Below are 56766 nucleotides of genomic sequence, written 5' to 3'. Positions count from 1 at the left end.
TGCCGGCGCTGGTCACCCTGCCCATGCTCGGCCTGCTGATGGGGGTCTGGCGCGCCGGTGGGCGACAGGCACTCTCGCTCGGCTGGGATGGCGCGCAGTGGTCCTGGCGCCTGCCCGCCATGGAAGCACCGGTTCACGGTGACGTGCAGGTGCGCATCGACCTGGGGGGATGGCTGCTGTTGCGCCTGACAGCTGCTGCCGTACAGGCGCCGAGGCGGCCCCAGGCCAGCTGGGTGGCCCTCTCCGAAGCCGACCTGGGTGGCCGCTGGCACGGTCTGCGCTGTGCGCTATATTCCTCGCGCCGCATGACCTCCCCCGCGACGCCCCCCTCCCCTGCCGACCCGCCGTCTGCGCCAGACTCGGCCCATCCCGGATGACCACCGACGCAGACGCCCAACTCGTCGAGCGCGCCAAGCGCGGCGAGGTGCACGCCTTCGAGATGCTGGTGGTGAAGTACCAGCGCCGCATCGAACGCCTGATCGGGCGGTTCGTGCGCGACAGCGACCTGGTGGCTGACGTGGCCCAGGAGACCTTCATCCGCGCCTACCGCGCGCTGCCGCAGTTCCGGGGTGAAAGCGCCTTCTACACCTGGCTGTACCGCATCGCGGTCAACACGGCCAAGAAGACCCTGGCCGACCTCAAGCGCGACCCCGTCATCACCGAGAGTGCACTGGCCTGCGCTCGGCAGGATGACGAGGAAACTTACCGGCCCGAGCGCGAACTAAGCGATGGGGAAACACCCGAGGCGGTGTTGGCCAGCCGGGAGATCGCGGCGACGGTCAACAAGGCGATCGAGGCGTTGCCGGACGACCTGCGCCAGGCGATCCTCCTGCGGGAGGTGGAAGGCCTGTCCTACGACGAGATCTCCGAAGCGATGGACTGTCCGATCGGGACGGTGCGATCGCGCATCTTCCGGGCCCGCGAGGCGATTGCCGAGCGGCTGCGGCCTTTGCTGGATACGAAGAAGGGGCAGCGATGGTGAGCGCGGCCCCCCTCTGGAGTGCGAGATGAACCACAGCGAACTGCCCGCGGGCAGTGATCGGGCTGCGATGTCGGCCCTGATGGACGGCGAGCTCGACGGGTCCCAGGTGGCATCGCTGTGCACGGCATGGCGCACGGACCGGCAGTGCCGCGCCGACTGGCATGCCTATCACCTCATCGGCGATGTGCTGCGCAGCGAGGAACTCGCCGCACCGGCCACCCGCGATGGAGCGTTCATGAGCCGGCTGCGCGAGCGGCTGGAGTGCGAGCCGGTGGTCCTGGCGCCCACGCGTGCCGACGCAGGCCAGGCGCAGCCCGCGGCCGCGGTCGGTGCGGGGGCCAGGAATGCGAGGGGCCTGGGAACGGGCACCGTGGTCACGCACGCGCGGCGCCGGGCGTTGTTGCCGTCGTTGCGGTCACGCTGGGCCACGCCTGTGGGCGTGGCTGCCGGGGTGGTCATGGTGGCCGGCGCAGTGTGGTCCACACGCAGCGATCCAGACGGCAGCGCCTCATGGTGGTCTCCCCCCACCGTGGCCACCGCGGCATCGGCCGTCGGTGCGGACGAACGAGCCACCCTGGCCGAAGCCGAGATGGCCCGCTACCTGCGCGCGCACCGCGAGTACTCGGGCAGCACGACACTGAGCCCGGCTGCAGGCTACCTGCGCAACGCCGCCTACGACGCCGGCCCCCGCTGATGTCCGCCCGGCTGGAGCAGCGCCGCAGGACATGGCGCAGCGCATTGGTGACGGGGGTGCTGATCAGCAGCGGCCTGGGCTGGGCGGTCGCGGGCAGCCCAGGCCCTGGCAAGGCGGCCTCGGCGACCACGCTCGGCGATGCCCAGGCGGTGGTGCGCCGCATCCAGGATGCGGCCCAACGGCGCAGCTACAGCGGCACCTTCGTGGTGAACGCGGGTGGCGTGATCAGCAGCTCGCGCGTTACCCACTTCGCCGACGGGCGACAGCAGATCGAACGCATCGAGGCGCTGGACGGCCAGATGCGCCGCCTCTACCGCCACAACGACACCGTGCACGTCTTCTGGCCGAAGACGCGCGAGGCGTCGATCGAGCAGCGCGAGCTGCTGCCCGGGTTCCCGGTCGCCAACATCGGCGATGCCCCTGGCGCCCTCGACGCCTACGAGTTGCAATCCACCACCGCCGACCGGGCCGCCGGGCACGAGGCCCAGGTGGTGACCTTGCGCCCGCGGGACACCTACCGCTATGCGCAGCGCCTGTGGCTGGAGCGTCACAGCGGCCTGCTGCTGCGCGCCGACACGCTGGGCGCACGTGGCGAGGTGATCGAGTCCTCCTCCTTCTCCGAGCTGCAACTCGACGCCCCTGTGCAGCCACAGGCCCTGCTGCAGGAGATGCGCCGGCTGGACGGCTATCGCATCCAACGCTCATCCCTGCCCCGCTGCGAGCTCGAACGCGAAGGCTGGCTGCTGCGGGCGCTGCCACCCAGCTTCACGCTGGTGCGTTGCGTGCTGCGCCCGCTGCGCCCTGGCGAGCGAGCCGCCGCCCGCAGCGCCAGCGCCAGCGCCAGCGCCGCGGCCCCGGCACAGGCCGGGGCGAGCCCGGCGGGTGCCCTGGCCTCGGACGCCAGCACCGGCCTGCTGCAGGCCACCTTCAGCGACGGCCTCACGCTCGTGTCGATCTTCGTTGAACCCTTCGATGCCAGCGTGCACCACCGGGATGCCGCCGCTGCCTGGGGAGCGACGCAGGCCCTGAGCCGCCGCCTGAACGATTGGTGGATCACCGCGGTCGGCGACGTGCCCCTGGTGACGCTGCAACAATTTTCGAGCGGCATGGAACGCCGCCGGCCCTGACCGCTCCAAGAGCGTCCGGCGGGCGACCGGTACGGCGCCGCCCACCCGCGATCCACTGACTTCGCCCCCTTGAACCGAGGACCCCATGCCTGATCGACTGTCCGAGGCGCAGCCGCAGCGCGCGCTGCCCCGCACCGCCCGCACCTGGCTCGTTGCCTCTGCCGCGCTGCTGTGCGCCGGCGGCGTGGCGCTGTCGCTGGTGTCGCACCGCGACGCCACGGCCCAATCCGCCACCACCCGGCCCAGCACAACGGCGCCGGCCGCCCGCGGCCTGCCGGATTTCGCCGACCTGGTCGAGCAGGTCGGCCCGTCGGTGGTGAACATCCGCACCCAGTCCAAGGTCCGCACCGCGCGCGCCGAAGGCGGCGGCCCGGACGAGGAGATGCAGGAATTCCTGCGCCGCTTCTTCGGCATCCCGATCCCGCGCATCGATCCGCGTCGCGGCCAGCCGCAGCCACAGCCCCGGCAGGACAGCCCGGACGACGAGGAGTCGGTACCGCGCGGCGTCGGCTCCGGTTTCGTCATCAGCAGCGATGGCTACGTGATGACCAACGCCCATGTGGTCGATGGCGCCGACGAGGTAACGGTGCGCCTGACCGACAAGCGCGAATTCAAGGCCAAGGTGATCGGCGCGGACAAGCGCACCGACGTGGCCGTGCTGAAGATCGAGGCGAGCGGACTGCCGGCGGTGCGCTTCGGCGACGTGAACCGCGTACGGGTGGGTGAGTGGGTCATCGCGATCGGCTCGCCCTTCGACCTGGACAACACCGTGACCGCCGGCATCGTCAGCGCCAAGGCGCGCGACACCGGCGACCTGGTGCCCTTCATCCAGACCGACGTGGCAATCAATCCGGGCAACTCCGGCGGCCCGCTGATCAACCTGCGCGGCGAGGTGGTGGGGGTCAACTCCCAGATCTACAGCCGCTCGGGCGGCTACATGGGCATTTCCTTTGCCATCCCGATCGACGAAGCCAGCCGTGTGGCCGACCAGCTGCGCAGCCAAGGCCGGGTGGTGCGCGGGCGCATCGGCGTGCAGATCGGTGAGGTGACCAAGGACGTGGCCGAGTCGCTCGGCCTGGGCAAGGCCGGCGGCGCGCTGGTGCGCAGCGTCGAGCCCGGTGGCCCGGCCGACAAGGCCGGCCTGGAGGCGGGCGACATCATCACCCGCTTCGACGGCAAGGCGGTGGAGCGCTGGAACGATCTGCCCCGCCTCGTCGGCGCGACCCGGCCCGGCACGCGCAGCACGCTGCAGGTGTTCCGCCGCGGCAGCAACAAGGAGCTGAGCGTCACGGTGGCCGAGCTGGAGGCGGAAGCCAAGGCGACCGCACCGGCCAACGGCGGCGCCGAGAAGCCGGCCAAGCCGGCCCCGGCCGCGCTGGCGGCCCTGGGCCTGAGCGTGAGCGACCTCAGCGAGGCGCAGCGCCGCGAGCTCAAGCTCAAGGCGGGTGTGCGCATCGACGCCGTCGATGGCGCTGCGGCACGCGCCGGCCTGCGCGAGGGCGACGTGATCCTCTCGCTGGCCAACACGGAGGTCACCGACGTGAAGCAGCTGGAGGCGCTGGTGGCCCGGCAGGACAAGGGCCGGCCGCTGAACCTGCTGTTCCGCCGCGGCGAGTGGGCCCAGTACGCCGTGATCCGCCCGGGGCGTTGAGGCGAGCCTGAGCGCCATCCGGTGGCCTGCGGTGCGGGCCCTGGGTCCGATGCGGGGCCGCATGCGGGGGGCCGCAGGGCGTTTTGACTACAATGAAAGCCCAGCAAAGCAGTTGCCATACCTTTTTGTTGGAGGGCGCGTCAACGATTGGACGTGCCTTTTTTTTGTAGCGCCGCCCAGGCGGCTCACGCCGCCTCCGATTTCGCTGCGCGAAGCCAGCTTGTACCCTCAAGGCGACGCCGCCACCGTGCGGCCCGGGGCAAGCTGAGAACCAGCTCCGGCCCCCCATGGACCACATCAGAAATTTCTCCATCATTGCCCACATCGACCACGGCAAGAGCACGCTGGCGGACCGGATCATCCAGCGCTGTGGGGGCCTGTCGGACCGGGAGATGGAGGCGCAGGTGCTCGACTCGATGGACATCGAGCGCGAGCGCGGCATCACGATCAAGGCCCAGACCGCCGCGCTGACCTACATCGCGCGCAATGGCCAGAGCTACCAGCTCAACCTGATCGACACCCCCGGACACGTCGACTTCTCCTACGAGGTGAGCCGCTCGCTGTCGGCCTGCGAAGGCGCGCTGCTGGTGGTCGACGCGTCTCAGGGCGTCGAGGCGCAGACGGTGGCCAACTGCTACACCGCGCTCGACCTGGGCGTGGAGGTGGTGCCGGTGCTCAACAAGATGGACCTGCCCTCGGCGGATCCGGACAACGCCAAGGCGGAGATCGAGGACGTCATCGGCATCGACGCCGACGACGCCATTCCCTGCTCGGCCAAGACCGGCATGGGCATCGACGAGATCCTGGAGGCCGTCATCACGCGCATGCCGGCACCCAGGGGCAATCCGGACGGTGCGCCGAGGGCGATGATCATCGATGCCTGGTTCGACAACTACGTCGGCGTCGTGATGCTGGTGCGCATGGTCGATGGCCAGCTCGCCAAGGGCGAGCGCATCCGCATGATGGCCACCAACACGGTCTACCCGATCGAGCACCTGGGCGTCTTCACGCCCAAGAGCGAGAACCGCGATGTGCTCAAGGCGGGCGAGGTGGGCTTCATCATCGCCGGCATCAAGGAACTGGCCGCCGCCAAGGTGGGCGACACCGTCACGCTGGAAAAGAAGCTGCCGAACAACGCCGGCCCCGCCACCGAGGCGCTGCCGGGCTTCAAGGAAATCCAGCCGCAGGTCTTCGCCGGCCTGTACCCCACCGAGGCGAGCGAGTACGACCAGCTGCGCGACGCGCTGGAGAAGCTCAAGCTCAACGACAGCTCGCTGCGCTACGAGCCGGAAGTCTCGCAGGCGCTGGGCTTCGGCTTCCGCTGCGGTTTCCTGGGCCTGCTGCACATGGAGATCGTGCAGGAGCGCCTGGAGCGCGAGTTCGACCAGGACCTGGTGACCACCGCGCCCAGCGTGGTCTACGAGGTAGAGCTGGCCACCGGCACCGTGCTGCAGGTCGAAAACCCCAGCAAGATGCCCGACCAGGGCAAGATCCAGGAGATCCGCGAGCCCATCGTCACGGTGCACCTGTACATGCCGCAGGACTACGTGGGCACGGTGATGACGCTGTGCAACCAGAAGCGCGGCATCCAGCTGAACATGGCCTACCACGGCAAGCAGGTCATGCTGACCTACGAGCTGCCGCTGGCCGAGATCGTGCTCGACTTCTTCGACAAGCTGAAGTCCGCCACCCGTGGCTACGCGTCGATGGACTACGAGTTCAAGGAGTACCGCGCCGCCGACGTGGTCAAGGTCGACATCCTGATCAACGGCGACCGGGTCGACCCGCTGGCGATGATCGTGCACCGTTCCCAAAGCCAGTACCGTGGGCGCGCGGTGGTGGCCAAGATGCGCACGCTGATCCCGCGCCAGATGTACGACGTGGCCATCCAGGCCTCCATCGGCGCCAACATCATCGCCCGTGAGGATGTGAAGGCACTGCGCAAGAACGTGCTGGCAAAATGCTACGGTGGTGACATCACCCGCAAGCGCAAGCTGCTCGAAAAGCAGAAGGCCGGCAAGAAGCGCATGAAGCAGATCGGCTCCGTCGAGGTGCCGCAGGAGGCTTTCCTCGCCATCCTGCAGGTCGAAGACTGAACTATCGGACACTGAATGGGCACCCTCACCGGCATCCTCTACGCCTGCCTCGTCGCCTACGGCACGGGCTGGTATCTCGGCAAGTGGAACGGGAACTTCTCCCTGCTGCTGTTCCTCCTCACCCTCGTGACGCTGGCCTATTGGCTGGCCGAGCGCTTCGTCTTCCTGCCGCGCCGCCAGGCCGCAGCCAGCACGCTGGCCACACAGGACGCCACCCGCCGGGCCGAACTGCAGCGCCTGGGCATCCAGCAGGTGGACGGCAACGTCGAGGAAGCGCGCCAGAGGGTCCTCGCCCAGCCCTGGTGGCTGGATTGGACGGCCGGCCTCTTCCCGGTCATCCTGCTGGTCTTCCTGCTGCGCTCCTTCCTGTTCGAGCCCTTCAAGATCCCCTCGGGCTCGATGATCCCGACGCTGGAGATCGGCGACCTCATCCTGGTCAACAAGTTCCACTACGGCGTGCGCCTGCCGGTGATCAACAAGAAGGTCATCGACAACAACCCGGTCAAGCGCGGCGACGTGATGGTGTTCCGCTACCCGGTGGACCCCAGCATCGACTTCATCAAGCGCGTGGTCGGCGTGCCGGGCGACGAGATCGCCTACATCAACCAGAAGCTCAGCGTGAACGGCCAGCCCGTGCCGCTCAAGGCACTGGACGACTATTACGAGGAGCACCAGCGCAGCTACGCCAAGCAGTTCCAGGAGGATCTGCCGGGCAGCGGCAATGGTGCGGGTGCTGGCGCTGCTGGCGCGGTGGTGAACCACCGCATCCTGGTCGACCCCAGCCTGCCGTCGAGCTACGGCATGCGCGCGCGCAGCTTCCCGGGCTCGGAGAACTGCCGCTACACCGCCGAAGGCGTGACCTGCAAGGTGCCGGCCGGCCACTACTTCATGATGGGCGACAACCGCGACAATTCGGAAGATTCGCGCTTCTGGGGTTTCGTGCCGGACGAGAACATCGTCGGACGTGCCTTCTTCGTCTGGATGAACTTCGGCAGCCTCAAGCGCATCGGCGCCTTCCAGTGAGTCGGCGGTACAGGTGAGCCCCATCGATCGAGGAGAACCGGGATGACCACAGCGCAGCACACCTCCCCCATGCTCCAGCGCCGGGGCCAGCGCGGCCTGACGCTCATCAGCCTGGTGTTCTGGGCCATCCTGGTGTCAACGGTCCTGCTGCTGACCCTGCGGGTGGTGCCCACCGTCAACGAGTACTACACCGCCAAGCGCGCGATCGAGAAGGTGGCGCAGAGCGGCGGCAGCACGGTCTCCGAGATCCGCACCGCCTTCGATCGCTACAAGGACGTGGAGTACTCGATCACCTCGATCTCCGGCAAGGACCTCGTCATCACCAAGGAGAACGACCGCGTGGTGGTGGCCTTCGCCTACGACAAGGAGATCGAGCTGATCGGCCCGGTCTCGCTGCTGATCAAGTACCGCGCGCGCTCCAACTGACCCGCGCACCTCTGTCCTTCGCCCCTGTTCCCCCTTCCATCCGTCCCTCTCGCCATTCTTCAGCCCTGCCCCGGCCCGCCACCTTGAGTTCTCCCTTCGATGCCCTGCAGCAGCGCCTGGGTCACGTCTTCCGTGACAGGCGCCTGCTGGTGCGCGCCCTCACCCACCGCAGCCACGGTGCCGACCACAACGAGCGGCTGGAGTTCCTCGGCGACGCGGTGCTGAACCTCGCGGTCTCGGACCTGCTGTTCGACCAGTACGACAGCTCGCCCGAGGGCGACCTGACCCGCGTGCGCGCCCACCTGGTGCGCCAGGACATGCTGCACCGGCTTGCGCTGTCGCTGCAGCTGCCCGAGGTGCTGCGCCTGTCCGAAGGCGAGGCGCGTGGCGGCGGTGCCCAGCGCCCGTCGATCCTGGCCGACGCGATGGAGGGCATCATCGGCGCGGTCTACCGCGACGCCGGCTTCGACGCTGCCCAGGGGCTGGTGCGCCGCTTGTTCGAGCCGCTGGTGTCCGAGACCGCCACCCAGTCCTGGGCCAAGGACGCCAAGACCCAGCTGCAGGAATGGCTGCAGGCGCGCAAGCTGCCGGTCCCCGACTACCGCATCGAGACCACCCGCGGCCGCGCCCATGACCAGATCTTCGAGGTCGGCTGCAGCGTACCCGCCCTGGGCATTGAAGGCCGCGGCGAGGGGCGCTCGCGCCGCGCCGCCGAGCAGGAAGCCGCCCGAGAAGTCCTGACGCGCCTGAGCGCCCTCCCCGAATGAACGCCGACCCCCTGCCCGACCCCGCCGACGACGGCAACGCCTCCGACTCGGTTCCGGACGTCCCTGAGGTGCCCGATGCGTCGGACGACTCGGACACACCGCCTTCTGCCGGCATGACCATCCCCGGTGCCGACGGCCAGCGCTGCGGCCTGGTCGCGATCGTCGGGCGGCCCAACGTGGGCAAGTCCACGCTGCTGAACACGCTGATCGGCCAGAAGGTCAGCATCACCTCGCGCAAGGCGCAGACCACCCGGCACCGCATCACCGGCATCACCACCGAGGGCGACACGCAGTTCGTCTTCGTCGACACGCCCGGCTTCCAGACCCGCCACACGGTGCGCGGCACGGCGGCGCTGAACCGCAACCTCAACAAGACCGTGCAATCGGTGCTGGGCGATGTGGACGTGGTGCTCTTCCTCGTCGAGGCCGGGCGCTTCGGCTCGGACGACGAGCGGGTGCTGCGGCTGATTCCGCCGGGCAAGCCGGTCATCCTGGTGGCCAACAAGCTCGATCTGATCCACCGCCGCTCCGACCTGCTGCCCTGGCTGCAGCAGATGCAGGCGCGCCACCCCTTCACCGAGTTCGTGCCGCTGTCGGCCACGAAGAAGGACGACGCGAGCCGGCTGCTGACCATCATCCGCCCGCTGCTGCCCGAGCAGGGCTGGTACTACGACGAGGATGCGCTGACCGACCGCAGCGAGAAGTTCCTGGCCGCCGAGCTGATCCGCGAGAAGCTGTTCCGCCTCACCGGCGACGAGCTGCCCTACACCTCGACGGTGCAGATCGACCAGTACACCGAGGAAGGCAACCTGCGCCGCATCGCCGCGACCATCATCGTCGAGCGTGACGCCCACAAGGGCATGGTGATCGGCGAAGGCGGCGAGCGCCTCAAGCGCATCGGCAGCGAGGCCCGACAGGAGCTGGAACGGCTCAGCGAGGGCAAGGTCTTCCTGGAACTGTGGGTCAAGGTGCGCTCCGGCTGGGCCGACGACGAGCAGCGCCTGAAGAGCTACGGCTACGAGTAAGGCGCCCGGCTCGCCATGGCCACCCGCCGCGCCGCGCCACAGCCGCTGGCGGCCTATGTACTGCACCACCACGACTGGAGCGAATCCAGCCTGATCCTGGAGCTGTTCACGCGCGAGCAGGGCCGCGTCGCCGCGATCGCCAAGGGCGCCAAGCGGCCCTACTCGCAGCTGCGCGCAGTGCTGCTGCCCTTCCAGCGGATCATGGTCCTGCTGGGCAGCAAGCGTGAGGAACAGGGCACCGAGGTCTCCCTGCTGCGCAGCGCCGAGTGGGCCGGTGGCGGCCCGATGCTCGGCGGCGCCGCGCTGCTGGCGGGCTTCCACCTCAACGAGCTGCTGCTGCGCGGCTTGGCGCGCCACGACCCGCACCCGGCGCTGTTCGACGCCTACGCCGCCTCCCTGCCGGTGCTCGCCACCGGAGACGAGGCCGAGGTGGCCGCCGCGCTGCGCGCCTTCGAGCTCTGCCTGCTCAGCGAGACGGGCGTGCTGCCCGAGCTCTCGCGCATCACCGCCACCCAATCCACCGTGGCCGCCAGCGCGCGCCACCAGCTGGCGCCCGAGGTGGGCGTGTGCGCCCAGGCCGAAGGCCCCCCCGGCAGCATCAGCGGCATCACCGGCGCCACGCTGGTGGCACTGCAGGCGGCACTGTCGGCCGGCGACCTCGCGGGCCTGCGCCAGGCCTGCCTGGGCGCCCTGCCCGAACTGCGCAGCCAGCTGCGCCAGCTGCTTCACTATCATCTGGGCACCTCGACGCTGCGCACCCGCGCGCTGATGGTCGAGGTCCAGAAGCTCATCGATTGACCTGCGCATGAACCCCCTCGTCGCTCCCGAACCCGGCCACCACGGCGCCCACGGCGGCCGCACCGCCCTGTCGGTGAACCTCAACAAGGTCGCCCTGCTGCGCAACACCCGCCACCTCGGCATCCCGAGCGTCACCAAGGCCGCGCAGATCGTGCTGGAAGCCGGCGCGCAGGGCATCACGGTGCACCCGCGACCCGACGAGCGCCACATCCGCGCCCACGACGTGACCGACCTGGCCGAGCTGCTCAAGGCCTGGCCCGCGATCGAATACAACATCGAGGGCAACCCCTTCCATAACCTGATGGACGTGATCCGCCAGGTTCGCCCGCACCAGGCCACCTTCGTGCCCGACTCGGTGGGCCAGTTCACCTCCGACCACGGCTGGACCTTCCCGGACGATGCCGAGCGCCTGCGCCCGCTGATCGCCGAGTGCCAGGCCTTGGGCGTGCGCGTGAGCCTCTTCATGGACCCGATCCCCGAGATGATGCGCGCCGCCCGCGAGGTGGGCGCCGACCGCGTCGAGCTCTACACCGAGGCCTACGCCAGCGCCTGGGGCACGCCGCAGCAAGCCGAGGTGCTCACGCGCTATGTGCGCGCTGGCGAGGCCGCGCTGGCCGTGGGTCTGGAGCTCAATGCCGGCCACGACCTGAACCGCGACAACCTGAGCGACTTCCTGCGCGCCGTGCCCGGCGTGATGGAGGTGTCGATCGGCCATGCGCTGATCGCCGATGCGCTGGAACTCGGCTACACCGAGACCATCCGCGACTACCAGCGCTGCATCCAGCGCGCGTACGCGCCGTGATCTTCGGCGTCGGCACCGACATCTGCGACATCCGGCGCATCGCCGCCGCCCTCGCGCGCCACGGTGACCGATTTGCCGAGCGCGTGCTCGGCCCGGACGAGTTGCGCGTCTTCCACGCCCGGCGCGCCCGGGTGGACAAGCGCGGCGTCACCTACCTGGCGACGCGCTTCTCGGCCAAGGAGGCCTTCTCGAAGGCCATCGGCCTGGGCCTGCATGCGCCGATGCGCTGGCGCGACTGCGAGACCCTCAACCTGCCCAGCGGCCAGCCCACCCTGCGCCTGCACGGCGAGCTGGCGGCCTGGTTCGACGCCCGTCACCTGAGCGCCCACGTCAGCCTCACCGACGAGAGCGACTACGCCACCAGCTTCGTCGTCGTCGAGCGCCTGCCCGACGGACCCCCTACGGCCTGAACCGCCCCGCCCCGCCCCGCCATGCACGAACTCGCCCCCGTCGTCCTCGACATCGCCGGCCCCGAACTGAACGCCGATGACCGCCGCCGGCTGGAACACCCGCTCACCGGCGGGCTGATCCTCTTCGCGCGCCACTGGCGCGACCGCGCCCAGCTGACCGGGCTGATCGACGAGATCAAGGACATCCGCCCGGACGTGCTGGTCTGCGTCGACCACGAGGGCGGGCGGGTGCAGCGCTTTCGCAGCGACGGCTTCACCCACCTGCCAGCCATGCGTGCGCTGGGCGAGCGCTGGATGCGCGACGATGCCAAAGGTCACAAGGGCCGCCCCGGCAGCGGTGCCCTGGCCGCCTGCGAGATGGCCAGCGCCGCGGGCTACGTGCTGGCCGCCGAGCTGCGCGCCTGCGGCGTCGACCTGAGCTTCACCCCGGTGCTGGACCTGGACCATGGCCGCAGCGGCGTGATCGGCGACCGCGCCTTCCACCGCGACCCGCGCGTGGTGACGATGCTGGCGCGCAGCCTGATGCACGGCCTGCTGCAGGCGGGCATGGCCAACTGCGGCAAGCACTTCCCCGGCCACGGCTGGGCGGAAGCCGACAGCCACGTCGCCGTGCCGCGTGACGAGCGCAGCCTCAGCGCCATCCTGGCCGACGATGCGCTGCCCTACGGCGCCCTCGGCACGGTGCTCGGCGCGGTGATGCCGGCCCACGTGATCTACCCGAAGGTGGATCGCCGCCCGGCCGGCTTCTCCGAGCGCTGGCTGCAGGAGGTGCTGCGCGGCCGGCTCGGCTTCCAGGGAGCGGTGTTCAGCGACGACCTGAGCATGGAGGCCGCCCGGCGCGTGCCGGGGGTGAAGGGAGCGAACGGTGCCGCGACGCTGAGCTACACCGACGCCGCGCTGCTGGCGCTGCAGGCCGGCTGCGACCTCGTGCTGCTGTGCAACCAGTCGCTCGATGGCGGCAGCGCGGTGGACGAGCTGCTCGACGGCCTGGCCGACGCCCAGGCCCGCGGCGACTGGTCGCCCAACCCGGACAGCGAGGCGCGCCGCCTGGACCTGCTGCCTCGCACCCCGCCGCTGCCCTGGGACGAGCTGATGCACCAGCCGGCCTACCAGCGCGCGCTGGAATTGCTGGCCGGCTGAACGCGGGCCCGCCCGGGCAGAGTGCCGTCAGGCCGTTGCGGCGTTGGTGGCCGCGTCGCCCTGCGCGGCCAGTTTCGCGGCCTGGGCCACCCAGTTCTCCCGGTAGACCCGGGAGCCAAAGTTGGGCAGGTGGTGCGCCACCCAGGCCACCTCCGGCGCCAGCCAGGCGGCGATCTGCCAGAAGTACCACACACCCTGCTGGTGCAGCCAGCGCTCGTTGACAGGCCCGATGCCGTCGATGATCTTCAGATCGTCGGGCTCGCCCCGGTCGGCCGCGACACCCTGCGGCGGCTGCCCCGCCCCGGCGGCCAGCACCAGCCCTGCCATCTCCTCCTTGGACAGCAGCGCCAGCGCAGACACCGGCGCCCGCGCAGCAACGGTCTCGACTTCGGCAGCGACCGCGACCGATGCCAGGTCGGTCAGGGCCCGCAGGCGTTCGACCTCGGCGGTGAGCTCGCCGATGCGCTGCTGCGATTCGCCGTCCTGATGGGCGAACGAATCCCGCGCGCTGGCCAGGATCGACTCCAGGGCCTCTTTGCGCTCACGCTCGGCCCGGGCACGCGCGGCCAGCACCGCCAGCTGCTCATCGTTCGCGGCCAGGGTCGTGTGCAGCACGTCCAGCTCGCCAGCCTGCTTCTGCAGGCTCACCTGCGCGGCCTCCAGCTGCGCCTGCAAGGTCTGCTGCTGCTGCGCCAGTTCGGCCGTGCGGGCCTCGCTCTGCGCCCAGGCACTCGCGTGGGCCTCGCGCTGTTCGGTCAGCGCCAGGCCGTGGGCGCGCCGGGCGGCATCGGCCTCGTCGCGCATGCGCAGCGAGGCGGCCTGCAGCTGGTCACGCAGCTCATCGCGTTCCCGGGCCAGGGCCGCAGCGGCACGCGAGCCGGCTTCCTGCGCGGCCTCCAGCTCCGTCTGCAGTGCCTCCAGCGCCGCCGATCGCGCAGCCAGCTCCTGCCGGCTGCCCGCCAGGTCGGCCTCGATGGCCGCCCGTTGCGACAGGGCCTCATTCGCCTTGGCGTCCGAATGGGCCACCTGCGATTCCAGTGCGCTGACGGCCCGCCGGTGGGCCAGCGCCGCAGCACCCGCCGCCGCCATGGCAGAAGCGGCCGCAGCGACAGCCCCTTCACGCTCGCGGGCCGAGACCGCCTGGGCCTCTGCCAGCTCACTGCGCCACTGGGCCTGCTCCTGCTCCTGCCGCTGGGCTGCTGCAGCCGCTTCGCGCCGGGCCTCTTCACGCTCGCGCCGTGCCTCGTCACGCTCGCCCAGATGCAGGGCCAGCGCCGCCTCCAGCGCCTGCCTGGATTCACGCACTTCACTCAAATCGGCCTGCAGCGCATCGAGCTTCGCGTGATGTGCCTGGGCGGCCAGGCCCGCAGCGGCCGCCGCTGCCGCTGCGGCAGTGAGGGCGGCCTCCCGCTCGCCGTCCAATGCAAGGCTCAGGCGGCTCACCTCGGCCTGGAGGGCTTGCGCTTCAGCCTGGTGGTTCTGCGCGGCCGCTTGGTGCATTTGCACCGCGGCCTGAGCAGCCTCAAACGCCCCGCGCAACACGGCCTGCGCGGCTTCAAGCCCCTGCCTGGCCTGTTGCGATTCGCTCAACTCGGCCTGCAGCGCACCCGCCTGCGCCTGGATGCGGGCCAGGGCCGCCGAGAGCTCATCGCGCTCCGCCAGGGTAGCGGCCTCGCTCTGGCGGCTGCGCTCCAGGTCGGCCGCGACGGCGGCCCTCTCTTCGTCGACACGCGCCAGGTCCGCCTCGGCAAGGCCCGCGCGCTCGGTGGCTGCCGCCACGCGCTGGCCCTGCTCGGCCAGGCGCGCATGCAACTCGTCGAGCTTTGACTGCTGTGTCTGGGCAGCCAGACCGGCCGCGGCAGCCGCTGCCGCTGCGGCAGCCAGGGCGGCCCTGCGCTCACCGTCGAGGGCATCGCTCAGCCGGCCGGCCTCGGCCTGGACCGCCTCCAGTTGCCCGCTCAGATCGGCTTGGCGCTGCTGCGCCTGCTGCTGCTCGGCGTCGAGCTGCGCGCGCGTGGCATCCCACTGCGCCTGCCGAGCCTCTGCCTGGGCCTGCTGGTCGACCAACCGCTGCCGGGCGGCATCCAGCTCGCCGGCGGTCGCGGATTGCAACTCGGCCAGCGCCTCCTTCTCGCCCTGGGCGGCGTCCAGCCGGGCCTGCAGTGCGCTGAGCTGCGCGACGCTGGCGTCCTTGAACTCGGAGTGCTCCGCCCGCAGGCCCTCAAACGCCTGCCCGACCTTGCCGGCCTGCGCCTGGGTTTCGGCGAGCGTCTCAGCCAGGCGTTGGCTGCTGCTGCGGTGGCTCTCCACCTCCTGGCCCAGCAAGCCGATGCGCTCCATCGCCTCACGCTGGTCCTGCGCCAGCCGGTCGCTGCGCTCCTGCAGGTCTGCGGCCCGGGCCTGGCTGGCGTCGAGGTCGGCCTGGCCCGCGGCCAGCGCCTGCGCATGGCTGTCGCGCAGGGCCGCCATCTCGCCCACGTGGGCGCGCCGGGCCTGTTCGGCTTCGTCACGCTGGGCCTGCCTCTGGGCGTCCTGCGCTCGTCGCGAACACAGGAGGCGGAGCGCAAACCCGAATGCCGCGCCAGCCAGGCAGGCAAGCACGAGATGGAGCCACAACTGGCTGAGCAGGTACATGGTGATCTCCGCGCGATGGCGTCGAAGGGGGGTGGGAGCGTGGATCCGCCGCGCGCCTCAGCGCGTCGACGGTGCCAGATGGAACTCGATGCGGCGATTGCGTTCGTGGGCGGCCGGCGTGTCAGTGGCATCGAGCAGGCGGCTCTCGCCCAGGCCCTCGGCCTTCAATCGCGCAGCAGGCACACCGTCCTTGACCAGCGCCGCCACCACCGCATCGGCACGCCGGCGCGACAGGGCGAGGTTGGCGCCGGCATCGCCCTGGGCGTCGGTATGCCCTTGCACCACGATGCCTGCCTGCGGGCAGCGCAGGGCCTGTTCGCTCAGGCGTTTGAGCAGCGGGGCGCTGCCCGGCGCCAACTCGGCCGAGGCGAGCTTGAATCGCATCTGCTGGGCCTGCAGCAGCCGCGCCATCGCCCGCTGGCAGTCCGCCGCGGCAGCAGTGGCAGCGGAAGCAGCAGTGACAGCGGACGCAGCAGACGCTGCGTTGCCGGCCTTGGTGGCCTCGGCCCCAGCCTCCCCGGGCCGCGAGGGTACAGGGGGCGCGTCGCCCGCTGCGGGCAGCTCCGGCAGCCCGGGCAGGCTGGACGTCTGCCGATCCTCCAGCCGGGCAAAGACACCGGGCGAACCCATCATCGGCATCAGCAAGGTCCCGGCTGCCGTGAAGGCCGCGGCGCGCTGCGCCAGCGAGGGGGCATCGCCCACGATGCGCCCCACCTCGTCGTCGATCTCCAGGCGCGCCCAGGGGAAGCCTGCTGCCTGCAGGATCTGCCCGGCATCGGCCTGTGCATGCTTGCGCACGGTCTGCGCCGCCGCATCACCCCGCCCGAGTGCCGACCAGGCCAAGGCTGCCAGCGCCAGCGCGCCCAGAGCAGCCCACAGTGCACAAGGCACACGACGCCACATGACACATCTCCTCGCATGTGCTCGGCCCCAGGGTCGGATGCCGCGGGATCCACTGATCAGCACAGAGTTACCGTTTGTAATATAGGAGTTGAAGAGAAATAGTTCACGCATTCAGGGGCTTGACAAGCCCATTGACCGGCGGATTCGACAATCAAGCAACACGATCCGCGCGCAGAAACACCGAGCTCCCCCCGCTGAACGCTTGAGCGCATGGACGCAAAAAAGCCGCCGGACAGCAGCCGGGCGGCTTGGGGGCCCTGGAACAACCAGGGCCCGGGTTCAATGGCGAGGGCCTCTCGCCGGTCGATCAGCCCCGCTCGAACGGGAGGGTGAGGCCGGCCAGATCGCGGCGCGTCTCGACCAGCACCAGCGGGCCTTCGTCGATCAGCACCACCGGCTTGATCACCCGCGGCACGCGCACGGGCGCTGGCTCGGAGGCAATTGCCTCCTGCACCGCACGGACCTTGTCGGCATCGCTGTTGACCCATTCCAGGCCGGCGCCGCGCGCCAGTTCGGCCAGGGCATCCAGCGGCAGCACGTAGGGCTGCGCCACGGCGAGCGGCGCGGCCACCGGCGCAACCTCGACCACGATGGGCTCGACCGGAGCGGCGATGGCCTCGGGTTGGGCAGCCACCGCGGCAGGCGCAGCGCCTTCCATGGCCGGCTCGGCCTGTGCCTGTGCGGCAGCGGACTCGCCACCCTCGACGCCCTCGCCCTCCTCACGGCCGCGACCGCGGCCACGGCGGCGGCGGCGGCCGTCGCGCTGTGCATCAGCGCCCTCGGCAGCCGCCTCGTCCACCGCCGTCACCGGTACGGCCCCGGCCTCGCCAGCGGTGCCTTCGACCTGCGTCAGCGGCACGGCGGCCTCGGCGCCCAGTTCGGCGTTCAGCTCCTGGCTCTCGACGCGGCCCTGGCCTTCCTCGCGCTCGCGGCGCGAGCGGCCACCGCGGCGGCGGCGGCGGCCGTCCCGGTCTGCATCGCTCTCGGCGCCCTGCGGCTGGGTGTCCTCGAAGGCCGGTGCAGACACGTCTGCTGCTGCCCCCTCGGCGACGGTGGCCAGCGCACGCCGGTCGGTGCGCGGACCGCGGCCGGCCTCGTCGCCTACCTGGCGCTCGCGGCGCGGCTCGTTGCCGTTGCGGCCCTCAGCGCGTTCGGGACGCTCACCACGTTCAGCCCGGTCGGGGCGTTCACCACGATTCGGGCGCTCTCCTTGGCGTTCTCCTTGGCGCTCACCCTGACGCTCGGCGCGGGCCTCGCCCTTGGCGCCTTCGCCGTTGCGGCGGCGCTCGCCTCGGTCACCCCGGCCCTCGCCGCGGCCGTCCCTGCGTTCACCGCGGCCTTCGCGGCCACCGCGCTCGCCACGGCCTTCACGGCCCTCGCGTTCGGCCGGTTTCGCCGCAGCCGGGGCCTGTACCGCCGGCACCGCTTCGGCCGGAGCCACCTCGGGCGCCACCGTCGGCGCCATGCCGAAGAGCTTGCGCACCCAGCCAAAGAAGCCGTTGCCAGCCGCAGCCGCCGGCGCGGCGGTGGCAACCGGTGCCGACGCGGGAGCCGCAGCTGAATGGGCCACCGGCTGGGCCGGCGCAGCGACCGGCTCGGGCTTGGGCTTGGGCGCCGCAACGGGCGCCGGCTGGTCGGGCAGCACGCCCTTGATGACCGGCTCCTGCCGGGGCTTGGCGTTCTTCTCGCGCCGGGTGATACCAACTTCCTCGTCCGGCTCCTCGATCATCGTGTAGCTGGCGCTGAGGTTCTCCAGACGCGGGTCGTCGTGGCGCAGGCGCTCCAGCTTGTAGTTCGGCGTCTCCAGGTGCTTGTTGGGCACCAGCAGCACCGTGCAGCGCTGCTTGAGCTCGATCTTGGTGATCTCGGTGCGCTTCTCGTTGAGCAGGAAGCTGGTCACCTCCACCGGCACCTGCACGTGCACGGCGGCGGTGTTCTCCTTCAGCGTCTCCTCCTGGATGATGCGCAGGATCTGCAGCGCCGACGACTCGGTGTCGCGGATGTGGCCGGTGCCGTTGCAGCGCGGGCAGGTGATGTGCGAGCCCTCGCTCAGCGCCGGGCGCAGGCGCTGGCGGCTGAGTTCGAGCAGGCCGAACTTGGAAATCGAGCTGAACTGCACGCGGGCACGGTCGAAGCGCAGCGCGTCGCGCAGGCGCTGTTCGACCTCGCGGCGGTTCTTGCTCTCTTCCATGTCGATGAAGTCGACCACGATCAGGCCGCCCAGGTCGCGCAGGCGGCACTGGCGGGCGATCTCGTCGGCGGCTTCGAGGTTGGTGCGGGTGGCGGTTTCCTCGATGTCGCCGCCACGGGTGGCGCGCGCCGAGTTGACGTCCACCGCGACCAGCGCCTCGGTGTGGTCGATCACGATGGCGCCGCCCGAGGGCAGGTTCACCGTGCGGCTGAAGGCCGTCTCGATCTGGTGCTCGATCTGGAAGCGACTGAACAGCGCCGCGTCATCGCGGTAGCGCTTCACGCGATTGGCCGTCTCCGGCATCACGTGGTTCATGAACTGCTTGGCCTGCTCGTAGATGTCGTCCGTGTCGATCAGGATCTCGCCGATGTCGGCGGTGAAGTAGTCCCGGATCGCTCGGATGACCAGCGACGATTCCTGGTAGATCAGGAAGGCACCCCGGCCGGCCCTGGACGCCTCGTCGATGGCGGTCCACAGCTTGAGCATGTAGTTGAGGTCCCACTGCAGCTCGGGCGCCGTGCGGCCGATGCCGGCGGTGCGGGCGATCAGGCTCATGCCCTTGGGGTATTCGAGCTGGTCGAGGTTCTCCTTGAGCTCCTCGCGCTGCTCACCCTCGATGCGCCGGCTCACGCCGCCGCCGCGCGGGTTGTTGGGCATGAGCACCAGGTAGCGCCCGGCCAGACTGACGAAGGTGGTCAGCGCCGCGCCCTTGTTGCCACGCTCTTCCTTCTCGACCTGGACCAGCAGCTCCTGGCCGTTGGAGATGACGTCGGAGATCTTGGCGTCGCGGACGCTGACGCCTTCCTTGAAATACTGGCGCGAGATTTCCTTGAACGGCAGGAAGCCGTGGCGGTCCTCGCCGTAGTCGACGAAACACGCTTCCAGGGAGGGCTCGACGCGCGTGACGACGGCCTTGTAGATATTGCCCTTGCGTTGTTCGCGGCCCTCGATCTCGGTTTCGAAATCGAGCAGTTTCTGGCCGTCGACGATCGCCAGGCGCCTTTCCTCGGGCTGCGTGGCGTTGATGAGCATGCGCTTCATGCGGTCTCCTGTTGCACCGTGGCAGCCTGTGGCCGCACACGACGCTCATGCAAAACGTCACCACCGGGTCAAAACCCGGCGGCAACCTGACGTCGATGCACGAACTCAGCGCAACAGCACCGTGAAGGAATCGCCCTGGACTGCGGTCGGTGCAGGCGTGGCGGCTCGATGCCGCCCACCCTCAGACCGGCAGCGTTGGCGCGTGCGCCGGCTTGCGAGGCGCCGCTGCCGGCCCCAAGGCCATCCCGTGATGCCGGCCGACCGACCGGCAGGGCACTGTGCCGCGCATCCGGCGCGACAGTGGCGCGCGGTGGGCAGCCCGAGGCGCCAGCGGCTCGACACGCCCGCCGGCTCCGCCGGGCTTCACCCGGGGGAGGAGGCAGGCGAGCGCGGGGGCACTCGTGGGGAGGATGGACATGGGCATGCAACGACGCGTCCCTTGCCGGACGCAGGCCACAGCCTCGGCGCCGCCGCCGCCACCCGACCCCCTTGGATCGGCAGCAGCGATGGGCCCCGGCTGCAGCCGGAAACCTTGTGATGAAGTCCTGTCAGCGTGAATTCTTGCGCCTGGCTCACCCATCCGCCGGCTCACCTTGGGAGGCGGCACCATGGGCAGCACCCGACGCTGCATCACCGATGGAATCGCCCTGCGCACCTCAGGCGCGGCCGGCCGACTCCCCACTTCCCGCTGCGGTGCCCGGTAAACTCTGACAAATCAAACACTTACAGCGTGAACGTGGTGCGAAAGATTATAGGGGTATCGGCAGGCAGGACACCGGGCAGAAAAGCCGGTGATTCCCCCGCCCCGCGCAAGCCCCGCCCGGGGGGGAATCCCCGATCCACGGCGCCGATCATCACCCCAGGCCGGCCGGCAGCGCCCACGCCCCTGCGCGTCAAGCCGGCCACGGCGCCCGCTGCATCGCCGGTCGGCGCTGGCGCCGCCGCGGTGCGGCACCTGGTCGTCGACGAGGGCAGCGCCGGGCAGCGGCTGGACAACTTCCTGCTGCGCGAACTGAAGGGCGCGCCCAAGACGCTCGTCTACCGCATCATCCGCAGCGGCGAGGTGCGGGTGAACAAGGGCCGTGCTGGCGCCGACACCCGCGTGGAGGCCGGTGACGAGGTGCGCGTGCCGCCGCTGCGCCTGGCCGAGCGCGACCCCGCCGAGGGCGCTGCGGTGCCGGCGCGCGAGTTCCCGCTGCTCTTCGAGGACGAGCACCTTCTGGCCATCGACAAGCCCGCCGGCGTGGCGGTGCACGGCGGCTCGGGGGTCAGCTTTGGCGTCATCGAGCAGCTGCGCCGGGCCCGGCCCGAGGCGCGCTTCCTGGAACTGGTGCACCGGCTGGACCGCGAGACCTCCGGCATCCTGCTGATTGCCAAGAAGCGCAGCGCACTGACTGCGCTGCAGGACCAGTTCCGCCAGCGCGAGACGGGCAAGACCTATGCGGCGCTGGTGATTGGCGCCTGGCCGGCCGCGCTCAAGGTGATCGACGTGGCGCTGCACAAGTACCTCGACGCCGCGGGCGAGCGCCGCGTGAAGGCGGTCCCGGCCGACCACCCCGACGGCCGGCGTTCGATCAGCCTGGTGCGGGTGGTGCAGGCCCTGCCGGGCCACACCCTGCTGGACGTGACCATCAAGACCGGCCGCACCCACCAGATCCGCGTGCACCTGCAGCAGGCCGGCCACCCCATCGTCGGCGACGACAAGTACGGCGACTTCGCCGTCAACAAGGCACTCGCGCGCGGCACGGCGGTGCCGGGCTGCCGCTTCGAGCACATGTTCCTGCACGCACGCCGGCTGGCCTTCGACCATCCGGCCAGTGGGGAACGCATCGAGCTGGAAGCGCCGCTGCCACCGGAGTGCGCGACACTCCTGTCCCGCCTGTCCTCAGCCCCCCTCCTGCCGACCACCGCCCCGGCGGCAGCGGCCAGCACCCCATGAGTTCCGCCCCGTTCACCCCCCGGCAGCACCGCCGCTTCGACCTGATCGTCTTCGACTGGGACGGCACGCTGTTCGACTCCACCGCGCTGATCGTGCGCTGCATCCAGGCCGCCTGCCGCGACCTGGGCGTGCAGGTGCCGAGCAACGAGGCCGCCGCCTACGTGATCGGCCTGGGCCTGCATGACGCGCTGCAGCACGCCGTGCCCGGCCTCTCGCCCCAGCGCTACCCTGAACTGGGGCGGCGCTACCGCCACCACTACTTCCGCGAACAGCACGAGCTGACGCTGTTTGAAGGCATCCCGGCGCTGCTGCAGGTGCTGCGCGAGCGCCAGCACCTGCTGGCGGTGGCCACCGGCAAGAGCCGCCAGGGCCTGAACGAGGCGCTGCAGCACGCCGCCCTGCATGGCCTGTTCGACGCCACCCGCACCGCCGACGAGACGCTTTCCAAGCCGCACCCGCAGATGCTGATGGAGCTGATGGCCGAGCTGGGCGTGGACGCCGAACGCACGCTGATGATCGGCGACACCACCCACGACCTGCAGCTGGCCGCCAACGCCGGGACCGCCAGCGTCGCCGTCGCCTACGGAGCCCACGAGCCGGCCCGGTTGACCGGCCACGAGCCGTTGCACGTGGCCCACAGCGTCGGCGAGCTGCGCCAGTGGCTGCTGAACCACGCTTGAACCCCCGATGAGCGACTCCTCTGCCCTCGACGCAAACGCCCCCGCGGTGCCGCTGTGCGCCTCGGCCGACTTGGGTGAGGCCGGCGATGCCCACGTCTTCGACCTGACCGAGTACGGCCAGCCCGTGCGCGGCTTCGTGCTGCGCTACGAGGGCCGGGTGGTGGGCTACCTGAACCGCTGCGCCCACGTCCCCGCCGAGATGGACTGGCAGCCCGGCAAGTTCCTGGACGACAGCGGCCGCTGGATCCTGTGTTCGATCCACGGTGCTGCCTACGACCCGGCCAGTGGCCATTGCGTGGCGGGACCCTGCGCCGGGCGCTCGCTCAAACCGCTGCGGGTCGGCGAGCGCGACGGCCAGGTTCACTGGTACCCTGACAAGCACCTGCAGCCAGCCGCCGCCGACTGACTGAGCCCCCTCGCGTACGAACCCCACGGCTGCAACACCTGCTCTGTGCAGCCACCGCATGCCGATGCACCATGCAAGCTGACGACCCGACCCCCTCCGACCTCCCGCCGACCGGACCGGCCTCCACGCCGGGCGCCGCAGTGCCCGTTGCCCCCGCTGCACCTGACGCGCCGGCCCCCGCGACAGCGGCAGCAGCGCCAACCGCCCCGGCGACGGCCCCCAGCGGGCGGAGCGCAGTCGACGGCCTGCTGGAGCAGTTCGCCCGCGAGTACCTGCGTGACCGCCGCAACGACCGGCGCTGGAAGCGCTTCTTCCGCCTGGGATGGTTCCTGCTGGTGCTGGTGGTGGCCTGGGCCCTGCTGAACCAGAACCAGCACAGCAGCGCCCCCAGCGGACCCCACACCGCCCTGGTGGAGCTGCGTGGCGAGATTGCCGCGGACACCGAGGCCAGCGCCGAGTTCCTGCTCTCGGGCATCAAGGGCGCCTTCGAGGACCAGGGCGCCCTGGCCGTGGTGATCCGCATCAACTCGCCTGGTGGCAGCCCGGTGCAGGCCGGCATCCTCAACGACGAGATCCGCCGCCTGAAGGTCAAGCACGGCAAGAAGGTCTACGCGGTGGTCGAGGAGACCTGCGCCTCGGGCGCCTACTACGTGGCCGCCGCCGCCGATGCCATCTACGTCGACAAGGCCTCGATCGTCGGTTCGATCGGCGTGCTGATGGACAACTTCGGCTTCACAGGCGCGATGGAGAAGTTCGGCGTCGAGCGGCGCCTCATCACCGCCGGCGACAACAAGGGCATGCTCGACCCCTTCTCGCCGTTGAGCGACAAGCACCGCGCCCTGACCCAGGCGATGATCGACCAGATCCACCGCCAGTTCATCGAGGTGGTCCGGCAGGGCCGCGGCAAGCGCCTGAAGGAGACGCCCGAGACCTTCTCCGGCCTGTTCTGGAACGGCGAGGAAGCCATCAAGCTCGGCCTGGCCGACGGCCTGGGCAATCTGGACCACGTGGCCCGCGAGATCATCAAGGCCGAAGAGGTGATCGACTACACGCCCAAGGAGAACGTGGCCGAGCGCCTGGCCAAGCGCTTCGGCGCCTCAGTGGGCATGGGCGCCGCCCGCGTGCTGCGCGACAGCCTGCCGACGCTGCGCTGATCCACCCCGCCCAAAACGAAAAGCCCGCCAATCGGCGGGCTTCGTTCATGCCGGAGCTGCGGAAGGCCTCAGGCGGGAACGGCGGGCAGCCCCGACAGAGCCTGCGCCAGCTCGCCCTCGTCGTAGGTCAGGTCCTGCAGCTTGCCGGCAAAGTAGTCGGTGTAGGCCATCATGTCGAAGTGGCCGTGGCCGCTGAGGTTGAAGAGGATGGTCTCGGCCTTCCCTTCGCGCTTGCAGCGCAGCGCCTCCTCGATCGCGCCCTTGACGGCGTGGTTCGACTCCGGCGCCGGCACGATGCCCTCGGCACGGGCGAAGGTCACCCCGGCCTCGAAGCAGCCGATCTGGTGGTAGGCCACCGCCTCGATCAGCCCCAGCTCCTTGACGTGCGACACCATCGGCGCCATGCCGTGGTAGCGCAGGCCGCCGGCATGGAAGCCCGGCGGCGTGAAAGTGCTGCCCAGCGTGTGCATCTTGGTCAGCGGCGTCAGGTGCGCGGTGTCGCCGAAGTCGTAGGCGTACTGGCCGCGCGTCAGGCTCGGGCAGGCCGCCGGCTCCACCGCCACGATGCGGCGCTTCTTGGCGTTCGGGCCGCCGCGCAGCTGCATGCCGATGAAGGGGAAGGCGATGCCGGCGAAGTTGCTGCCCCCGCCGGTGCAGCCGATCACCACGTCCGGATCGTCGCCGGCCATCGCCATCTGCAGGATCGCCTCCTCGCCGATGATGGTCTGGTGCAGCAGCACGTGATTGAGCACCGAGCCCAGCGCGTACTTGGTGTCGTCGCGCTGCGCGGCCAGTTCGACCGCCTCGGAGATCGCGATGCCCAGGCTCCCCGGGTGGTCCGGCCGCTGGGCCAGGATGGCGCGGCCGGCCTGCGTCAGCGGCGAGGGCGAGGGCACGCAGGTGGCGCCGTAGGTCTCCATCAGGGCACGGCGATAGGGCTTCTGGTCGTAGGACACCCGCACCTGGAAGACCTGCACCTCGATGCCGAAGAGCGAGCCCGCGAAGGCCAGCGACGAGCCCCACTGGCCGGCGCCGGTCTCGGTGGTCAGCTTGCGGATGCCCGCCTCGACGTTGTAGAAGGCCTGCGGGATCGCGGTGTTGGGCTTGTGCGAACCGGCCGGGCTGACGCCCTCGTACTTGTAGTAGATCTTGGCGGGCGTACCGAGCGCCTTCTCCAGCGCGCGGGCGCGGAACAGCGGCGACGGGCGCCACTGACGGAACACCTGGCGCACCGGCTCGGGGATCTCGATGCGCCGCTCGGTGGAGACCTCCTGCATGATCAGCGACATCGGGAACAGCGGCGACAGATCATCCGGCCCCACCGGCTGCATCGTGCCGGGGTGCAGCACCGCCGGCGCGGGCACCGGCAGGTCGGCCGCCAGGTTGTACCAGTCCTTGGGCATCTGATCCTCGGACAGCAGGTACTTGATCGTGTCGCTCATGAAGTCTCCAGCAGGGGTGGTTTGAGTTCGACCGCGGAAGGTCTCAGGCAGTGTAGGTCGGCCACGCCGGCCATTCGACCGGCGAAACCCGGGAGGCCGCGTTCCCCTGACCGCGGTCAACCCACCGGCAGCACGGCACCTGGCTGCAGCCGACACACGGGCCCACCCACCCGTTGGGAAGAAGCAACATACAAGCCGAACCCTCGACAAATGCGCTTTCCACGCTATACTTCTGGGCTCTTGGCGCTTTAGCTCAGTCGGTTAGAGCGATGGAATCATAATCCACAGGTCCGCGGTTCGAGTCCGTGAAGCGCCACCAGATATCGCAGACGGCCTGAGGTTCACCCTCAGGCCGTTTTGCTTGGTCCTCCTTGAAACGCAGCCCCTGGATCCACACCATGCCCCGCTGTGTCTTGACCCCCCCCCGCCGGCGACAGTTCGTCGGCCTGCTGCTGGTTGGACTGTGCAGTGTCGGCACCCTGTGCCCGGCACAGGAGCAGGTGCAGCGCAGCTTCCCGGCCCAGGCCCTGCGCGGCACGCTGAAGGTGGTGGACGCGCCCGACGTGCTGCTCAACGGCAGCGCCGCCCGGCTGGCTCCGGGCGCACGCATCCGCGACAAGAACAACCTGCTGGTCATGAGCGCAGCCATCGCCGGCCAGGCGCTGGGGGTGCACTACACGCACGACTTCGACGGCCTGATCAAGGACGTCTGGATCATCCGGTCCGACGAAGCCGCGCGCTTCTGGCCGCGCAGCGCCGCCGAAGCCGCGACCTACACCTTCGATCCGGCCGGGCAGACCTGGACGCGCTGAGCGCGCCCACGCGAGCCCCGCCCCCCTCTTCTTCCCTTCTTGTTCTGGCCGACGCCTCAGGCCGGCCTTCCGCGCCCGCGCAGGATCTCCCCATGAGCACGCCCACTTCGCCCACCGACACCGCCAACCCCGTCATCGACACCAGCGGCGAGGCCGCGGCCACCGGCAAGAAGGTCTACATCCGCACCTTCGGCTGCCAGATGAACGAGTACGACTCGGGCAAGATGTCCGACGTCATGGCGGCTACGCGCGGCTACACCCCCACCGACAACCCCGAAGAGGCCGACCTGATCCTCTTCAACACCTGCTCGGTGCGCGAGAAGGCCCAGGAGAAGGTCTTCTCCGACCTCGGCCGCGTCAAGCACCTGAAGAAGAAGGGCGTGCTGATCGGCGTGGGCGGCTGCGTGGCCAGCCAGGAGGGCGCGGCGATCGTCGAACGCGCGCCCTACGTCGATGTGGTGTTCGGCCCGCAGACGCTGCACCGCCTGCCGCAGCTGCTCGAGCGCCGCCAGACGCTGGGCCGCCCGCAGGTGGACATCAGCTTCCCGGAGATCGAGAAGTTCGACCACCTGCCGCCGGCCCGCGTCGAAGGCGCCTCGGCCTTCGTCTCGGTGATGGAAGGCTGCAGCAAGTACTGTTCCTACTGCGTCGTGCCCTACACCCGCGGCGACGAGTTCAGCCGCCCCTTCGAGGAGGTGCTGACCGAGGTGGCCGGGCTGGCCGACCAGGGCGTCAAGGAGATCACGCTGCTGGGGCAGAACGTCAATGCCTACCGCGGCGCGATGGGCAACACGAGCGAGATCGCCGACTTCGCCACACTGATCGAGTACGTCGCCGAGATTCCCGGCGTCGAGCGCATCCGCTACACCACCAGCCACCCGAACGAATTCACCCAGCGGCTGATCGACGTCTACGCCAAGCTGCCGCAGCTGGTCAGCCACCTGCACCTGCCCGTGCAGCACGGCAGCGACCGCATCCTGATGGCGATGAAGCGCGGCTACACCGCCCTGGAATACAAGAGCACGATCCGCAAGCTGCGCGCGGTGCGCCCCGGCATCAGCCTGTCGAGCGACTTCATCGTCGGTTTCCCGGGCGAGACCCAGGCCGACTTCGACAAGATGATGAAGCTGATCGAGGACGTGGGCTTCGACGCCAGCTTCAGCTTCGTCTTCAGCCCACGCCCCGGCACGCCCGCCGCGGCGCTGCACGACGACACGCCACAGGAGCTCAAGCTCAAGCGCCTGCAGCAGCTGCAGGCGCTGCTCGAAGAAAACGTGCGCCGCATCAGCGCCTCACGCGTCGGCACGGTGCAGCGCATCCTGGTGGAGGGTCCCAGCCGCAAGGACCCGAACGAGCTGATGGGCCGCACCGAGTGCAACCGCATCGTCAACTTCGCCGCCGGGCCGAACCCGGCACGGCTGGTGGGGCAGATGATCGACGTGACGATCACCAGCACCCTGCCCCATTCGCTGCGCGGCGAGCTGGTGCTGCGCGGCTGAGCTCCCCCGTCGCGTCGGTTCAGAGCTTCCAGAGCAGCTCGATGCCGTAGCCGAGTGCCGACTGCTCGTGCCGCGGCAGCTCCAGCGTGGTGGTCCCGGAGGTCTGGGACTGTGCGCTTCGGCGCACCTCGCTCCAGCGCCCCCACAGGCCGACGTGCATGCCAGGATGCACCGCCAGGCTGTAGCGCCCCTCCAGCGACAGGTCGTAGCCACGGGTGCCGTCGAAGGTCACCCCCGGATGATTGGTGTTCTCCACCTTGCGGATCATCGGCACGCTGACCAACGCGCGCGCGCTGTAGTGGCTCGAACGGCCCTTCACCCCGCCCGACTCCACCCCCAGCCCGAGGCTGAACATCACCTCCGTGGAGGTTTCCTCCACGGTCGTGGACCGGGGCAGCGACACCGCGTTGTCCGCACCGACCTCGAACGAGTGCCGGCGGAACGACTGCGTGCGCACCGACGGCCCGCCAACCACGAACCCTTGGTCGTTGACCCGGTACAGCCCGTGCAGGCGGGTATCGGAATGGCTGAAGCTGGCCTGGTTGGTCTGCAGCACCCGGTCGGTGAGGGTGAGGCCATTGAAGGAGGCCCCGGTGGCTGTCCAGGTTTCCCGGGCGGTGTCCGGGAAATAGGTCACCTCGCTGCTGAGCGAAAACAGCAGGCCGGGATGAACCGCGTAAAGCGCCCCGGTCGCCAGCATCGGACTCGACGTGCGCACCTTGCTCTGCACCGGCAGCGAACGCGGGAACTCCCGGTAGGTGTGGTCCATGCGGGCCAGGCCGATCAGGTAGGAATAGCCGGGGTCGGCGGCCTCAGCGGCGGCGGATGGAGTCTGGGCCAGGGCCCGCGCCGGCACGCCGGCCACGCTACAGACCGCCAAAGCGGCCGCGAACGTCTGGCGCCGCATACGGGAAGGAGAAAGAAGCTGCATGGCGGTCTTTCGTCACTGCGGCCGTTGCACTGACAACAGGAACAACTGGTTGACGGAGGTGGTGGTGCTGGTGCTGGTGTTGGGCAGGTACACCGGGCTGATGCCCATGCCGCGCATCGTCAGGCTGTAGAACTCACGCACATTCCTGGTGCTGCCATCGGACTGGGTGACGCCAGTGGCCGCCAACCGGTGGGCATAGCCATTGCGGGCCTTGTTGATCTCCAGCGTCTGCGGGTAGGTCACCGCGGGGGCGACATTCCAGGCCGTGCGGGTCCAGCGGCCGGTGCCGATGTCCGTGCTGAGCACGGTGTTGCCCGTCAGATAGGCCGGCGTGACCGACTGATTCGCGGTGGTCAGCTCGTAGTTCCAGTGGCTCGTCACCGCACCCACCGTCGGCAGCGTGAGCGTGCGCATCCTGGTGGCCAGCATGAACTCGCCGCTGGCGTTCAGCGAGACCATCATCAGGTCGCCATTGCCCGCCCGGTAGAAGAAGCCGCGGTCACGCCAGGGATCGGTGGCGTCCAAGCCGATCAGGTCGAACCCGCCCGCGCTGTTGGCGCTGACGTTCGGCAGCCCCGTCGTCTGGCCGGTACAGGACCCATCGGCGGTGTCGATCGCCTGGTCGAAGCAGCGTGCACTGGTGATGGCACCGGCACTGGTCATCACGAAGGTCCCGGCCGTTGCGTCAAGCGCGGTGCCGGTGCTGACGGTCTCCCAGCCGATGGTGTTCCAGGTGCCGGCCAGGTCCTCCAACGCATGGATCTGCTCGGGGAAGGCCAGCGCCAGTCGGTACACGGTCGTGCCCGTGCCGGTGTCCGGCGTGCGGGCCACGGCAACGCCCGCCGGGGAAATGGCGATGTCCACGCCATCCGGGTTGGTGAAGCGGCAGGTGTCGCCAGCGACCGGTGTCCAGACCTCGGTGCTGCCGTCGTCGTTCCAAGTGGCGGTGAGCGTGGCCGCGTCGAAGGTCATCGTGTTGGTGGCAGTGACCGGATCGGTCGCCCCTGTGGTGACCGACGGCTTGAACTGCACGACCCGGTAGGTGGTGCTGCGCAGTGCGGCGCAGGTGGCTGCCTTCGGCTTGAGCAGCAGGTCAGCCGGCAGCGAGGGGGTGGCACTCGATGCGGTGGCGGTGCTGCTGCCCGCCGCGCTGGTGGACGCCGCGGTGGCTGCCACCGTATCGGTCAACCCCGTCAGGGTGGTGCCGGTGCTGGTCAGCGTGCTGCTCAGGTTGCCGAGCGCCACGGCATAGTGGTTGCCGGAGCCGCTGAAGCTTAGCGCGCCGGAGATGAGGTCGGACACCCCGCCCGTGGCGACGCCGGCGGTGAGCAGCGTCTCCAGCACGGACGTCTCGGCCGCCTGCACCTTGCTGGTGGTCACCAGGCCGGTGAGCTGGGCGGTGGTGACGGTCTCCATGAAGCTGGCCGGATCTGCGCCGGTCAGCTGCGCCACCAGCAGCTCGGTCAACGGCGAGATGTTCACCGTCACCGTCTTGTCGGTCCCAGAGCCAGGCGCCACAGAGTGCATCACCAGCGAGCTGCCATTGGCCTTGAGCACGCAGGGCAGCGCTGCATCCCGCAGCGCCACGGTGTAGGCCCCGGTGGTGGCATCGGTGGTGGCCGTGCCCGAACCGGCCGCGCACTTGATGGCCACGCTCGTCGACGGCATGACGGCGCCGTAGGAGGCCACGACCCCCGTCAGCGTGACGGTTCCCGTGGTGATGCTGCCATTGTCGGAGGACGTGGAACCGCCTCCGCCACAGGCAACCAGCAGCCCGGCACTGGCAAGCGACAGGGTCAAGAGACGCATCTTCATGGGTGTTTGCTCCGTGGAACGATCCGATGCCGAGCACGGCTGCCGGTACTGCCTGCAGCCCGCCGGGCGCACGGGACGTAGCGTCGCGCATCGAGCCGGCCTGGCGCTTCGGCCAAACGGATGAACCTGCCGCGTTCAGGCGTGCATGCATCACGCTGGCGTCCTGCGCGGCGGCCAATGCGGCCAATGCGGCCAATGCGGCCAAGACTCGCTTTCTCGCGGCGGCCAGCCATGACCTGCGCCAGCCGATGACCACCACCGGGTGGCTCACGGGCCTGCTGCTCGAGCAACCCCTGGCAGGTGCTGGGCAACCTGGTAGGCAACGCGGTGCGCTGCGCCACGCACGGCGGCGTGCTGGTCGGCGTGTGCCTCGGCCTGTCCATCGTGAAGCGCCGCCTGGCGCTGCTCGAAGCCGCGCAGCAACTGCGCTCCGAGCCCGGTCGTGGCACCTGCTTCAGCATCGCCCTGCCACTTGCCAAGCCCATGCCTGCCCGCCCTGATCCTGACCGGTGGCACCGCGCCGACCGACTTCCAGGCGCTCGCCCACAGCGGCATCCCGGGCCTGCACAAGCCCTTCAGCGCCAAAGAGCTGCACGACGCCCTGGCCCGCGTGTGCTGAGCCGGCACGCCACGGCGCCTGCTTGAGCGTCATCGCCCGTGCGGTGGCGCCACGCGGCGCGGTGCTCCCTCGCCGGGTTCAGCCCGCCCGCCACCCCAGTCGGGCGGCCGCCACCACCGCCTGGGTCCGCGAGTTCACGTCCAGCTTGCGGAAGATCGCCTGCAGGTGCGTCTTGACCGTCGACTCGGACAGCGCCAGCTCGCGGCAGATCAGCTTGTTGGACTTGCCATCGAGCAGCAGGCGGATCACATCGGCCTGGCGCCCCGAGAAGCCACCGGGCACCGGCTCGCTGCCGGACAGGTCCACATCCTCGGGCTCGTCCGCCGACGCGGCCGGCCCGCCAGGGAAACTCGGCACGCCGCGCAGGGCGCACTCCACCGCGAACTGGAGGGCCTGCACATCCTCGGTCTTGAAGACGTAGCCGGCCGCGCCCCGGTCGCGGGCCGCGGCCACCTGCTCGGCGCTCTCGTCACCGGACAGCACCAGCATCGGCACACCCGGGTGGGCCGCGCGCAAGCGCTCCAGCGTGATCTGGCCCCGGCTGTCCTTGAGCGTGAGGTCGAGCAGCAGCAGGTCGATGCGGGTACCGTTGGCCAGGATCTTCAGCGCGTTGTGCAGCGAGCCGGCTTCCAGGAAGGACCAGTGCGCATGGCGCTGGCGCAGCAACAGCGCCAGACTCTGGCGGAACACGACATGGTCATCGACCAGGAGGACGGTCCGGGCAGGAAGGGAGGCGGTCATATAGTCACGGCTTATCGGACACACCGATATCATTGATTCGCGCTGCTGTCCGGTACCACTCCGTCTGCACTGAGGCGGGAATCGTCCACGCAAGCGCACACCGCCTGCGGTGCCTGTCGACAGGTGACAACACTCCACCGGGATACGTCTTGAGACGGCCGCCGGGATCACCCCGCTCATGCACCGATCAAGGCCCTGCAACGGCGTTGTCGCACCCCCATTGGGTAGAGTCGCGCGCCATGTCTGCCCCCTTTGCGCCCCCCGGCCTGACCCTCCTCGAACGCGGCTGGCTGTCCTCCAACAACATCCTCCTGCACGACCCTGCCGACCCGGCTGCGCCGGCCGTGCTGGTCGACAGCGGCCACTGCACGCACGCAGCGCAGACCGTGGCGCTGGTCCACCATGCGCTGGCCGGCCGGCCGCTGGGGCGCATCCTCAACACGCACCTGCACTCGGATCACTGCGGCGGCAATGCCGCCTTGCAGCGGGCCCATCGGGCACCGGGTTCGCGCGGGCCGGTGCCCATCTCGGTGCCACCCGGCCAGGCCGATGCCGTGCGGCGCTGGGACGAGCAGGTACTGAGCTACGCCCCCACCGGCCAGCGTTGCGAGCGCTACGAGCTCGACGGGGTGCTGCCGCCGGGCGTGGAGCTGGAGGTGACCGGGCAGCGCTGGGACGTGCTGGCCGCACCCGGCCATGACCCCGACGCGGTGATGCTGTTCCGCTCCGCCGACGGGGTGCTGATCGCCGGTGACGCGCTGTGGGAAAACGGCTTCGGCGTGGTCTTCCCCGAGCTGGATGGCATCGACGCCTTCGACGAGGTGGCCCAGACGCTGGCGCTGATCGAGCGCCTGCCGGTGCGCTGGGTGATCCCGGGGCACGGCGCGCCCTTTGGCGACATCCCCGCGGCGCTGGCCCGCGCCCGCACGCGGTTGGCCGGCCACCAGGCCGACCCGCGCAAGCACGCCCGCCACGCCGCCAAGGTGCTGCTGAAGTACCACCTGATGGAAGAACGCGAGCAGCCCTGGGACGAAGTGCTGGCCTGGGCTGCATCGACCCCGCTGCTGGCGAGCTGCCAGGCCCGCGCCGGCGTGGCCGGCCCGCTGCTGGATTTCGCCACGCAGCTGCTGGAGGACCTGGTGGCCGCGGGTGCACTGGGCCGGAACGGCGCGGAGAACGCGATCCTGCGCGACGCCTGAGAAGCCGTGAACGAACCACGGAGAGGCAAGCCCGACGCAGGCAAGACGTGGCCGTCGTGAGATGGGCGGTGCGGCGCGGACGGCGGTGGGCAGCGCGCGCTGGGCGTGTGGGTGCGCGCGGCAGCCAGGGCTGGCGCGCCGCGCAGGCGCTGCTGGGCGGCCAGATCAGGCCATGAAGGCGAAATTCAGGCTTCGCATGCGCATCAGGTTGTGCGCCAGGGCGTGCCAGAGCAGCACCGCACGCGCCTTGACCAGGCCGCACACGTTCAGGCGCGTGAAGCCGCGCCGTCGCAGCTGCGCGTTGGCGCACTCCACGCTGGCACCGCGCCAGACGTACAGGTCCTTGCCCCAGTGGCTGGCCATGAGGCTGCGCCACTGGGCTTGCGCCGGGGAATCCGAGGGCTTGGGCGCCAGTGCATTGATATCGGGATTGCGGCTGCGCGCAGCGGGCAGCACGGGCTGCGTGCCGCGCTCGGTGAGCGCATCAATGGCGGCCAGCTTGGTGTAGCCGCCATCGGCCAGCCAATGGTCGGGCGTGAGGCCGTAGCGCTGCTGCACGGCCTGATGCAGGGGGTCCATCTGCCCCATGTCCGAGCCGCTGTTGACCAAGTCCACGGCGGCAATGAGCTGCGTTGCCGCATCGACAGCCAGTTGGGCGTTGAAGGCCGGGCGGAAGCCCCCGTCGGCCATCTTCATGACGCGCGCATCGGCGTCGGTGCTGCTCACGCGCGGCTCGGGCGGCACCTTGGGTTCGGGGGCGGGCGGCGCGGGAGGATCGCCGTCGTGGTCGCGCCCGCGTCGTTTGGAGGGCTTGGCCTTCTTGGGCTCGGCCGCCGGCTTGATCCGCTCCATCGTCGCCAGCGCGGCAGCCAGGCGCTGCTCGCGCTCACGTGCCGCGCGTTCCTGGGCGGCCTGCTTGCGCCGCGAACTGGCCCCGGCGTCCTCGGCCAGTTCGCGCTTGAGGGCCTGGACCTGCGCCTGGGCCTGGGCATGCAGTTGCGCGAGCTTGTCGCGCCGACGAAAGCTCGACGCCTTGGCCGAGGCACGCACGCGCAGTCCGTCCTGCGCCACCACGTTGAGCGTGACCAGCCGGCGATCGAGCAGTGCGGCAATCGAGCGCGTGAGCTGCGCATCCAGCCACGCCTCGTGCTGGGTCCGAAAGTCCGCCAGCGAGTGGTAGTTCACCCCCACGCCGCCGCAGATCCAGCGGTAGGCATCGTCGCGCTCGCACAGCCGGTCGACTTCGCGCGCCGAGCCCACCCCGTCGATGGTGGCCCATAGCCACAGTGCCACCAGGATCGCCGGATCGATGGCCGGCGCGCCCCCGCGCCCGTCCACCGACTTGATGCGCGCATACAGCGGCGCCAGGTCCAGCGACTGCACGAAGGCCCACACGGTGCGCGCCACATGGTCATCTGCCAGTACCGAATCCAGATCGTACGCTCGCAATTCGACCTGATCGCGCTGTGCCGACATCACCCGCGCGGCGCGCGGTGCCTCTTGCCTGGGCTGCTGCGCAGCCACCTCGAGCAGCTCCCCTTCGCCGAACAGCCCCGTTTGGGCCTGTTGTTCTTCTTCCGGTCTTGTCGTCGCTGCGCTCATGCCCCGCTTAACGATTCAGCCCCAACGTTCGTTCACACCTTCTGAGCCCTGCCGCTGCGCCGCGGCCAGCCGTTCACACGGTCAGCCACGCCGCCCGGGCCCGAAGCCGCGCCACCACAGCCCCGCGGTGCAGGCCAGCAGCATCAGCCCGTAGGTGGCCATGCGGCCGTCGCGCCCCTGGATCAGCAGGCCGAGCACGAGGGCGACCAGGTTCATCACCGCCGCGGCCTGGAACAGCGCCAGCCAGCGCACCCCCGCCAGCTCCCGCCGCCACAGCCCCTTGCTCAGCGCAGCGGCGATCGCGGCCAGCCCCAGGGCCGGCAGCAGGAAATTGAACAGGTGATTGAGTGCGTCGAAAAATCCCATGTGCCCCGCCAGGTGTTGTTGCGATCCGCCCGCGAATCGCCGCCATGGAAAATGATCCTGATCAAGACACCTCGTCGGCGTCGCGGATCGCCGGCCGGCCCCACGGCGTGGAATCTTACAATCGGGCGATGAGCGTTTTTGCCCTCAGCCTGAACCACCACACCGCGCCGGTCGACCTGCGCGGCCGGTTCGCGTTCACGCTGGATCAGCTCTCCCCGGCGTTGCGCGGCCTGCGCGAGGGCCTGCAGCGGGCGCAGCCCGAAGTGGCCCTGCTGTCCACCTGCAACCGCACCGAGCTGTACGTGGCGGCCGACCCGGGCCGTTCGCGCCACTTGGTGCGCCCGACCCTGGAGTGGCTGGCCACGCAGGGCGGCGTCAGCGCCGATGACCTGACGCGTCACACCCACGTGCTGGAGCAAGGGGCCGCCGCTCGCCACGCCTTCCGCGTCGCCTCCGGGCTGGACTCGATGGTGCTGGGCGAGCCGCAGATCCTCGGCCAGATGAAGCAGGCGGTGCGCGAGGCGGATTCCGCCGGCACGCTGGGCACCACGCTGCACCAGCTCTTCCAGCGCAGCTTCTCGGTGGCCAAGGAGGTGCGCACCTCCACCGAGATCGGCTCGCATTCCATCAGCATGGCCGCTGCGGCGGTGCGGCTGGCGGCGCAGCTCTTCGAGGATCTGCGCAAGATCCGCGTGCTCTTCGTCGGCGCGGGCGAGATGATCGAGTTGGCGACGACGCACTTCGCGGCCAAGGCGCCCAAGCACATCGCGATCGCCAACCGCACGCTGGAGCGCGGCGAGAAGCTGGCCTCGCACTTCGGTGCCGAGGCGATGCGCCTGGCCGACCTGCCCAGCCGGCTGCATGAGTTCGACGCGGTGATCTCCTGCACCGCCTCCACCCTGCCGCTGATCGGCCTGGGCGCAGTGGAGCGGGCGCTGAAGGCGCGTAAGCGCCGCCCGATGTTCATGGTCGACCTGGCGGTGCCCCGCGACATCGAGCCCGAAGTCGCCCAGCTCGACGACGTCTACCTCTACACCGTCGATGACCTGTCGGCCATCGTGCAGACCGCCGGCGAGAAGCGCCAGGCTGCCGTGGCGCAGGCCGAGGCGATCATCGAGAGCGGCGTGCAGAACTTCGTGCACTGGCTGGACCAGCGCTCCACCGTGCCGCTGATCCAGGCGCTCAACACCCAGGCCGATGCCTGGCGCACGGCCGAGATCGCCCGCGCCCGCAAGCAGCTGGCCAAGGGCGGCTCGGTGGAAGACGTGCTCGAAGCCCTGTCGCGCGGACTGACGCAGAAGATGCTGCACGGCGCTCTGGCCGAGCTGCACAACGCCGACCCCAACCAGCGCGCCCACACCGCGGAGGTGGTGTCGCGCCTGTTCCTGCGCGGCAACCTCCCCGGCGCCGACCGGGACGGCCGCGGCCAGGCCTAGCGGGCCTGCCTGCCACGGCGCCCACTGCAGGCGCCGCCTGCCCGAGGCCCACGCACCCGGTGGGCCAGCCCCGTCCGCGTTCCCGCCCTGCCCCGCCGCCATGACCCCCTTCCTGCGCACCCAGCTCGAACGCCAGACCGTGCGGCTGGCCGAGATCGACGCCGCGCTGGCCGACCCGCAGGTCGCCGCCGACCTGAAGCGCCTGCGCGAGCTCAACCGCGACCAGGCCCGCACCAGCGCCCTGGTCGAGCGCTGGCAGGCCCTGCAGCAGCGCGAGCGCGACCTGGCCGACGCCCAGGCGATGCTCGACGATCCCGAGCTGGCCGAGATGGCCCGTGAAGAGATCGCCAGCGCCGAAGCCGACCTCGCCCGCCTGGACGCCGAGCTGCAGACCGCCCTGCTGCCACGCGATGCGGACGATGACCGCAACGCCTTCCTGGAAATCCGCGCCGGCACCGGCGGCGACGAGTCGGCGCTGTTCGCTGGTGACCTCGCCCGCATGTACCTACGATTCGCCGAGCGCCAGGGCTGGAAGACCGAAATCCTCTCGTCCAACGAGTCCGACCTGGGCGGCTACAAGGAGGTCGTGATCCGGATCGAGGGAGACGCCGTCTACGAGGCGCTGAAGTTCGAGTCCGGCGGCCACCGCGTGCAACGCGTGCCGGCCACCGAGGCGCAGGGGCGCATCCACACCAGCGCCTGCACCGTGGCGGTGCTGCCCGAGCCCGACGAGGCCGAGGAGGTGCAGCTGAACCCGGCCGAGCTGCGCATCGACACCTTCCGCGCCAGTGGTGCCGGCGGCCAGCACATCAACAAGACCGACTCGGCCGTGCGCGTCACCCACCTGCCCACCGGCCTGGTGGCCGAGTGCCAGGACGACCGCAGCCAGCACCGCAACAAGGCCAAGGCGATGGCGGTGCTGGCCGCGCGCCTGCGCGACAAGGACCGGATCGAGCGCCAGGCCCGCGACGCCGCCACCCGCAAGGGCCTGATCGGCAGTGGCGACCGCAGCGACCGCATCCGCACCTACAACTTCCCGCAGGGCCGGCTGACCGACCACCGCATCAACCTGACGCTCTACAAGCTCGGCGCGGTCATGGAGGGCGACCTGGACGAGGTGATCGCCGCGCTGAAGGCGGCCCGCGCCGCCGAGCTGCTGGCCGAGCTGGAGGCAGCGGCGTGACCCCAGCACCGCTCACGGTGGCGCAGGCGCTGGCCCAGGCTCGTTCGCTGGGTCTGGACCGCTTCGACACCCAGCTGCTGCTCAGCGGCCTGCTCCGCCAGAACCGCAGCTGGCTGCTGACCCACGACGATGCGTCGCTGAACAGCGAGCAGACCGCGCGCTGGGCCGGCTGGCTGGCGCGCCGCGCCGATGGCGAGCCGGTGGCCTACCTGCTCGGCGAGCGGGGCTTCCACGGCCTGACGCTGGCGGTCAATTCGGCGGTGCTCGACCCCCGCCCCGACACCGAGACGCTGGTCGACTGGGCGCTCGACGTTCTGGCCGACCGGCCGGCCGGCGCCAGCGTGCTCGACCTCGGCACCGGCAGCGGCGCCATCGCACTGGCGATCCGGCAGGCCCGGCCGGACGCCCAGGTCAGCGCGGTGGACCTCAGCGACGCCGCCTTGGAGGTCGCCCGCGGCAACGGCGCTCGCCTGGGCCTGCCAGTGCGCTGGCTGCAGGGTACCTGGCTGGCACCGGTGGCGGGCGAGACCTTCGACCTGATCGTCAGCAACCCGCCCTACATCGCCGAGGGCGACCCGCACCTGCGCGCGCTGAAGCACGAACCGGCGCTGGCGCTGACCTCCGGGCCGGACGGGCTGGACGCGATCCGCCACCTGATCGCCCAGGCCCCGGCCCACCTCGGGCCCGGCGGCTGGCTGCTGCTGGAGCATGGCTACGACCAGGCGGACGCGGTGGCCGCCCTGCTGCACGCCGCCGGCGGCTGGGCCGATGCCGCGCACCGCCTCGACCTGGGCGGGCAGCGCCGCTGCACCGGCGCGTGCCGAGCCTCCCCAGCCTGAGAGCGCCTCCGGCACGGCCGGGCGTCGTTGGTGCTAGCACAGCAGGCTGTGGCGGGATGGCATCGGTACAGGGGATGCAGCCTGCCCGGCTCCGTGAAATCCGCACGATAAGGCAGGCACACGATCCACCTCGAGACAAGGCGCAACAGCCTGCCGGAAACCCGTTACATGCGTTGATGCACATGACGGCATTGCGGCGTAGCATGGTTTGCGAGCGGCAAGACAAGCCGCCCGTCACGGAGGTTCCATGAACGCGCTGCGCACTTTGCCGACCCCGCACGGGGCATCCCGAGCGAAGCATCCATGCCTGGAGGGTCGCTGGCTGCCGCACACGGGGGCCGTGCTGCTGATCGGTGCCGGGCTCTGGCTCGGACTCGCGTCGGGCGCGGCTGTGGCCAACGAGGTGGCCTCGGGCAGCGGTCTGCGCACGCAGGCCGGCATGGCGACGCCCTGGAGCGCCCGCTTCGGCTGGAGCGAGGCCAGCCTGGACCCGACCCTGGCCAGCCCGGTCACCGCACGGTTGAGCTGGCAGTGGCTGGGTGATTACCACTTCGCGCCTGCCTGGGGCCTGCGCGCGACCGGTGGCGTGCGCGGGCAGTTCGACCTGGCCGGGGCGCCGGTTGGGCGCGGCAGCAGCGCCGTGCGTGTCGGCTGGTCCCAGCCGGCGGTCGGTGTCGCCGGCAACGACGGCAACTGGACCTCCCCCTACCTCGGCCTCGGCTACGACACCTCCGCCTCGCTGCGCAACGGCTGGGGCGGCTGGGGCCTTTCGGCCGATCTGGGCCTGCTGACGCGCCGTTCGTCCGGCCTGCGCCTGGGCAGCAACGGCGAGGCCGAAGAAGGCTGGCGCTCGATGCGCCTGACCCCGGTCCTGCAGGTGGGTGTCTCGTATTCGTTCTGAAACAGCCGACATGGCGGCCGTCGAGATGGCCCGCGGTGCCCCCAGGCGGCGTCCGGCTGCCCGGATGCGTTTAAGCTCGCGGCTTTCCTGAACACCAGCGCCCCCGCGCAGCGACCATGACCTCCGACGTCCAGCAACGCATCGACGACCTCGTCAAGTCCAACCCCGTCGTGCTCTTCATGAAGGGCACCGCGCAGTTCCCGATGTGCGGTTTCTCCGGCCGCGCCATCCAGATCCTGAAGGCCTGCGGCGTGTCCAGCCTGACCACCTTCAACGTCCTGGAGGACGAGGAAGTCCGCCAGGGCATCAAGGACTACGCCAACTGGCCCACCATCCCGCAGCTCTACGTCAAGGGCGAGTTCGTCGGCGGCTCGGACATCATGATGGAGATGTACCAGGCCGGCGAGCTGCAGCAGCTGCTGGCCGCCGACTGAGGCATGGGACGGGCCGAGGGGTCGGAATGACCCGGCTCATCGTCGGCATCACCGGTGCCTCGGGCGCGGTGTATGGCGTGCGGCTGCTCGAACGGGCCCGCGCGCTGGGTGTGCATACCCATTTGGTCGCCACCCCGGCTGGCCTGCTCAACGTGCACCACGAACTCGGGTTGGATCGCCAGGCGCTGGAAGCCCTGGCCGACGAGGCCCATTCGCCCGGCGCGGTGGGCGCCTGCATCGCCAGTGGCAGCTACGCCACCGACGCGATGGTGGTGGCGCCCTGCACGATGAAGACGTTGGCCGCCGTCGCCCACGGGATGGGTGACAACCTGCTCACCCGCGCTGCCGATGTGACCCTGAAGGAGCGCCGCCGGCTGGTGCTGATGGTGCGTGAGACGCCCTTCAACCTCGCCCACCTGCGCAACATGACGGCGGTGACGGAGATGGGCGGCATCGTTTTTCCGCCGCTGCCGGCCTTCTACCACCGGCCGCAGAGCATCGCCGAACTGGTCGACGAGACGGTCGAGCGAGTGCTGCAGGTGGCCGGCATCGGCCAGGCGACCCCGCGGGAGTGGCGCGGGCTCTGAAGTCCAACCGGGCGTCGCCTCACGGCGCCCGGCTCAGCGACCTGAGGCTGGCGCCGACGGCGTGGCGGCAGCGGAGGGCACCGCGTCGGTCGGCCCGTCCTTGAACTCCCAGCGACGGCGCGCCCCCAACACCATGGTCGGATAGGGCGCCTGCCCCCGGCTGCCGTTGTAGCGTCCCAGCGCCAGGAAGAGGTCACCGCGCTCGCGGTCCAGGTAATGGCGCAGGATCACGCAGCCAAAGCGCAGGTTGGTCTGCAGGTGGAAGAGCCGGCTGGCGTCGCCATCACCGATGGTGCGCGCCCAGAAGGGCATCACCTGCATGTAGCCGCGTGCCCCGGCGCTGGAGATGGCGTACTTGCGAAAGCCGCTCTCCACCTCCACCAGCCCGAGCACCAGCGCCGGCTCCAGCCCGGCGCGGCGCGCCTCGTACCAGACCGTTTCCAGGAACTCGCGGCGGACGTTGAATTCCGGCTTGCGCTTGGCCAGCCGCGGGCTCATCGCCCCCAGCCAGCGCAGGTAGGCCAGGCGCTCGTCGATGTGGCGAAACTCCAGCTTCGGCGGCGCCCCGCTGTCGGCCACCGCCGCGGACAGCGCCGAACGCACCGAATCGGCCAGCGGCTCCTCGACCTGGGAGCCGGCCCGCAACGCGCCGTGCCAGCCCCCCAGGGCGACGCCACCCGCAGCCAGCAGCAGCGCCCGGCGCGTCGGGATCATGCCTTCAGGCGGCCCTTCACGAAGGCGGCGACCTCGCCGGCGGGCACCTTGGTGGCCGCCTCGTCGCGGCGGCCCTGGTACTCCAGCTGGCCTTCCTTGAGCCCGCGATCGGAGATCACCACGCGGTGCGGCACGCCGATCAGCTCCCAGTCGGCAAACATCGCACCCGGGCGCTCGCCGCGGTCGTCGAGGATCACGTCGATGCCAGCGGCGTCCAGCTCGTCGTACAGCGCCTGCGCGGCGGCCTTCACGGCCGCTGAGCGGTCCGCACCGATGGGGCAGACCGCCAGCGTGAAGGGCGCCATCGCGTCCGGCCAGATGATGCCGCGTGCGTCGTGGTTCTGCTCGATCGCCGCACCCAGGATGCGGGTGACGCCGATGCCGTAGCAGCCCATCTCGAACAGAGCCGGCTTGCCGGTCTCGTCCAGGAAGGTGGCGTTCATCGCCTTCGAGTACTTGGTGCCAAGGTAGAACACATGGCCCACCTCGATGCCGCGCTGGATGGCGAGCACGCCCTGACCATCGGGCGACGGATCACCGGCGACGATGTTGCGGATGTCGGCCACCACGTCCGGCTCGGGCAGGTCGCGGCCCCAGTTGACGCCGGTGAAGTGGAAGTCCTCATCGTTGGCGCCGCAGACGAAATCGCTCATGGCGGCCACGGTGCGGTCCGCCACGATCTTCAGCGGCTGCTTCAGGCCGATCGGGCCCAGGTAGCCCGGCTTGCAGCCGAAGTGCGCGTCGATTTCGGCCGCGGTGGCGAAGCGGAAGCCGCTCTTCAGGCCCTCGACCTTGCCGACCTTGATCTCGTTCATCTCGTGGTCGCCCCGCACCAGCAACAGCCAGACAGTGCTCTTGACCAGATCACCCTCATCGTTCCACTCGTCGGTGGCCAGCACCAGCGACTTGACCGTGCGCGACAGCGGCAGGCCGAGCAGCTCCGCCACCGCGGCGCAGGTGCTCTTGCCCGGCGTGGGCGCCTTGACCAGTGCCTCGGCCGCCGCCGCGCGCGGCGCGGCGGGCGCCACAGCCTCGGCCAGCTCGATGTTGGCGGCGTAGTCGCTGGTCGGGCAGTAGACGATCGCGTCCTCACCCGTGTCGGCGATCACCTGGAACTCGTGGCTCAGGTCCCCGCCGATCGCGCCGGTGTCGGCGGCCACCGCGCGGTATTCCAGCCCGAAGCGGTCGAAGATGCGCTTGTACGCGGCGAACATCGACTCGTAGCTCCGGGTGGCGCCCGCGGCGTCACGGTCGAAGGAGTAGGCGTCCTTCATCGTGAACTCACGCCCGCGCATCACGCCGAAGCGCGGGCGGCGCTCGTCGCGGAACTTGGTCTGGATGTGATAGAAATTCTTCGGCAGCTGCTTGTACGAGCGCAGCTCCTGGCGGGCGATGTCGGTCACCACCTCCTCGGAGGTCGGCTGGATGATGAAGTCGCGGTCATGCCGGTCCTTCACGCGCAGCAGCTCGGGGCCCATCTTCTCGAAGCGCCCGGTCTCCTGCCACAGCTCGGCCGGCTGCACCACCGGCATCAGCAACTCGACCGCACCGGCGCGGTTCATCTCCTCGCGGATGATGGCCTCCACTTTGCGGATGACCCGCAGGCCCATCGGCATGTAGTTGTAGATGCCTGCGCCCAGCCGCTTGATCATGCCGGCTCGCATCATCAGCTTGTGGCTGGCCACTTCGGCGTCGGCCGGGGCTTCCTTCAGGGTGGAAATGAAAAACTGGGAGGCTCTCATGGAGGGGGTTCGAACGGGCAGCGTGCCGAGGGGGCGACACGGGGTTGAAATCATGCGCCGGGACTCGGGAGATCCGCGGGGGTGCGCCACGGCGCCCCGGTGCAATAATGATTTCAACTTGAAATTTGGGGTTTGATTATGCTCGACCGAGAAGGCTTCCGGCCCAACGTCGGCATCGTCCTGCTCAACCATCGGAACCAGGTTTTCTGGGGCAAACGCATACGCACCCACTCCTGGCAGTTTCCGCAAGGCGGCATCAAGCACGGTGAGTCGCCCGAGCAGGCCATGTTCCGAGAGTTGCACGAGGAGGTGGGGCTGCTGCCCGAGCACGTGCGCATCATCGCCCGCACCCGCGACTGGCTGCGCTACACCGTGCCCGAGCACTTCATCCGCCGCGATGCACGCGGCCACTACCGGGGCCAGAAGCAGATCTGGTTCCTGCTGCAGCTGACGGGGCGTGACTGCGACATGAACCTGCGCGCCTCCGACCACCCGGAGTTCGACGCCTGGCGTTGGCACGACTACTGGGTGCCGCTGGACGTGGTGATCGAGTTCAAGCGCGAGGTCTACCAGCTGGCGCTCACCGAGCTGGCCCGCTACCTGCCGCGCAACAACCCGCACAACCGCTTCCTGCGTGGCAGCATGCGCGGACCGCGCCGGGATGAGGGTGCCATGAACGGCGCCGCAGACGGGCCAGCCGAGCCGGCGCCGGCCGGGCTGCAGGGCTGCGCCGCCAGCGAATGACCCCGTCCCAGCATACCGAGCGCTCCGAACGGCTCTCCCTGGCCGAGGTGGTCGACCTGCTGGAGGTCGGCCAACCGCTGCCGTTCCACGTACACGACACCCAGGACCGGCGCCTGCTGGCCGAAGGCCATGTGCTGGTGAGTCAAACCCAGCTGGAAATGCTGATCGCGCGCGGGGCCTGGGTACAGCGCTCGGTGGCCCTGGCGGTGCGCGCTGAACGGCAGACCCGCCAGGTGCGTGACAGCCTGGTGCCGTCGTCGCGGCGGTCGCTGTCGCTGTTCGACCAGTGGGAGCAGCTCATCTGGAAGCTCGACGCAACACTGCGCCTCGTGCTGGCGGGCCGCCCCGCCCGTGACGAGCTGGTGCTGTTGGCCGAGCGCTTCGAGGCACTGGTCGAGCGCGACACCGACGTCGCCCTGTTCATGATGGTGCGCCAACACGATGTGCGCTTTGCACTGTACGCACTGCAGCATGCGCTGCATGCCGCGACCGTGCTCGACCTGCTCGGTCGCCAGCTCGGCTGGGACACCACCCGGCGCCGCCTGCAGGTGCTCGCCGCGCTGACGATGAACATCTCCACGCTGGAACTGCAAGCACAGATGGCGCAGCAGGCAGAACCACCCACCACGCGCCAGCGCAAGGCGATCGCCGAGCACCCCGAGCAGTCCGTGCGGCTGCTGCGCGCCGCCGGGGTGACCGATGCAAAGTGGCTGCAGACGGTGCTGGAGCACCACGAGCGCCCCGACGGCAGCGGCTACCCGAGGCGCCTCACGCAGATTTGCGACAGCGCCCATGCGCTGCAGTTGGCGGACGTCTTCACGGCCAAGATCAGCGCCCGCGCGATCCGCGCCGCGATGCCGATCCAGCTCGCCGCCAAGCAGCTGTTCCAGGAAGAACGTGGCAGCGCACTGGCCGTCGGGCTGGTCAAGGCGCTCGGCCTGTACCCGCCGGGCGAGCTGGTGACGCTCAGGAGCGGCGAGATCGCCGTGGTCACCCACCGCAGCGCGGCGCCCACCAAGCCGCGCGTAGCCGCCATCACCAACAGCGCCGGGCAGCCGGTCACCACCACCACCGTGCGGGACACGGCGCAGGCCGAGTTCGCGGTGACCGGCGTCGTCGAGGACCGCCGGCAGCTGCCGCGCATCCCACCCGAGCGGGTCTACGGCGTCATTCCGGGGTAGCTACCCTCCAGGCCAAAGCCCGCTCAGCGCCGATTCAGCAGCGTCAGTCCCAATGCCACCCCGGCCAGGGCCGCCAGCAGCGCAGCGGTCAGCGGCTCGCCCAGCAGCAGCCCGGCGAACAGCGTACCGAACACCGGCGAGAGGAAGACGAAGGCCTGCACCTTGGTGGCGGCGTAGCGCGTCAGCAGCCAGAACCAGAGCAGGTAGCTGGCAAAGGTGACGATGACCGCCTGGTAGAACAGCGAGCCCAGTGCGAGCAGGCTCCACTGTGCCGGCATCGATTGCCCGGCCAGCCAAGCCCCCAGCGGCGCCAGCAGGGCCGCCATGCCGAGCTGGTAGGCCAGCGTCAGCTCGAAGGGTGCCGCGCGCAGGCTGCTCAGGCGGATCGTCACCGTCGTCAGCCCCCACAGCAGCGCCGCGCCCAGCACCAGCAGGTCGCCCAGCCAGGCACGGCCGTCGCCCGCCGTGCTCAGCCCGTCGCCAAAGGCCCAGGCGATCGCCGCAAAGGCCAGCAGCAGCCCCGCCATCTGCAGCGGCCGCAGCCGCTCGGCGGGCAGCACGGCCGCCAGCACCAGCGCCACCACGAAGGGCGACGTGTTGATGAAGACCACCGAGCGTGCCGCAGTGGTGTACTGCAGCCCGACGAAGACCAGCGCGAACTCCACCGCGAAGAGCAGGCCCGCCAGCAGGCCGGGCGCCAAGGTGTGGCGGTGCTCGCGCCAGCGGATGCCGCGCCAGCCCATCCAGCCCAGCACGAGCGCAAAGGCCAGCACGCTGCGCACGCTGAACTGCACCAGCGATGGCACCTCCGGCAGCACCGCCTTGATCGCCACCTGGTTCAGGCCCCAGAGCGCGCAGCACAGCAGCAGCGTGAGGATGGCGCGGCCGTCCAGGTGGGGATTCACCGCTGCGGCGACGGCATTCGCCGCGATCACCGGGGCCACCGGGCGCGGCGGTGCGGCATCGGGGTGACTCGAAGAGGAGGTGTTGGACATCGGTGCGTCGTGCTGAGCCGCTGGCCGCCGCAACGTGCCGACCATGACGGGGCCAAGCCCCTCCGGCAGGAGGGAGCGAAAAGTGTGAAGCAGACCGATAGGCCGGATTCTGTGCGCGAGGTTGCCCTCGCGTGACCGCCATTCATCTGGGCCGGGGGTCGCCCACCCGGCTCGGTGCCACCTACCCGCCAGCTCGTGCGAGCCGCACTCTCACGCCGCCGAAGCGGCGCATCACTGGCCTATTTGGTGTTGCTGCGCGTAGAGATTGCCCGTTTCACCCGAACTGAATCGGCTCGTCTCTGTTGCTCTGATCCTCACCTCACGGTGGACAGCCGTTAGCTGCTACGCCGCTCTGTGCAGTCCGGACCTTCCTCCAGTGCCACCTTTCGGATCCGGCACCAGCGGCGGTCTGGTCTGCTTCACAAGGATGATTGTCCCACGCTCGGGCCGTGCCCCCGGCCAATTCACCCCGCCGGGGCGGTGGCCAGTTCGCTGCGCGCCGCCTGCAACAGTGCCGCCATGCCCAGACCCTCGTTGGCACCATAGGTGCCGCCGATGCCGTTCAACCGGCGCAGGCCACGCTGGCCACCGGCATGGTGCAGGGCGACGACGCGCCAGCTGCGGTCATCGAACACCGGGCTGCCCGAGTTGCCCGGCTCGGTCGGGGTGCAGTAGTGCAGCTTGCAGACGCCCGGCTTGCCAGGCTGGCCGCCTGGTTCGCCCTCGTGGTCCAGCAACTCGTTGTCCTGGAAGGAAATCGACAGCTCCCGGCCCGCGGGGTGGCCGATGATGTAGACCCGTGCCGCCGGCGGTGGCGGGCTGGCCGCTGCCGCGGCCGGGTCCGCCGGGGTGGCGACCGTCGCTGGCGCGTTTGGCTCCGTGCGGCGCGCGCGTGTCATCCGCCACGCCTCCTCGCTCCAGACCGCCGGCCGGGGCGGCAGGGTCGTGGACAGCGGCAGCGGCGCGATGCCGGTCACCGGCTTGGCCAGGCGCAGCAGGCAGGCGTCATGGGTATCGACCGGCGAACACCACAGGACTTCGGCCACGGGGTACATGCGGCCCGGATCCGCCGCCTCGAACACCACCTCGGCCATCTCGGGCTCCAGCGCACCGCCCTCCCCCGCCGGGTTGACGACGTGGAAGTTGGTCAGCACCAGCAGTTCGTCCGCAGGCTGCAGGCCAAAGTCGACAGCCCGCACCAGGAAGCAGGTGCCCAGGCGCTGGCCCAGCCGCTGCCGTACCGCGCCCACCGAGCGGGCCGCGTCGACCCCGGCGCGCCACCAGGCGTAGGTCTTGGGGCCTTCGGGCCCCAGCACCGCTTCGAGCTGAGCCGCCGCGGGCACCGCCTCCACAGGTGCCGCCGCAGGTGCCGATGTCGAAGGCGACGTTGATGTCGATGTCTCCGCAGCGGCCACCGGCCCGGGCCGCACGGGCAACTCCAGCGCGCCACCGGGCAGTTGCAGCAGGCGTGCGCGCAGGATGTCGACCAGCGCCCGCGCGCGCGCCACGGCCTCCGGCCCGGCCAGGCCGGTGCCCTTCCCGTCGCCCGCCAGGTCCTCCAGGCCCCAGACCTCGCAGAACTGGCGCAGCGTGCTGGCGAGCTGAAAGGCCTGCACGCCGGGGGCGGTCACGTAGGCGCGCAACTGCGCCTCCACCTTGCGGAGGTCGCCGGTGCCCAGGCTCAGGCCCAGCGTCGCCTCGGCCAGGGTCGGCTGGTACCAGACGTCACGCCGGTCCTCGGGGATGGCCCTCAGCGCGCTCACCAGTTCCAGGGCGACATCGGCCGGGTCGAGCTCGGGGGCCAGGTCGTCGCGCCCCAGTCGCCGAGCCCGGCTCAGCAAGGCCAGCAGGTTGACGCCGTGCCAGGTGTGCCTGCTCGGGTCGGCCTCGTAGGGCGCCCGATAGGCCTCGATCGCGGCGGCCAGCGCCGCCTGTGCAGTCGGGCTGCTGCGGTCGGTCGCGTCGAAGTGGATTTGCTTGTGCGCCCGTCCCTGCAGGCCCGCGACCTCGGCGGCCTCCGGGTCCGCGGGGTCCAGGCGCTCGCGCAGCCGTTGCAGCACATCGAGCGCCACGCTGGCCTGGCCGGTGTCGATCAGGCACTGCGCGTAGAGGCGGCGGTTGCGCGCGTCAGCGGGATCGACCCGGCTCACCGCCTCGGCCAGCCGGCCCATCGCCGCGAAGTCACGCTCGTCGCGCAAGGTCTGCACCAGCGCCTTGGCGCGTGGCAGCGCCGCCTGCGCCTCGGACGCGCTGCCGGACAGTTGCCGGACCAACGTCGCCGCCTCGTCCAGGGGTGAGATCGACACCGACGGATCGTGCCCCTGCGAGGCAGCGCCCGTGGCTGGCTGTGTGAGGATGGCCATCCTCCCCCCTTTGCTGGGTACAGGCCGGCACCGGGCGGGCGCCCGGTGCGGCCGTCAGATGTCGTAGCTCTCGTCTTCACCCAGGTCAGGCACCCTGGCGATGTACCCCAGCTCGCCGAGATCCATCTCCCGCGCCGACTCGTAGCCCGGCAGCCCGGCTGCCTTGCGCAGCGCGTTCAGCCGGTTCAGCCAGCCCTTCAGGAAGACCCCCAGCGACGGCTTGTTCTCCACCAGCCGGCGGTAGTAGGCCTCGCGCGTGTCGCAGTACTTCACCAGCGCGTCACCGGGATCACAACTGGAAACACATCTTTCGGTTCCAGGCCCGAAATCGCCATCCGGTGTCGCGCCCACCGCGGTCTGCAGGAACCTCACCGCCCGGCCCACACCCATGTTCACCGCGGTGTCGAACTGCACCAGGTCGAGCGCATCGGCCAGCCGGTCACAGCGCGGGGGCAGCCAGTAGCCACTCTCGTAGATCGCATGCATCTCCTCGTCGGCGAGCAGCTTCACGCTCTGCGGCAGCTTGCCATTCCTCGCCCGCCAGGCGTCGTAGACCTTCTGCGTCACGCCCTTGTTGGTGGCGCCCCCCGGGTCACTGGGGTGGTTGACGTAGCCGCCCTCCCAACGGAGCACGAACGGTAGGGCTTCGAGAAATGCGGGTGACATGGATGGTTTCCTCCTGGGCAAGCAGCGAACATCGGCCAACGCTCCCGTGCACCCCCTGCACGGGCTCGATCCAATGTACGCAGAACCCCCGGCTCGATCAAATCTGCCAGATTGGCCGTTGGTCACACCGGTGCAATAGGCCGCCTCAATCGGGGTCGTGATCTGTCAAGGCTTCTTCTGCGATGCGGCGTCGTTGAGCTTCACCAGTTCGGCGTTGTGTCGCTCGATCTCCGCCTCGCAGGTGGCCACCGCCTGCTTCAGCGCCTCGTGCTGCAAGGCACAGCGTTGCAGGGCCTGGCGGTCCTGCAAGTAGGCGCCAAGCAACTCGCCGTAGGTGCTGCCTTCCTTGAGCAGCGTCGGTGCGGCGCAGCCCTGCCGCAGCGCGGCAGGTGTCTCGCACTTCAGGGGCGGGGTGACCACCGGCACATAGGTGGTCGAGCACCCCCACAAGGGCAGCAACAGCACCGGCAGCAACCACGGTGCCGGCCGGCAGCCCGCGCGCGTCGCGTGGCGGTTCATGGCGCGGTTCATGGCGCGGTTCACATGGCGGTGCATGGGCAGGTCGGTCCTCATGGCGTCCCTCCTGGCAGGGCCGGGGCCAGCACCCGGTTCAGTGTCGCCAGCTCCTCGGCCGGCACGGGGGTCGCCAGGCAGCTCAGGCCCGCCTGCTGCCGGGCCATCTGGCGGTCCTTGCGTTCCAGCTCGTCCTTGAGCTGCGTCAGTTCAGCGAGTTGAGCGCCGGTGGCGGTCGCCATCCCTGCCTGCAGCTGCGCCAGCCGGGCGCTGTTGCCCTGGCGCTGGCTGTCCACCACCTTGAGCCGCTCGCTCACCTTGCCGAGGCTGGCGCTCAACTCGGCCTTCTGTGCCTCGAAGCCCTCCGCCTGCGCCTTCAGCCGGGCGGCGTGCTCGTCGGCCTGCGCCTTCATCTGCGCATCCAGGCGCTGCTGGGAGGCCACCTGCGCCGCCTTGGCCTCGTCGGCCGTCCGGGCGATCGCCGCGAGCTGCGCACGCGCTTCCTCCAGACCCGATGCTCCCCAGCGGTAGCCCAGGAACCCCGCGAACAACAATGCCGCCAGGCTGACGGCCATGCGCAGATAGATCATCTCGCTGCTCCGGAAAGTTCCACCCGGGCAGGATGTCACGCTGAGGGCGCAGCGGCAAGTTTGCACGACAGGCCGGTTACACAAGCGGCGCCGAGGATCCGCCATCGCTGCGCCAGAATGGGTCGCCATGCGCCTCGCCCACCTCGCCCTGCAGGACTTCCGCGCCATCGGCGCGCGCCGCGAGTTCAACCTCGCGCCGCAGTTCAACGTCGTGATCGGCCCGCCCGGCGCCGGCAAGAGCAGCGTGCTCGCCGCGCTGGCCAGCGCCGCAGCGGCGGTGTGGCTGGGCCTGCCCCGCGGCGCGGACCTGCGCCCCCTGGGCGATGCGGACACCGCGGCGGCCGGCGGCACGCGCAGCCGGGCAGCCAGGCCGGTCATCGAGGTGCATGGCGAGCTGCTCGGCGGCCCGTTGCTGGCTTGGTCGCGCCAGGCCGGAGCACCCGCCACCGGCACACGGGGCGCACCGGACGGACTCGCCGAGCTGCGCAACCGGGTGCGGGGCGTGTTCGGCACCCGAGCCGCCGGGGCAGCCGGGGCAGCCGGGGCAGCCGAGGCGGAGCCGACACTGCCGCTCATCGTCGGCTACGGGTCGGAGCGCTTCAGCCCCGTCGCAGCCCGGTCCCGCGCGAAGCCCACCGTCGCGCCGAGCACCGCGGCAGAGCGCTTCCGACCGGCCCCCGATGCCCTCGATGCCCGGCTGGACGCCGCCGCCCTGGCACCGTGGGTGCTGGCGTTGCGCCCTGCCCGGGCCACCGCAGCGGCCAAGGCCGTCGCTGCGGGGGTCGATGCTGCAGTGCTGGCGGCGCTGCAGCTGACCCGACCCGACATCACCGGGCTGAAGCGCGACCACCGACGCAGCGAACTGCTGATCGAGCGCAGCAGCGGCACGCCGCTGGCATTCGCCGGGCTCGGCCACGGCAGCCTGGCGCTGGCCGCGCTGGTGGCCGACCTGGCGCAGCGTGCCCTGGCGCTCAACCCCTCCCTTGGCCCGAGCGCACTGGCGGGCACGCCCGGGCTGGTGCTGATCGACGAACTGGAGCTGCACCTGCACCCGCGTGCGCAGCGCGGCGTGGCCGACCTGCTGCGCGCGCACTTCCCGGCCCTGCAGTTCGTCGCGGCGAGCGACTCGCCCTTCATCGTGCAGTCGCTGCGCGGCGGGCATGAGCTGATGATGCTGGCGGGCCAGCCGACCGCGGAACTCGGCAACCTGTCGATCGAGGAGATCGCCAGCGGCCTGATGGGCGTGGACCAGCCCGCCACCGGCGCCCGCTACGGCGCCATGCGCGGTGCGGCGCGCGAGTACCTCGCCACGCTGGAGCGCGCCAAGGCCGCGCCGGCCGAACGGCTGGCCGCCTACGAGGAGGCGCTGCAGAGCCAGCTGGCACCGTTCGCCGACAACCCCGCCTTCCAGGCCTTCCTGGAGATGAAGCGGGTGGCGCGGCTCGGTCGCTGAAGCACGGGAGGCAAGACGACGATGCGACCCGTGCGCCGCGGCCCCTCACCGCAGACCGAGGATTACAGCCCCTACACCGCCGCACTGGCACCACTGGTGGCGCGCATGGGCCTGTACTGCAGCTACTGCGAGCGGCCGATCCCGACCAATCTCGCCGTCGAGCACATCCAGCCCAAGGCGCTGGCGCCCTACGCCGGGCTGATCGGGCGCTGGACCAACTACCTGCTGGGCTGCGTGAACTGCAACTCGACCAAGGGCGACCGGGACGCCGTGCTGGCCGAGCTGCTGCTGCCGGACCGGGACAACACCGCCGCGGCCTTCCTGTACACCGCCGATGGGCGGGTGCAGGTGGCGCCGAAACTCACCGCTGCGCGCACCCGCAAGGCCCAGGCGCTGCTGGCGCTGGTCGGGCTGGACAAGGCCGCCACCGCCAGCAGCAGCAGCAACGAGGCGCAGGTGGCACTGGACCGCGTGAGCCAGCGCATGCAGGCCTGGCTGGAGGCCAGCGAGGCCCGCGCCGAACTGCGGGCCCAGCCGCAGCTGGAGCCGCTGCGCCGCATGATCGTGAAGCTGGCGCAGGCGCGCGGCTTCTTCAGCGTGTGGATGACGGTGTTCGCCGACGATGCGGACATGCGCGCACGCCTCGTCAAGGCCTTTCCCGGTACGGCGGAAAGCGGCTGCTTCGACAGCCAGGGCGCACTGGTGCGGCCGGCCCCCAATCCCGACCAGCTCAAGTCCGGGCGCAAGATCTGATCTGGCCAGGGGACCAGGCAGGGCCCAGTGAATTGCGAACGCTTTCGACCTGCGGCCAACACGGCGGATTGATGCTCATCAATTCAGCCACCAAAGCACCCCGGTGGTCACGAGAAAGCAGTCCCCGCGCTGGCATGCTTGCGGTACTCGGGTAAACCCGCATATGGAAGACGAAGGGGTTCTTGTTGGCCGCTTCACCGTCCGGATGTGGGTCTAGGCTCGAAGTTGCCGTGTCGCAGCACTGCGGCGCGCGCCGGGGGACCTGGCCTCCGCTGTCATCTCCAGGTAGGACACTCGACCCATGAACGCCCCCGACCTGCACGGCCTTGCCGACGAGCACTTCATCACCAACCGGACCTTCGACGAGATGCCGGTCGGCGCACGCGCCTCCCTGACGCGCACGCTGACCCAGGACGACATCATGAGCTTCGCGCTGGTGTCGGGCGACGTCAACCCGGCGCACATCGATGCGGAGTACGCCAACGCCTCGCGCTTCCACGGCCCGATTGCCCACGGCATGTGGGCCGGCGCGCTGATCTCCTCGCTGCTGGGCACGCGCTTCCCCGGCCCGGGCACGATCTACGAAGGCCAGGTGCTGCACTTCCACCTGCCGGTGCGCGCTGGCGATACGCTGGAGGTCGAGGCCGTCGTCACCGCCCGCGACCCCGAGCGCAAGCAACTGACGCTGGACTGCCGCGTCGTCAACCAGAAGGGCGCCACCGTGGTGAGCGGCGAGGCCCTGGTGCGCGCCCCGACCCAGCGCGTGCGCCGCCCGCTCACGACGCTGCCCACGCTGCACCTGTTCGACCCCGACGCCCGCCTGGCCACCTGGGTGGACGGCTGGGCCGCCGACATCGCCGCCGCCTCGCCCGAAGGCGTGGCCCGCCCGGTGGCCTGCGCGGTGGTGCACCCCTGCGACGCCACTTCGCTGGCCGGCGCGATGGCCGCGGCCGACCGTGGCCTGATCGTGCCGATCCTGATCGGCCCGGAGACGCGCATCCGCGCCGTGGCCGCTGAACTGGGCATCGACCTGACCGGTGTGCACATCGAGTCGGTGGAGCACAGCCATGCCGCGGCGCAGCGCGCCGTCGCACTGGCCGCCGAGGGCACCGCCGAGATGCTCATCAAGGGCAGCCTGCACACCGACGAGCTGATGCACGCGGTGATCGCCGAACCGAAGATGCGCACCAAGCGCCGCATCTCGCACGTCTTCCGCTTCGACATCCCGGCCTACCCGAAGCCGGTGCTGATCACCGACGCGGCGATCAACATCGTGCCGACGCTGGAAGAGAAGGCCGACATCATCAGCAACGCCATCGACCTGGCGCGCGCGCTGGGCGTGGCCACGCCGAAGGTGGCCATCCTGTCGGCGGTGGAAACCGTGACGCCGAAGATCGCCTCCACGCTCGACGCCGCCGCGCTGTGCAAGATGGCCGACCGCGGCCAGATCGTTGGCGGCGTGCTGGACGGCCCGCTGGCCTTCGACAACGCCATCTCCGCCGAAGCGGCGCGCATCAAGGGCATCAAGTCCACCGTGGCGGGCGATGCCGACATCCTGATGGTGCCGGACCTGGAAGCCGGCAACATGCTGGCCAAGCAGCTCGAATACCTCGCCGGTGCAGCCTCCTGCGGCATCGTGCTGGGCGCCCGGGTGCCGATCGCGCTGACCAGCCGCGCCGATGGCGAGGCCTCGCGCCTGGCTTCGGCCGCACTGGCCGCCCGCCTCGCCCTGGCCTGGCGCCAGCGCCGGCCGTGATCCGGCCCGTGATCCCAGCCGTGACTCAGGGCATCAACCGGGCCCTGAGCCCGGCCTGATCGCGCCCAGCCCTTCGACCCGTCTTTCGCCCCGCTGCCCATGTCCCAGCCCTCCTCCCCGTCCAGCACGAACGACGCCGTGCTGGTGGTCAATGCCGGCTCGTCCACGCTGAAGTTCGCGCTCTACCCGCGCGAGACTCCGCAGGCGAGCGGCAGCGCCTACCCGGGCGCCTACGCCGGCGGCCAGATCGACGGCCTGCAACCCGGCGGGCAGCTGCGCCTGTGCCCGGCCGACGGGGCGGCCCGTGCGCTCGACGCCCCCGCTGCCGCCAGCGACCGCGAGCGCTTCGACCTCGCCCTGGCGGCCATGCGCGCGCACCTGGCCGCCACGGCGCCGCAGGCGCAGGTGGTCGCGGTGGCGCACCGCGTCGTGCACGGAGGCAGCTTCTGCACCAAGCCGGTGGCGCTGGACGATGCGCTGATTGCTCGCCTGGCCACGCTGGAGCCACTCGCGCCGCTGCACCAGCCGCACAACCTGGCCGGCGTGCGCGCGCTGCAGCGCGCCTACCCGGCGCTGATGCAGGTCGGCTGTTTCGACACCGCCTTCCACGCCGGCATGCCGGCACTGGAGCAGCGCTACGCCCTGCCGCGCGCGCTGCACGACGAGGGGCTGAGACGCTACGGCTTCCACGGCCTGTCCTACGAGTACCTGATGCAGGTGCTGCGCCGCCACAGCGAGCGCGCCACCGGCCGCGTGCTGATGGCCCACCTGGGCAGTGGCGCCAGCCTCTGCGCCGCGCGCAGCGGGCGCAGCATCGCCAGCTCGATGGGCTTTTCGGCCCTGGACGGCCTGATGATGGGCAGCCGCTGCGGCCAGCTCGACCCCGGCATCCTGCTGCACCTCTGGCGCGCCGGCTGGGAGTTGCCGCGCGTCGAGCGCCTGCTCTACAAGGAAAGCGGCCTGCTCGGCGTCTCCGGCCTGAGCGGCGACCTGCGCCACCTGCGCGCCGCAGCGCGCGACGGCCACGCCGAGGCGGTCGAGGCGATCGCCCTGTTCGGCCACCGGCTCAAGCGGGAGTCCGGCGCGCTGGTCGCCACGCTGGGCGGACTCGACCTGCTGGCCTTCACCGGCGGCATCGGCGAGCACGACGCGCAGGTGCGTGCCGACCTGGCCGAGGGCCTGGCCTACCTGGGCGTGCGCCTGGATGCCGAGGCCAACCTGGCTGCCGACGGCAGCCGCAGCCTGCCCATCCACGCAGCGGACAGCCGCGTGCAGGTCTGGGTGGTGCCCACCGACGAGGGCCGCGTGGCCGCACAGGCGGCCTGGCAACTCATCGAGCCCGCCGACGCCGCCTGAACCCGAGCGCCCCCCTCCTACCCGACCGACAACACGGAGCCACCATGGCAGCCGCACCCCGAGCCCATCTCCCCGCCGCCCGTCCGACCCGCGTGATGGACGCCGCCCACGAGTTCGACCGCGGTCTGCACGCCCTGTACGGCAAGGTGGGTGGCGGCCTGTCGCCCATCACCCTGGCGCTGGCCTGGCAGGACTGGGCCCTGCACCTGGTCACCCAGCCGGCCAAGGCGCTGGGACTGGCCGCGCAGGCCCAGACCGCGGCGGTCGAGTGGCTGGCCACCAGCGTCGGCGCAGGGGCGCACAACCCGGACGCCAGCACGCACATCGTCAACAACGAGCCGCTGCGCGACCCGCGCTTTGCCGCGCCGGAGTGGCAGCAGTGGCCCTGGGCCGGCTGGGTGCAGGCCCACCACCAGGCCGAACGCTGGTGGGACACGGCCACGCAGCTCGAAGGCATGAACCGCCACCACACCGACGTGGTGCACGCCTTCGCCCGGCAGTGGCTGGACATGCTCAGCCCGAGCAACAGCCCCGCCAACCCCGAGATCATGAAGGTCACCCGCGAAGAGGCCGGCGCCAACCTGCTGCGCGGTGCCGAGAACGCGCTGGACGACTGGCGCGAGGAGCACGGCCTGGCTCGCCTGAAGCCGCGCGAGCGCAGCTACCTGCCCGGCCGCGACGTGGCGGTGACGCCGGGCGCGGTGGTGTTCCGCAACCGGCTGGTCGAGCTGATCCAGTACGCGCCCACGACGAAGAAGGTGCAGGCCGAGCCGATCTTCATCGTCCCGTCGTGGATCATGAAGTACTACATCCTCGATCTCAGCCCGCACAACTCCTTCGTGCGCTGGCTGACCGACCAGGGCCACACTGTCTTCATCCTGAGCTGGCACAACCCGGACGAGGCCGACGCCGCCATCGAGTTCAACGACTACCTGGACTGGGGCATCTTCGAGCCGCTGAAGGCGATCCGCCGCATCGTTCCCGACGCGCCGGTGCACGCCTGCGGCTACTGCCTGGGCGGCACGCTGCTGGCCATCGCCTGCGCCGCGCTGGCGCGCCCGCAGCAGGTCCGGGGCGCCGACGAGATGCCCGCGCTGGCCAGCGTCACCCTGCTGGCGGCCGAGACCGATTTCAAGGAGCCCGGCGAGCTGGGCATCTTCATCGACGAGTCCCAGGTGCACCTGCTCGAAGCCATGATGCGCGAGCGCGGCTACCTGACCGGCAAGCAGATGGCCGGCTCGTTCCAGTTCCTGCACGCGCGTGATCTGGTCTGGTCGGCCCGCATGCGCGCCTACCTGTTCGGCGAGCGCACCGACCCGAACGACCTGATGGCCTGGAACGCCGACACCACCCGCATGCCCGCGCGCATGCACAGCCAGTACCTGCACCGCCTGTACCTGGAGAACCAGCTCGCCGAGCACCGCTACGAGGTCGAGGACCGGCCGGTGGCGCTGTCCGACCTGCGCGTGCCGATGTTCGTCGTCGGCACCGAGAAGGACCACGTCTCGCCCTGGCACTCGGTCTACAAGATCCACAGCCTGACCGAGACCGAGGTCACCTTCGCGCTGGCCAATGGCGGGCACAACGCCGGCATCGTCAGCGAACCCGGCCACGCCCGCCGCCACTACCGCATCCTGACCACCCC

General features: G+C 70.5%; 51 protein-coding genes, 1 tRNA gene and 1 other RNA gene (2 of these 53 cut by a window edge). 36 read left to right on the top strand and 17 right to left on the bottom strand.

Annotated features, from left to right (window positions below; all coding sequences use genetic code 11):
• The 14 genes from NGK70_RS06470 to nagZ form a co-directional block, all read left to right on the top strand.
• Positions 1-377, top strand: the 3' portion of a protein-coding gene (locus tag NGK70_RS06470) for a hypothetical protein (protein ID WP_251972451.1). Its footprint begins 142 nt before the window's first position; only the last 377 of its 519 coding nucleotides appear in the window; its start codon lies off the left edge, out of view; the stop codon is at positions 375-377.
• Positions 374-982 (top strand): RNA polymerase sigma factor RpoE, encoded by a 609-nt coding sequence (gene rpoE / locus NGK70_RS06465; RefSeq protein WP_251972450.1) that lies wholly within the window; start codon positions 374-376, stop codon positions 980-982. The genes NGK70_RS06470 and rpoE overlap by 4 nt, the downstream gene beginning before the upstream one ends.
• 25 nt (positions 983-1007) lie before the next feature.
• Positions 1008-1676, top strand: coding sequence for a sigma-E factor negative regulatory protein (locus NGK70_RS06460; protein ID WP_251972449.1), 669 nt, complete (start codon positions 1008-1010; stop codon positions 1674-1676).
• Complete coding sequence (locus tag NGK70_RS06455) at positions 1676-2803, top strand: MucB/RseB C-terminal domain-containing protein (RefSeq protein ID WP_251972448.1); 1128 nt, start codon at positions 1676-1678, stop codon at positions 2801-2803. Before NGK70_RS06460 ends, NGK70_RS06455 begins: the two co-directional genes overlap by 1 nt.
• Before the next feature lie 85 nt (positions 2804-2888).
• Positions 2889-4454 carry a DegQ family serine endoprotease gene (locus NGK70_RS06450; RefSeq protein WP_251972447.1) on the top strand — a complete coding sequence of 522 codons (1566 nt, stop codon included), beginning with the start codon at positions 2889-2891 and terminating at the stop codon, positions 4452-4454.
• A 287-nt stretch (positions 4455-4741) separates the two neighbouring features.
• Complete coding sequence (gene lepA, locus NGK70_RS06445; protein WP_251972446.1) at positions 4742-6550, top strand: translation elongation factor 4; 1809 nt, start codon at positions 4742-4744, stop codon at positions 6548-6550.
• Between the two features lie 15 nt (positions 6551-6565).
• Positions 6566-7573, top strand: coding sequence for a signal peptidase I (lepB, locus tag NGK70_RS06440; protein ID WP_251972445.1), 1008 nt, complete (start codon positions 6566-6568; stop codon positions 7571-7573).
• A 42-nt stretch (positions 7574-7615) separates the two neighbouring features.
• Positions 7616-7999, top strand: coding sequence for a DUF4845 domain-containing protein (locus NGK70_RS06435; RefSeq protein WP_251972444.1), 384 nt, complete (start codon positions 7616-7618; stop codon positions 7997-7999).
• 83 nt (positions 8000-8082) lie between these two features.
• Entirely contained in the window at positions 8083-8766 is a 684-nt protein-coding gene (rnc, locus tag NGK70_RS06430) for a ribonuclease III (protein ID WP_251972443.1), read from the top strand.
• Positions 8763-9791, top strand: coding sequence for a GTPase Era (gene era / locus NGK70_RS06425; protein ID WP_428985579.1), 1029 nt, complete (start codon positions 8763-8765; stop codon positions 9789-9791). Before rnc ends, era begins: the two co-directional genes overlap by 4 nt.
• 15 nt (positions 9792-9806) lie before the next feature.
• The gene (gene recO / locus NGK70_RS06420) at positions 9807-10589 is read left to right on the top strand and encodes a DNA repair protein RecO (protein ID WP_251972442.1); all 783 of its coding nucleotides are present in this window, start codon (positions 9807-9809) and stop codon (positions 10587-10589) included.
• Positions 10590-10596: 7 nt separating this feature from the next.
• Positions 10597-11391 carry a pyridoxine 5'-phosphate synthase gene (locus NGK70_RS06415; RefSeq protein ID WP_251972441.1) on the top strand — a complete coding sequence of 265 codons (795 nt, stop codon included), beginning with the start codon at positions 10597-10599 and terminating at the stop codon, positions 11389-11391.
• Positions 11388-11801, top strand: coding sequence for a holo-ACP synthase (acpS, locus tag NGK70_RS06410; protein ID WP_251972440.1), 414 nt, complete (start codon positions 11388-11390; stop codon positions 11799-11801). The genes NGK70_RS06415 and acpS overlap by 4 nt, the downstream gene beginning before the upstream one ends.
• 21 nt (positions 11802-11822) lie before the next feature.
• Positions 11823-12941 carry a beta-N-acetylhexosaminidase gene (nagZ, locus tag NGK70_RS06405; RefSeq protein WP_251972439.1) on the top strand — a complete coding sequence of 373 codons (1119 nt, stop codon included), beginning with the start codon at positions 11823-11825 and terminating at the stop codon, positions 12939-12941.
• 27 nt (positions 12942-12968) lie between these two features.
• Here nagZ and NGK70_RS06400 read toward each other — a convergent pair whose 3' ends face one another.
• From NGK70_RS06400 to NGK70_RS06390, 3 genes are all read right to left on the bottom strand, one after another.
• Entirely contained in the window at positions 12969-15575 is a 2607-nt protein-coding gene (locus tag NGK70_RS06400; protein ID WP_251972438.1) for a hypothetical protein, read from the bottom strand.
• A gap of 57 nt (positions 15576-15632) precedes the next feature.
• On the bottom strand, positions 15633-16478 hold the full coding sequence (locus NGK70_RS06395; protein ID WP_251972437.1) for an OmpA family protein: 846 nt from the start codon (positions 16476-16478) through the stop codon (positions 15633-15635).
• A gap of 307 nt (positions 16479-16785) precedes the next feature.
• On the bottom strand, positions 16786-19710 hold the full coding sequence (locus NGK70_RS06390) for an Rne/Rng family ribonuclease (protein ID WP_251972436.1): 2925 nt from the start codon (positions 19708-19710) through the stop codon (positions 16786-16788).
• A gap of 886 nt (positions 19711-20596) precedes the next feature.
• Between NGK70_RS06390 and NGK70_RS06385 the strand changes: the two genes are divergently transcribed.
• From NGK70_RS06385 to NGK70_RS06370, 4 genes are all read left to right on the top strand, one after another.
• Complete coding sequence (locus NGK70_RS06385) at positions 20597-21649, top strand: RluA family pseudouridine synthase (RefSeq protein ID WP_251973699.1); 1053 nt, start codon at positions 20597-20599, stop codon at positions 21647-21649.
• Positions 21646-22329 carry an HAD family hydrolase gene (locus NGK70_RS06380; protein ID WP_251972435.1) on the top strand — a complete coding sequence of 228 codons (684 nt, stop codon included), beginning with the start codon at positions 21646-21648 and terminating at the stop codon, positions 22327-22329. Before NGK70_RS06385 ends, NGK70_RS06380 begins: the two co-directional genes overlap by 4 nt.
• 7 nt (positions 22330-22336) lie before the next feature.
• On the top strand, positions 22337-22735 hold the full coding sequence (locus NGK70_RS06375) for a Rieske (2Fe-2S) protein (protein ID WP_251972434.1): 399 nt from the start codon (positions 22337-22339) through the stop codon (positions 22733-22735).
• Between the two features lie 71 nt (positions 22736-22806).
• On the top strand, positions 22807-23889 hold the full coding sequence (locus NGK70_RS06370) for a S49 family peptidase (RefSeq protein ID WP_251972433.1): 1083 nt from the start codon (positions 22807-22809) through the stop codon (positions 23887-23889).
• A 68-nt stretch (positions 23890-23957) separates the two neighbouring features.
• Here NGK70_RS06370 and NGK70_RS06365 read toward each other — a convergent pair whose 3' ends face one another.
• Positions 23958-25331: a TrpB-like pyridoxal phosphate-dependent enzyme gene (locus tag NGK70_RS06365; RefSeq protein ID WP_251972432.1), complete on the bottom strand. Its 1374-nt coding sequence runs from the start codon at positions 25329-25331 to the stop codon at positions 23958-23960.
• A 242-nt stretch (positions 25332-25573) separates the two neighbouring features.
• On the opposite strand from NGK70_RS06365, the gene NGK70_RS06360 reads away from it, so the two are divergent.
• From NGK70_RS06360 to miaB, 3 genes are all read left to right on the top strand, one after another.
• A tRNA-Met gene (locus tag NGK70_RS06360) sits at positions 25574-25650 on the top strand.
• 79 nt (positions 25651-25729) lie between these two features.
• The gene (locus tag NGK70_RS06355) at positions 25730-26143 is read left to right on the top strand and encodes a hypothetical protein (RefSeq protein WP_251972431.1); all 414 of its coding nucleotides are present in this window, start codon (positions 25730-25732) and stop codon (positions 26141-26143) included.
• Positions 26144-26343: 200 nt separating this feature from the next.
• Positions 26344-27642, top strand: a complete 1299-nt coding sequence (gene miaB / locus NGK70_RS06350) for a tRNA (N6-isopentenyl adenosine(37)-C2)-methylthiotransferase MiaB (protein WP_251973698.1) — start codon at positions 26344-26346, stop codon at positions 27640-27642.
• A gap of 19 nt (positions 27643-27661) precedes the next feature.
• On the opposite strand, the gene NGK70_RS06345 is transcribed toward miaB, so the two are convergent.
• Positions 27662-28573, bottom strand: coding sequence for a hypothetical protein (locus NGK70_RS06345; RefSeq protein WP_251972430.1), 912 nt, complete (start codon positions 28571-28573; stop codon positions 27662-27664).
• Positions 28574-28585: 12 nt separating this feature from the next.
• Entirely contained in the window at positions 28586-30388 is a 1803-nt protein-coding gene (locus NGK70_RS06340; RefSeq protein ID WP_251972429.1) for a hypothetical protein, read from the bottom strand.
• 472 nt (positions 30389-30860) lie between these two features.
• On the opposite strand from NGK70_RS06340, the gene NGK70_RS06335 reads away from it, so the two are divergent.
• Complete coding sequence (locus tag NGK70_RS06335) at positions 30861-31007, top strand: hypothetical protein (RefSeq protein ID WP_251972428.1); 147 nt, start codon at positions 30861-30863, stop codon at positions 31005-31007.
• Positions 31008-31085: 78 nt separating this feature from the next.
• Here the strand turns inward: NGK70_RS06335 and NGK70_RS06330 are convergent, their stop codons facing one another.
• Positions 31086-31748: a response regulator transcription factor gene (locus tag NGK70_RS06330; RefSeq protein ID WP_251972427.1), complete on the bottom strand. Its 663-nt coding sequence runs from the start codon at positions 31746-31748 to the stop codon at positions 31086-31088.
• Between the two features lie 239 nt (positions 31749-31987).
• Between NGK70_RS06330 and NGK70_RS06325 the strand changes: the two genes are divergently transcribed.
• Positions 31988-32947, top strand: coding sequence for an MBL fold metallo-hydrolase (locus tag NGK70_RS06325; RefSeq protein WP_251972426.1), 960 nt, complete (start codon positions 31988-31990; stop codon positions 32945-32947).
• A gap of 165 nt (positions 32948-33112) precedes the next feature.
• Here NGK70_RS06325 and NGK70_RS06320 read toward each other — a convergent pair whose 3' ends face one another.
• A complete protein-coding gene (locus NGK70_RS06320) occupies positions 33113-34426 on the bottom strand; it encodes an IS1182 family transposase (RefSeq protein ID WP_251973697.1) in 1314 nt (437 codons plus the stop codon).
• Positions 34427-34630: 204 nt separating this feature from the next.
• Positions 34631-34915: a hypothetical protein gene (locus NGK70_RS06315; RefSeq protein ID WP_251972425.1), complete on the bottom strand. Its 285-nt coding sequence runs from the start codon at positions 34913-34915 to the stop codon at positions 34631-34633.
• A 128-nt stretch (positions 34916-35043) separates the two neighbouring features.
• On the opposite strand from NGK70_RS06315, the gene hemA reads away from it, so the two are divergent.
• The 6 genes from hemA (at position 35044) to NGK70_RS06285 (ending at position 40295) form a co-directional block, all read left to right on the top strand.
• On the top strand, positions 35044-36351 hold the full coding sequence (gene hemA / locus NGK70_RS06310; RefSeq protein ID WP_251972424.1) for a glutamyl-tRNA reductase: 1308 nt from the start codon (positions 35044-35046) through the stop codon (positions 36349-36351).
• A 100-nt stretch (positions 36352-36451) separates the two neighbouring features.
• Positions 36452-37534 carry a peptide chain release factor 1 gene (gene prfA / locus NGK70_RS06305; protein WP_251972423.1) on the top strand — a complete coding sequence of 361 codons (1083 nt, stop codon included), beginning with the start codon at positions 36452-36454 and terminating at the stop codon, positions 37532-37534.
• Positions 37531-38373, top strand: coding sequence for a peptide chain release factor N(5)-glutamine methyltransferase (prmC, locus tag NGK70_RS06300; RefSeq protein ID WP_251972422.1), 843 nt, complete (start codon positions 37531-37533; stop codon positions 38371-38373). Before prfA ends, prmC begins: the two co-directional genes overlap by 4 nt.
• 340 nt (positions 38374-38713) lie before the next feature.
• Entirely contained in the window at positions 38714-39274 is a 561-nt protein-coding gene (locus NGK70_RS06295; protein WP_251972421.1) for a hypothetical protein, read from the top strand.
• Between the two features lie 116 nt (positions 39275-39390).
• Positions 39391-39708, top strand: a complete 318-nt coding sequence (gene grxD / locus NGK70_RS06290; RefSeq protein ID WP_251972420.1) for a Grx4 family monothiol glutaredoxin — start codon at positions 39391-39393, stop codon at positions 39706-39708.
• A gap of 26 nt (positions 39709-39734) precedes the next feature.
• Positions 39735-40295 (top strand): UbiX family flavin prenyltransferase, encoded by a 561-nt coding sequence (locus NGK70_RS06285; protein WP_251972419.1) that lies wholly within the window; start codon positions 39735-39737, stop codon positions 40293-40295.
• Positions 40296-40328: 33 nt separating this feature from the next.
• Here NGK70_RS06285 and NGK70_RS06280 read toward each other — a convergent pair whose 3' ends face one another.
• Positions 40329-41009: a lytic transglycosylase domain-containing protein gene (locus tag NGK70_RS06280; RefSeq protein WP_251972418.1), complete on the bottom strand. Its 681-nt coding sequence runs from the start codon at positions 41007-41009 to the stop codon at positions 40329-40331.
• A complete protein-coding gene (locus NGK70_RS06275; RefSeq protein WP_251972417.1) occupies positions 41006-42751 on the bottom strand; it encodes a proline--tRNA ligase in 1746 nt (581 codons plus the stop codon). The genes NGK70_RS06280 and NGK70_RS06275 overlap by 4 nt, the downstream gene beginning before the upstream one ends.
• Positions 42752-42889: 138 nt before the next feature.
• Here NGK70_RS06275 and NGK70_RS06270 point away from each other — a divergent pair, with 138 nt between their 5' ends.
• A complete protein-coding gene (locus tag NGK70_RS06270) occupies positions 42890-43495 on the top strand; it encodes an RNA pyrophosphohydrolase (protein WP_251972416.1) in 606 nt (201 codons plus the stop codon).
• The gene (locus NGK70_RS06265) at positions 43492-44676 is read left to right on the top strand and encodes an HD-GYP domain-containing protein (RefSeq protein WP_251972415.1); all 1185 of its coding nucleotides are present in this window, start codon (positions 43492-43494) and stop codon (positions 44674-44676) included. The genes NGK70_RS06270 and NGK70_RS06265 overlap by 4 nt, the downstream gene beginning before the upstream one ends.
• Before the next feature lie 23 nt (positions 44677-44699).
• On the opposite strand, the gene NGK70_RS06260 is transcribed toward NGK70_RS06265, so the two are convergent.
• The 6 genes from NGK70_RS06260 to NGK70_RS06235 all read right to left on the bottom strand — a co-directional run bounded on the left by NGK70_RS06260 (position 44700) and on the right by NGK70_RS06235 (position 49803).
• On the bottom strand, positions 44700-45671 hold the full coding sequence (locus NGK70_RS06260; protein WP_251972414.1) for a DMT family transporter: 972 nt from the start codon (positions 45669-45671) through the stop codon (positions 44700-44702).
• 82 nt (positions 45672-45753) lie between these two features.
• Positions 45754-46092: RNase P RNA component class A (gene rnpB, locus NGK70_RS06255), an RNA gene on the bottom strand.
• A gap of 43 nt (positions 46093-46135) precedes the next feature.
• Positions 46136-47977: a S1 family peptidase gene (locus tag NGK70_RS06250; protein ID WP_251972413.1), complete on the bottom strand. Its 1842-nt coding sequence runs from the start codon at positions 47975-47977 to the stop codon at positions 46136-46138.
• Positions 47978-48088: 111 nt separating this feature from the next.
• Positions 48089-48700: a glycoside hydrolase family 108 protein gene (locus NGK70_RS06245; protein ID WP_251972412.1), complete on the bottom strand. Its 612-nt coding sequence runs from the start codon at positions 48698-48700 to the stop codon at positions 48089-48091.
• A gap of 165 nt (positions 48701-48865) precedes the next feature.
• A complete protein-coding gene (gene lysC / locus NGK70_RS06240) occupies positions 48866-49273 on the bottom strand; it encodes an Rz1-like lysis system protein LysC (protein ID WP_251972411.1) in 408 nt (135 codons plus the stop codon).
• Positions 49270-49803 carry a hypothetical protein gene (locus tag NGK70_RS06235; protein ID WP_251972410.1) on the bottom strand — a complete coding sequence of 178 codons (534 nt, stop codon included), beginning with the start codon at positions 49801-49803 and terminating at the stop codon, positions 49270-49272. The genes lysC and NGK70_RS06235 overlap by 4 nt, the downstream gene beginning before the upstream one ends.
• A gap of 127 nt (positions 49804-49930) precedes the next feature.
• Here NGK70_RS06235 and NGK70_RS06230 point away from each other — a divergent pair, with 127 nt between their 5' ends.
• The 5 genes from NGK70_RS06230 to NGK70_RS06210 all read left to right on the top strand — a co-directional run.
• Complete coding sequence (locus tag NGK70_RS06230) at positions 49931-51256, top strand: AAA family ATPase (RefSeq protein WP_251972409.1); 1326 nt, start codon at positions 49931-49933, stop codon at positions 51254-51256.
• Positions 51257-51277: 21 nt separating this feature from the next.
• Positions 51278-52009, top strand: coding sequence for an HNH endonuclease (locus NGK70_RS06225; RefSeq protein ID WP_251972408.1), 732 nt, complete (start codon positions 51278-51280; stop codon positions 52007-52009).
• A 301-nt stretch (positions 52010-52310) separates the two neighbouring features.
• On the top strand, positions 52311-53765 hold the full coding sequence (locus NGK70_RS06220; RefSeq protein ID WP_251972407.1) for a bifunctional enoyl-CoA hydratase/phosphate acetyltransferase: 1455 nt from the start codon (positions 52311-52313) through the stop codon (positions 53763-53765).
• 99 nt (positions 53766-53864) lie between these two features.
• Positions 53865-55121, top strand: a complete 1257-nt coding sequence (locus NGK70_RS06215) for an acetate/propionate family kinase (protein ID WP_251972406.1) — start codon at positions 53865-53867, stop codon at positions 55119-55121.
• Positions 55122-55165: 44 nt separating this feature from the next.
• Positions 55166-56766, top strand: partial view of a PHA/PHB synthase family protein gene (locus NGK70_RS06210; protein WP_251972405.1) — the 5' portion only. Its footprint extends 193 nt past the window's final position; 1601 of the gene's 1794 nt are visible here — the first part of the coding sequence; it begins with the start codon at positions 55166-55168; its stop codon lies off the right edge, out of view.

Origin of the sequence: Sphaerotilus microaerophilus, from assembly GCF_023734135.1 — a bacterium.
GTDB lineage: Bacteria > Pseudomonadota > Gammaproteobacteria > Burkholderiales > Burkholderiaceae_C > Sphaerotilus > Sphaerotilus microaerophilus.
Note: the sequence above shows the minus strand (reverse complement) of the source record. Positions and strands in the feature narration are given on the sequence as shown.

Bases quoted from the DNA above. Each gene is read 5' to 3' on its own strand.
- NGK70_RS06455 (WP_251972448.1), top strand. From the start codon at position 1,676: ATGTCCGCCCGGCTGGAGCAGCGCCGCAGGACATGGCGCAGCGCATTG.
- era (WP_428985579.1), top strand. From the start codon at position 8,763: ATGAACGCCGACCCCCTGCCCGACCCCGCCGACGACGGCAACGCCTCC.
- NGK70_RS06435 (WP_251972444.1), top strand. From the start codon at position 7,616: ATGACCACAGCGCAGCACACCTCCCCCATGCTCCAGCGCCGGGGCCAG.
- hemA (WP_251972424.1), top strand. From the start codon at position 35,044: ATGAGCGTTTTTGCCCTCAGCCTGAACCACCACACCGCGCCGGTCGAC.
- NGK70_RS06460 (WP_251972449.1), top strand. From the start codon at position 1,008: ATGAACCACAGCGAACTGCCCGCGGGCAGTGATCGGGCTGCGATGTCG.
- NGK70_RS06270 (WP_251972416.1), top strand. From the start codon at position 42,890: ATGCTCGACCGAGAAGGCTTCCGGCCCAACGTCGGCATCGTCCTGCTC.
- rpoE (WP_251972450.1), top strand. From the start codon at position 374: ATGACCACCGACGCAGACGCCCAACTCGTCGAGCGCGCCAAGCGCGGC.
- NGK70_RS06285 (WP_251972419.1), top strand. From the start codon at position 39,735: ATGACCCGGCTCATCGTCGGCATCACCGGTGCCTCGGGCGCGGTGTAT.
- lepA (WP_251972446.1), top strand. From the start codon at position 4,742: ATGGACCACATCAGAAATTTCTCCATCATTGCCCACATCGACCACGGC.
- NGK70_RS06225 (WP_251972408.1), top strand. From the start codon at position 51,278: ATGCGACCCGTGCGCCGCGGCCCCTCACCGCAGACCGAGGATTACAGC.
- NGK70_RS06365 (WP_251972432.1), bottom strand. From the start codon at position 25,331: ATGAGCGACACGATCAAGTACCTGCTGTCCGAGGATCAGATGCCCAAG.
- lepB (WP_251972445.1), top strand. From the start codon at position 6,566: ATGGGCACCCTCACCGGCATCCTCTACGCCTGCCTCGTCGCCTACGGC.
- NGK70_RS06235 (WP_251972410.1), bottom strand. From the start codon at position 49,803: ATGATCTATCTGCGCATGGCCGTCAGCCTGGCGGCATTGTTGTTCGCG.
- miaB (WP_251973698.1), top strand. From the start codon at position 26,344: ATGAACGAGTACGACTCGGGCAAGATGTCCGACGTCATGGCGGCTACG.
- NGK70_RS06280 (WP_251972418.1), bottom strand. From the start codon at position 41,009: ATGATCCCGACGCGCCGGGCGCTGCTGCTGGCTGCGGGTGGCGTCGCC.
- NGK70_RS06245 (WP_251972412.1), bottom strand. From the start codon at position 48,700: ATGTCACCCGCATTTCTCGAAGCCCTACCGTTCGTGCTCCGTTGGGAG.
- NGK70_RS06355 (WP_251972431.1), top strand. From the start codon at position 25,730: ATGCCCCGCTGTGTCTTGACCCCCCCCCGCCGGCGACAGTTCGTCGGC.
- NGK70_RS06330 (WP_251972427.1), bottom strand. From the start codon at position 31,748: ATGACCGCCTCCCTTCCTGCCCGGACCGTCCTCCTGGTCGATGACCAT.
- NGK70_RS06400 (WP_251972438.1), bottom strand. From the start codon at position 15,575: ATGTACCTGCTCAGCCAGTTGTGGCTCCATCTCGTGCTTGCCTGCCTG.
- NGK70_RS06265 (WP_251972415.1), top strand. From the start codon at position 43,492: ATGACCCCGTCCCAGCATACCGAGCGCTCCGAACGGCTCTCCCTGGCC.
- NGK70_RS06370 (WP_251972433.1), top strand. From the start codon at position 22,807: ATGCAAGCTGACGACCCGACCCCCTCCGACCTCCCGCCGACCGGACCG.
- NGK70_RS06260 (WP_251972414.1), bottom strand. From the start codon at position 45,671: ATGTCCAACACCTCCTCTTCGAGTCACCCCGATGCCGCACCGCCGCGC.
- NGK70_RS06395 (WP_251972437.1), bottom strand. From the start codon at position 16,478: ATGTGGCGTCGTGTGCCTTGTGCACTGTGGGCTGCTCTGGGCGCGCTG.
- prfA (WP_251972423.1), top strand. From the start codon at position 36,452: ATGACCCCCTTCCTGCGCACCCAGCTCGAACGCCAGACCGTGCGGCTG.
- NGK70_RS06315 (WP_251972425.1), bottom strand. From the start codon at position 34,915: ATGGGATTTTTCGACGCACTCAATCACCTGTTCAATTTCCTGCTGCCG.
- NGK70_RS06390 (WP_251972436.1), bottom strand. From the start codon at position 19,710: ATGAAGCGCATGCTCATCAACGCCACGCAGCCCGAGGAAAGGCGCCTG.
- NGK70_RS06340 (WP_251972429.1), bottom strand. From the start codon at position 30,388: ATGAAGATGCGTCTCTTGACCCTGTCGCTTGCCAGTGCCGGGCTGCTG.
- recO (WP_251972442.1), top strand. From the start codon at position 9,807: ATGGCCACCCGCCGCGCCGCGCCACAGCCGCTGGCGGCCTATGTACTG.
- NGK70_RS06325 (WP_251972426.1), top strand. From the start codon at position 31,988: ATGTCTGCCCCCTTTGCGCCCCCCGGCCTGACCCTCCTCGAACGCGGC.
- nagZ (WP_251972439.1), top strand. From the start codon at position 11,823: ATGCACGAACTCGCCCCCGTCGTCCTCGACATCGCCGGCCCCGAACTG.
- NGK70_RS06375 (WP_251972434.1), top strand. From the start codon at position 22,337: ATGAGCGACTCCTCTGCCCTCGACGCAAACGCCCCCGCGGTGCCGCTG.
- NGK70_RS06230 (WP_251972409.1), top strand. From the start codon at position 49,931: ATGCGCCTCGCCCACCTCGCCCTGCAGGACTTCCGCGCCATCGGCGCG.
- NGK70_RS06450 (WP_251972447.1), top strand. From the start codon at position 2,889: ATGCCTGATCGACTGTCCGAGGCGCAGCCGCAGCGCGCGCTGCCCCGC.
- NGK70_RS06415 (WP_251972441.1), top strand. From the start codon at position 10,597: ATGAACCCCCTCGTCGCTCCCGAACCCGGCCACCACGGCGCCCACGGC.
- NGK70_RS06380 (WP_251972435.1), top strand. From the start codon at position 21,646: ATGAGTTCCGCCCCGTTCACCCCCCGGCAGCACCGCCGCTTCGACCTG.
- NGK70_RS06345 (WP_251972430.1), bottom strand. From the start codon at position 28,573: ATGCAGCTTCTTTCTCCTTCCCGTATGCGGCGCCAGACGTTCGCGGCC.
- NGK70_RS06215 (WP_251972406.1), top strand. From the start codon at position 53,865: ATGTCCCAGCCCTCCTCCCCGTCCAGCACGAACGACGCCGTGCTGGTG.
- grxD (WP_251972420.1), top strand. From the start codon at position 39,391: ATGACCTCCGACGTCCAGCAACGCATCGACGACCTCGTCAAGTCCAAC.
- NGK70_RS06275 (WP_251972417.1), bottom strand. From the start codon at position 42,751: ATGAGAGCCTCCCAGTTTTTCATTTCCACCCTGAAGGAAGCCCCGGCC.
- lysC (WP_251972411.1), bottom strand. From the start codon at position 49,273: ATGAGGACCGACCTGCCCATGCACCGCCATGTGAACCGCGCCATGAAC.
- NGK70_RS06220 (WP_251972407.1), top strand. From the start codon at position 52,311: ATGAACGCCCCCGACCTGCACGGCCTTGCCGACGAGCACTTCATCACC.